Genomic DNA, 57671 nt, shown 5'->3' on the forward strand with positions numbered 1-57671 from the left:
CCTATAATGACTAAGATCGTACTTTGTGGCGCCACGAAACCTGATATTAAAATAATAACTAAACCAGTTATGATAAGCGTAATAGCTGTATTAAACGCTCTAGTTCTACCAACCCATTTAATAAAACGTGGCAAAAGTAATAAACCAAGCATTTCACACAGAATCATTGCATTAAAAATTGAAAATAAATGTTCCGCATTCACTACATATTTAAAGTAATAAATGATAGAACCATTGAGCGTTTGTAAGCATAAATTAAAAGTTAATAAAACACCCATGATGGCAAGTAATTCTTTGTTTTTAAATAAAATACGACCAATATCTTTAAAATTAACTTTAATACCTATTTGTTTTTCCATTTCATGATCTTCAGGTACTTTGAAGACTGTTACACCTATCGTAAAGATAAAAACAACACTACAGATTACGGCAAAAACAAAAATGCCTACCGAGTCACTACCACTACCAAAGACGTCTCCTAATTTATGTATAAAGAACAAACCAAAAGTACCTACAATAAATGCGGCTAAACTTGCGAAAAATCTAGGAATGACTGAAATCTCTTCACGTTCTCTAGGGTTATGCGTCAAGTTCGGTAACCAAGACCAGTACGGAATATCCATCATCGTATATGTCATTCCCCAGGAAATATACATAATCGATATATAAATATACATAGACGTTTGTGATAAATCTAAATTCGTAAATAGCAAGACTGTAACAATAGCATTAGCAAGCGTACCGATAACGAGCCACGTCTTGAACTTACCAAAGTTATTCCGCGTATTATCAACGATCATACCCATAATCGGGTCATTAATTGCATCCCAAATACGTGCAACAAAAAGCATAACTCCGACAAATGCAGGAGATAAACCTACAATATCTGTGATATAAAACATTAAGAAGAGCCCAACAATATTAAATATGGCATCCTTCCCTATTGCACCAAAGCCAAATGCTAATTTTTGCTTTCCAGTTAAATATCTATCCATTTTATCCACCTCTAAAATCTCACTTTTTAAAGCGCTTACATATATGTTAATATCATTTTATCAATTTAAAGTGCATGTTATGAATAGCATAATGATGATGTTGTATGGCAAAATGTTGCATTTTGTTATTATAATGTGATTATATAAATCTAAAGAAGTTCAATATGATAAATTGAGAGGTGTGTTATGCAAGTTTTATGGAAGAAATTTAGTAAAAAGTTAATTGATGCTAATTTAGTAGAATGTGGTATTGAAGTTGGTGTACCAAATGTAGGTTATAATTATACAGTTTTCCAAACATCTGTAATACATATCGTAACTCATGGTGAAGGTATTTTTAAATATAATGGGCAGAGTTTCAACTTAAAAAAAGGGGATATGTTTTTATTAGAAAAAGGCATGGAAGTTGAATATAAGCCTTCTTTTTCAAAACCTTGGACTTATTATTGGGTAGGTATTAGTGGCAAACAAATTCTAGATTATTTAGCACGTAGTTATATCGTAGATGACCATATCATTATAGGTAAAGACACTTCTGAAATTAAAAAAACGATTCATAATATATGTGATCTTTCAAAAACCATTGCGTCTAGCAACTCACATGACATTTTAATCATGCAACATATATACCAATTAGTTTATATGCTTCAAGAACAGTTTCCTAAAAATTTCTCAGTTAACGTCAATATTGTTAACGAAGATATCCAAAGAGCAGTCGAATTTATCAATTCAAACTATCACAAGAATATTAGTGTCGTTGATGTTGCGCAATATGTTAATGTCACTCGCAGTCATTTATTCAAGTCTGTTTAAGAAGAATTTAAATTGTTCTCCCAAAGCATACTTAACATATATCCGTATGTATCATGCATCTCAATTACTTATACATACGAATAATATGATATGTGAAGTTTCAAGTAAAGTTGGATATAAAGATCCTTTATTATTTTCTAAAAATTTTACAAAACACTTTGAAATTAGTGCGTCTGAATATCGAAATAATTTTTCGTAGCTTTAAATTTTCAACTTATAACAATGCCACTATCTGTAGTTTTAATATGAGAATTCTTTGGTGTTTGTATCATTTTAATCACCCAATAAAAGTCTCCAACACATGACATTGTATGCATGGTAGCAAATGATAAAAAGAACACTTTGGGTAAAACCCCCATATAAAAAGTTATGATGAAAGTTGAAGTAATAATAACAAATGGTGCTATTGCACTTATAGCAAAAGTTAATGGCGTAAAGCTTCCCCCTGGTATTGCACAATAAATCATTCCGTTAGCCATTCCAAAATTCACCTTATTCAATGGCGAGAACAGTTTGAAAAACAAAGCGTGAATTAATTCATGTACAATAAACGTCCCTATAAATAACCCTATTCCAATAAATATATTAGCTAACATTGAATCGAAAATATCAATAGTATCAGACATCTTTACCATAACAAAAAACAACCCACCAAAAACAATACATAAGGCAATTTGATATTTAGAAAATGCCTTTATTAATGAATCATTACCTATAATATCAATTTTTTTCATAATGATAATCTCCTCTTCATATTATAAAATTCTCACATATAACATATACGATACATGTCATTTTGACAAATATAGTTGTCAAAATGACAAAAGTAATATATATTAACCTTAAGGAGTTGATCAATAATGCGCAATCGACTTAAAGAATTACGTGCACGTGATGGCTATAATCAAACACAACTTGCTAAAAACGCAGGAATTTCTAGACAAACTGTTTCCTTAATAGAACGTAATGATTTTATGCCATCAATTCTGACAGCTGTTAAAATTGCTCGCATATTTAATGAACCCGTTGAAAACATCTTCATAATTGAGGAGGAAGATTTATGAAAGTAGGACGCTTTTTATTGCTTGTTTTAGTAGGAGGAATCATTGGTGGTATTATTGGCCTATCCTTTGGCTTATTTGAAAATAACAGCCATTTTTCAAGCATAAGTTTCGCAAGCCACGAAATTACAATCATTGTTTGTCTCATTGCATCCCTCATTAATATAATCCTTACTCTAGTGTTATATAAAGTTCAACAAAATGCACTCACATTCAAATCAAAAATGAACCATGATATAGAGGGTCAACAAGCTGATGAATTTGAAGAGAAAGCAAATATGATGTTTATGAGAACGAGCTTTATTTATTATGTTCAGATTTTAATTAGTTTAATTTGTATGTTTATTATAGTGATGGTAAATGCTTCTGAGGGAGACATTTTTTATCCTATCATTCCTTACTTAATCACAATTGTTCCTTCTCTGATGATCGGTTTCTTTGTAAGAAAATTTGATAGTCGTTATCCAAAACAAGGTGAAGCTCAGTATACGGAGAAAATTCTAGACATCATGGATGAAGGAGAACGTCATATAACGCTCGTCTCTATGTTCAAAATTTATCATATCAATCTTACTTTATTGATTATTGGTGGAATGATATTAGGTTTATTCTCATTAATTACTGGCATCAACCAACTTTTAGGATTGCTCCTTATTATTATTCTTTTTATCTATAATGCATTTGGTTATATGTTAAAAGTACGTAAATTTTATTTATAAATATAGTATGAAGAAAGAGAGTGTATCTATGGAACACCTTTTAAAAGTTCAAAATTTAAATAAGTCTTACACAAAATCTGACTTTCACCTTTCCGATATTTCACTATCAATCAAACCTAGTGAAGTTGTAGGTTTAATTGGAAAAAATGGTTCAGGTAAATCTACATTGATTAATACATTGGTCGGAAATCGCTTTAAAGACAGTGGAAAAATCATTTTTTTCGATGAAACTGTAACAGAAAATGATTCCAATTATAAAGAAAATATCGGTGTTGTATTTGATGATTTACGTGTACCAAACAAACTAACAATTAAAGAAATTGATAAAGTGTTTTCTAATATTTATCAATCATGGAATAGCGAAAAATTCTTTTCAATTATCGATAAATTTGAGTTACCTACTAATAATGCAATTAAATCCTTTTCACGTGGTATGCGTATGAAAGTCGCTTTGACAATATCGTTAGCACACGAAAGTAAACTTCTCATTCTTGATGAAGCTACTGCCGGTATGGATGTCTCAAGTCGTGAAGAAGTTATTGAAATGTTAGAGGATTACATAGAAGAAGGCAATGGGATTTTGATTTCATCTCATATTTCAGAAGATATTGAGCAGCTTGCAACTAAACTTGTGTTTATGCGAGATGGCAAAATTATTTTTGAAGAAAACAAACAAAACTTATTGGATAATTATGGCATTATTGAGCAACCTGAAGAAGATTTCAATATTCCAACTGACCTTATCATAGCTTCAAGAGCTCGTAATCACATAAGAACTACTTTAATCAATAATCGTAACCAAGTAACAAATGCGAGACCATTGCAAAGTATTGATGACGCAACAAAATTAATTATGAGAGGTGATAAATAATGAAGGGCTTAACACTTAGCAGTTATTACTCATCAAAAAAATCACTCTTCACTTATTTAATTGTAGGTATTGTCGCTAGTATACTATTCACATTTATGAACCCTATCATGACATGTTTTTTACCAATGATTTTTCTTATTTCACCTGTAACGGATAACATTAAACATGAGAAAGATTCAAAATGGATGTATTATGTGTCCACTTTACCTAAAGGTAGAAGTGCATACGTAAACAGTTATTTCAGCTTCTACGGCGTTCTAATTTTAATAGGACTTATCATCGGTATTATACCATTAGCACTCATAACACAAAATTTAAATCTCACGTTAGTATCTATATTAATAGGCATAGGTGGCGCTGGTTCATACGCAATAATGTTCCCTTTAACATTTAAATTTGGACCAGAAAATTCAAATGTTATTTTAATCACAACATCCTTTATAGTAATAGCTTTATTTTTCCTAGTATTCTTTGGATTTATCATGCCAAATATTGCTTCATCTGGATCAATTGAAGATATAGCTAACGTAACAAGTAATTTACTCGTAGTTAGTACCTATGCACTTTTAGGTGTTATTTTATTAGTAGTTTCCTACATTTCATCAATTAAAATATTTAATAAACAAGAACTATAGCAAAAAATCCCAGTGACTTAATTACAAAGTCATTGGGATTTTTTATTATTGTGTGATTTATTAATTTACTGATTCAATAAATGTTGTTTTATCGATAGCATTGGCTTGTTGTAATTGTAATTCTAAGTAATTATCGAATGTGTCTTTGTGTTGCGTAACTTCCTCTAGGGCACTGATTAGCGTATCAGGATACGCTACATCGAATAAATGAGTTGGTGCTGTTACTACTCTATTGTGCGCAGTGGCATCATAACCTAAAATTAATAATTTGTAGTCAAAGGCTGCCCTAACTGCATCTAATATTTCGTTTCCTTTATTAATATCTAAATAGATATCGCATTTTTTATAAAGTGCTTTAAATTCGGTCTTTTTGGCATTTGGATATAATTTAACATTGGCATATTTATTCAAGTTCATTAACACCTTAGACATTTCAGTCATAGTCGCAATATGAAAATCTAAATGCGGATGTGCTTGTACAATTTGTTCTAAATGCGGTATTTGATCAGAATTTGTTAGTGTTAGCACTTGGTTAGAATGATTATTAGACTTCAGGAATTTATATACATATCCAGATTTATATATTCTATTTTTCCATTTATCACTAATGGACGATTTAAGTTGTTCGTAGGCTTCATCGCTCGGCACAATAATACTGAATGATCTACGTTCTTTAGATAATATATTTTCCATATGACGAATAATATCGCTCGTAATATCACCTTGCCAATAAAAATAATCATTGCTAGAGTCACTTAAACCGTTCATCACTGCGGTTGGTACTGAAAATGAGTTAATTAAAAATTGTTCGGATTCTAACCCCGCAACTTGAATATAGAAATTAACAAATTGTATTTTAGAATGGAAGAAGTATTCTTTGCCTTGCCAATTCAAAATAACATCATTTGTGATGAAGTTCTCAACCATAAACACTTCACCTTTAGCGTTATAGTAGCGTTTTAATATTCTTTTATGGGTATTAGGATCCAATACTACTTGTGCATAACTGTATCCATATTTATTATAATAATCAATAAACTGCGTATGTCCTTGTTTATTTAACCACTCAATACGTTCTACGATTCTATGTTTATAATTCTTTTTATAAATAATTCTCGCTTTAATATCTCCTGTATCTTTAATTACAGCATCGTTATTATTGCCTTCAATCAACCAAAATTTCGGTGTTTTAACTTGGTTAAAAAATAATGGTTTAACTGGCAAATTTTCATTTTCCGCAAAGAATTCATATGGTGTTTTAACATCTGCGGGAAGAAAGCCATCTGCTTCAATAACGATTGTTTGTCTATTCATACCCGAAAATTTAAATGAATTATAAAGGACTATTGTTTGTTTATCGAAAGCTTCAAATAAATTAATCATAAAGCACCTCATCAATTAAATTATTCCATTGGATTTTTACAGCATCTTGTGTAAATTGTTCAGCAACTTTATAAGATGCCTCATGGAAATTATTTGTATCATTTTCAAAAAATAGAATTATAGCTTCAGCAATTTTTCCTACTATTTCAGACTCTGATTCTACATTTAATTTAATAGGTATGAGATAGCCATTTTCTTTGTCCTCAATAAAAGTCGGATTTCCATAATTAACATCAAATCCAATAAGTCCTAATCCTGAGCCAATCGCTTCCATCAATGTTAATCCAAAACCTTCACTCGTTGATCCTGATAGAAACAATTCATAATCCTTATATACTTGGTTTAAATTTACATGGCCATGCAATGTGATATAACTTTCTGCGTTATTTTCACGAATAAGGTTATGCAATGCCCGCTTTTGAGCACCTTCTCCATATATATCAAATGTTATTTCAGGTCTTTGTTGTTTCGCAATTGCGACTGCTTTAACTAACCAATCTACACGTTTTTCAGCTGCTAATCTTGAAGCAGTAATGATAGAATAAGGCTTTCTGTTTAAAGAAGGTTGTGTTAAAGTTTTTAAATTTCCTACAGGAATTGTATATATATTAGGCTTGATATGATTATACTTTTCAAATTGCTCTGTCAGCAGTTTATTTTGGATTTCCGTTGCTGTGATAAAGAAATCAATTTCCTGCGCGTTAGTGAATACATATTCATAATGATTATTCCAAAGTATATAATCATCGTTCGTTGTCGACGCATTATAGTGTTCTGCATGAATCACTACACCTAATTTAGCTTGATGTTTATTTTCTATCATAACTTGACCAACATCTTTTGAGCGATCTAATAAAATCATATCTTCCCGCGACAACTGAAGTTTTTCCATGAAATATGCAATAAAACTTTGCTTCGAATATAGTATTCTATCTTTAAAGACAAACATACTATTATCACCATTTACATATTCATTGTATGCTGTAGAACCGTCTTCATTGTAAAAGACTCTCATATATAATTTAGCCATATTATCTTCAGGGGCGTAATACTCTGAAAAGACACGTACATAGGAATAATAATCTTTGCGTAGTAACTTCCCTCTTGATACATATTCTACTCTATCAACAATATCGCTATCTTCTTCTTTCAAATGACACACGATATAATTACTGTTTTTATTAAAGAAATATTTTTTGATTTTTCCTTCATCTTCTGTTTTAGTGATGTCGTCATTGAGTGATTGAATAATCTCATCTAATTTAACACTTGAAGGTGCTATTTTTATATCTGTGAAAAATTGGTATAACCATACCACTTCATCATCATTAAACCCTAAATTTTTTGTTAGGGTTTGTATATTTTCAGTTTTTATAAATTCTAAAAACACGAACTTTAATGTTTCTGCTCTTCCTCTTAAAGCTTGAGCTCTGTATAATTGCGCATACTCTACACCACTACTCGCCCATCCAATACCATAGTTCATGTTATATATCGTCATGTATTACACCTCAATAACTAAAGTTAAAATTACAATTTTACTTATCAAACAAACAATTTAACAATGCTAAAAATCATAAAGGTCAATATAATAAACGTGCCAAAAAACTTAAGTGTCAGAAATTCTTTTTTTGCTTTTTGTTGATCTTTTTCAGCATCATATTCATTTAATTCTTCTTCAATTTGTTTATTTATTTGATCTAATTCTTCTTTTTCATTTATATTTTCACTCATATATTACACTTCCTATAACTAAAGAAATATTTATTAACTTATTATAACAAAATAAGCCAAGGAAAATATCCTCAGCTGTATTTTGTATTGATATTTAAATCAAATGTGATTAATTATTCTCAGTTTCTTTTTTACGACGTCTTCTCAGTAGTGCCAAACCACCTAGTCCAAGAATACCCGCTAACAATCCGTTTTTCGTTGTATCGTCACCTGTATTTGGTAACTCTGAATCTTTGTCTTTATCTTTTTCATTTTGGTTCGCTTCATTCTCAGAATCTGAATCATTTGATGATTCTAATGTGTTTGTAGAATCTGATGCATTGTTTGTTGCTTCTGATGTTCCTGTAGAACCTGATGCATTGTTTGTTGCTTCTGATGTTCCTGTAGAACCTGATGCATTGTTTGTTGCTTCTGATGTTCCTGTAGAACCTGATGCATTGTTTGTTGCTTCTGCTGTGTTTGTAGAATCTAATGAATTGTTTGGATCAGATGAAATCATTGATTCGCTCTCGCTTAATGACTCTGATGTACTTAATGACTCACTTTCACTTAGTGATTCCGATGTGTTCATTGATTCACTTTCTACTTCGCTTAATGAATCACTTTCACTTAATGATTCCGATGTACTCATTGATTCGCTTTCTACTTCACTTAGTGACTCGCTTTCGCTTAATGATTCCGATGTGCTTAACGATTCACTTTCTACATCGCTGAGGGATTCACTTTCACTTAGTGATTCCGACGTGTTCATTGATTCACTTTCGCTTAGTGATTCTGACGTGCTTAACGATTCACTCCCGCTTAACGATTCTGACGTACTTAATGATTCACTTTCACTTAATGATTCTGACGTACTTAATGATTCACTTTCGCTTAGTGATTCCGATGTGCTCATTGATTCACTTTCGCTTAGTGATTCTGACGTGCTTAATGATTCACTCTCGCTTAGTGATTCCGATGTGCTCAATGATTCGCTTTCGCTTAGTGATTCTGACGTGCTTAAGGATTCGCTTTCACTTAGTGACTCTGATGTGCTTAATGATTCGCTTTCACTTAATGACTCTGATGTACTCAACGATTCGCTTTCACTCAATGATTCTGATGTGCTTAGCGATTCGCTTTCACTTAGTGATTCGGATGTACTCATTGATTCACTTTCTATTTCACTTAATGATTCAGAAGTGCTTAATGATTCACTTTCGCTTAATGATTCTGATGTACTTAGTGATTCGCTTTCGCTTAGTGATTCTGATGTACTTAACGATTCACTCTCGCTTAGTGATTCTGATGCGCTCAATGATTCACTTTCGCTTAGTGATTCTGATGTGCTTAGCGATTCGCTTTCGCTTAATGATTCCGACGTACTTAACGATTCGCTCTCACTTAGTGATTCTGACGTGCTTAATGATTCGCTCTCACTTAGTGATTCCGACGTACTCAACGATTCGCTTTCACTTAGTGATTCTGATGTACTCAATGATTCACTTTCACTTAGTGACTCTGATGTGCTTAGCGATTCGCTTTCGCTTAGTGATTCTGATGTACTTAACGATTCACTCTCGCTTAATGATTCCGATGTACTCAACGACTCACTTTCACTTAGTGATTCTGACGTGCTTAACGACTCACTTTCACTTAGTGATTCCGACGTACTCAACGATTCACTCTCACTTAGTGACTCTGATGTACTCAACGATTCGCTTTCGCTTAGTGATTCTGATGTACTTAACGATTCACTTTCACTTAGTGATTCTGACGTGCTTAACGACTCACTTTCACTTAGTGATTCCGACGTACTCAACGATTCACTTTCAACTTCACTTAGTGACTCTGATGTACTTAGCGACTCACTTTCACTTAGGGACTCTGATGTGCTCAATGATTCGCTTTCACTCAGTGATTCTGACGTGCTCAATGATTCGCTTTCACTTAATGATTCAGAAGTGCTTAACGACTCACTTTCTACTTCGCTGAGTGATTCTGACGTACTCAACGACTCGCTCTCACTTAGTGACTCTGATGTACTCAACGATTCGCTTTCACTTAATGATTCTGATGTACTCAACGATTCGCTTTCACTTAATGATTCGGACGTGCTTAATGATTCACTCTCGCTTAGTGATTCCGACGTACTCAATGATTCGCTTTCGCTTAGTGATTCTGATGTACTTAGCGATTCGCTTTCACTTAGTGATTCTGATGTGCTTAACGATTCACTCTCGCTTAGTGATTCTGATGCGCTCAATGATTCGCTTTCACTTAACGATTCTGACGTACTTAATGATTCACTTTCGCTTAATGATTCGGACGTGCTTAATGATTCACTCTCGCTTAGTGATTCTGATGTACTTAATGATTCACTCTCGCTTAGTGACTCTGATGTACTCAACGACTCGCTTTCACTTAGTGATTCAGAAGTGCTCAATGATTCACTTTCACTTAATGATTCTGACGTACTCAATGATTCGCTTTCACTTAGTGATTCTGACGTGCTCAATGACTCGCTTTCGCTGATCGACTCCGACGTACTCAACGACTCGCTTTCACTTAACGATTCTGACGTGCTTAATGATTCGCTTTCACTTAGTGATTCAGAAGTGCTCAATGATTCGCTTTCACTCAGTGATTCTGACGCACTCAATGACTCACTTTCAACTTCGCTTAGTGATTCTGATGTACTTAACGATTCTGACGTACTTAATGATTCACTTTCGCTTAATGATTCTGACGTGCTCAATGATTCGCTTTCACTTAATGATTCTGATGTACTCAATGATTCACTTTCAACTTCACTTAGCGATTCTGACGTACTCAATGATTCACTTTCACTTAGTGATTCCGACGTGCTTAGTGATTCACTCTCGCTTAATGACTCTGATGTGCTTAACGATTCGCTCTCGCTTAGTGACTCTGATGTACTCAATGATTCACTTTCACTAATAGACTCTGAATCCTCTTCGTTTTCTATAACAATAGATGTTTCATTTCCGCTATTTGCGAGAAGATCAAGATTTATTAAACCACTACCCGTGACTGATGAAAAATTATATTCTTGTCTACCCGGTTGATCAGATTCAGGTAACATACCATTTTCTGTCAATTGGTTTAAATCAATAGTCAAATTATAGGTAACTTTACTAGCAACACCTAAATTCACTAAATTTTCAACAGTCCCATAAACTACACCTGTATTAGGATCAATAGTCAATTCGCTACCCTCTAAAGTACCAGTGTTTCTCACTAAACCAAGTAATCCTGGTAAATCATAGTCTAATTCTATAGCATTTATAAAATTAGGATCTGCCATTAAATCACGGAATTGTTGAGACAATTGGAATGTTGGATACGTATTTCCTACACCTAAACCAACTAAAGGTCTTCCCTCTAATTGTAGATTTAATATGCCATTATCATGAGTAGCTGTTAACTCCATATTGTCTAAAAGTGTAACATCTGCAAGTGCAGCATAGGTTTGCATGCCTCCTGTAGCTTGATTATTTACATCTGATCTTCGTTGAAGTGTCGCATTAGCTTCTGCTAAATCCTCATCTTCTGATTCTGATCCTTCTTCAACTGGTTCGATTATTTCCTTTTCATCTTCAGGTGATATTTCTGAGCCTTCTTGACCCAATTCTTCTGCATTTTTATCAGTTTCAGTTGGTGTCGTTAGTTCTTCTTTTACTTCTCCTGGTTTTTTTTCGTCCTCAGGCGATGCCTCTGTATCTTCTTGTGTTACTTCTTCTTTGTCTTTCTCGTCCTCAGGTGATGTTTCTGTATCTTCTTGTGTCACTTCTTCTTTGTCTTTATCATCTTTTGCTACTTCTTCTGAATCTTTTTCGTCCTCAGTCGATGCTTTTGAGTCTTCTTGTGTCGCTTCTTCTTTATCTTTACCATCTTCTGTTGATAGTTCTGGCTTTTCTTGTGTTACTTCTTCTGTATCTGTTTCATCTTTAGCTGATGTTTTTGAATCTTCTTGTGTCACTTTTTCTGTGTCTTTTTCATCTTTTGTTGATGTTGCTGACTCTTCTTGTGCTACTTCTGATACGTCTTCTTTACTTTCGTTTGATAATTCTGATTTTTCTTGTGAAACTTCTTCCGTACTTTTCATATCTTCTGTTGATGTTGCTCGGCTCTTCTGGTGTTAACTCATCTATGTTTTTATCATCTTCAGGTGATGCTTTCGGTGTTTCTTGTGAAACTTTTTCCGCACTTTTCACATCTTCTGTTGATGTTGCTGACTCTTCTTGTGTTACTTCTTCTTTACTTTCGTTTGATAATTCTGACTTTTCTTGTGAAACTTCTGGTGTATCCTCAGCTTTCACATCTTCAATTTCTTGTTGAGCAGATTCAACCGTACCTTTTTCATCTTCACTTGCTATTTCTGTACCATTTTGTATAGGTCTCCCAATATCGCCTACACTTTTATCTGATACGACGGATTCAAAATTTTCTCCATTATTTTGTCTCTCGTCAGCCGATGCAACGTTCCCACTTGTTGCAAAAATCGTAAGACCAATCAATACGGATCCAACGCCAACTCCCAATTTCCTTATAGAAAACCTCTGTCTCTCTCTCACTGCACAAATTCCCCCTCTAATATTAGGTATGATTACATATTACATTGTATTCATAATAAATACTATTTCTTTATTAAAAAATTATTTTTATTTTCGTGTTATTCACGTTTATTTTTATATTTTAATTAGAATTCAACTTAATAAAGATTGATTTTTAATACTTTTTACAGTTGAAAAATATGATATTTGAAAACGTTTTACAATTAAATTTTATGGCTATATAATAAAATCAAAAGACAAACCTAATGCTTTATTGAACTGACCCCAAATAGTGGGAAGGAAATAAAAACACTTTCGTTGAATTCATTTAAAATGAATCATACGGAGGTGTTTTTTCTATGAAAATAATGTCTTATTCAATAGAAACAAAATATAAGACTATTGAAATGAAAGAAGTCGGATATACTGTAAAAGAAATTATGGAAGTATTAAATATCAAAAACAGCACACAGGTAAAAACTTGGTGGCGATGGTATCGAAATGGTGAAACTTATAGATTTTATCAACAAAGAGGCAAGCAATATACTTATGGCAAAGGAGTGAAAGAATTATCAGAAATAGAACAATTAAAGTTAGATAATAAGAAAAAAGATATTGAATTAGATATTTTAAAAAAGTACAAGGAATTAGAAAGGAAGTGGTACCAAAAGTAATTGTAGAATTAGTTAATCAATTAAAGCATAAGTATTCAATCAAAATGATACTTGATGTTTTAGAAATACCTAAATCGACATACTATAGATGGAAACACAAGAACAATGAAAAAGATAAAGTGACTCAAAAGATTATTGAATTATGTGAAGAAAATAATTTCACCTACGGTTATCGCAAAATTACAGCGTTGATTAATCAATTGTATTCAGCATCAATTAATCATAAAAGAGTTCAGCGAATCATGCGAGAGTATAATCTGAACTGCCGAGTTAGGCCTAAAAAATCTAAAAAAATTGGCAAACCTTATTATAAAACAGAGAATTTATTACAAAGACAGTTTAAAGCTAACCAACCAATGGAAGTATTAACAACTGATATTACTTATTTACCTTTCGGTAACTCTATGTTGTATTTATCTTCAATTATGGATGTTTATAACGGAGAAATTGTGGCGTATAAAATAGATAACAAACAAGATCAAAGCTTAGTAAATGATACATTGAATCAAATAGATATACCTGAGAATTGCATACTACATAGTGACCAAGGCAGTGTTTACACCTCGTACGCTTACTATCAATTATGCAAAGAAAAAGGCATTATCAGAAGTATGTCCCGAAAGGGAACACCAGCTGATAACGCCCCTATAGAAAGTTTCCATTCCTCGCTAAAGTGTGAAGCTTTCTACATAAACAATGAGCTCAATAGCTCTAACCAAATTGTAATAGATATTGTCGAAAATTACATTAAAAACTATAATAATAATCGAATTCAACAAAAACTAGGCTACTTAGCTCCCATAAAATATAAGGAATTAGCAGCCTAGAACAAAGTGTTTTTATTAAGTTCCCATTCTAAGGGTTCAGTGCCTTATAGCAGAGGGTTTGTCTAGGTTTTAAAACATTTTCTATATTATGACAAAAGTTAAAAATAAATATGTTTAAGTTCTTTGAGATGTGGAATCAAAGTAATACAATATTTAAAGGAGGCGTTTATTTATGAGTAAGTTTGACGAGTATAAAGATCAAGCAACAGACAAAACTAAAGATAAAGCCAACGAAATTAAAAATGACGACGAGAAGAAAGAAGAAGTAAAAGACCAAGCAACAGATAAAGCTAAAGACTTAAAAGATAAATTTTAATTTTTGAAATATAGTTAAATTAAAAGAACCGCCAATGATGAGATGGCTCATTATTGGCGGTTCTTTTAATGGTTTTAATTGGTGATAATATTTGGTTTTCTTTCCACAATTTGGAAACAGTTCAATTATATTTTTCTATATATAGTAGCGTTTTTTTACTATAGAAAATCAATTTTGACAAAATTATGTATTTAAGCAATTCAATAAATATATTCTCGAAAAATTTCATGGTTACTATAAAATAAAATTAGATTGCGTGTTATAATATTTTCAAATAAAACCCCACATCTCTTTAGATGAATTTCATAATTTTACGAAAAACCATTGGTTGGTTCTATTAATACAAGGAATAGGGATAATAATTGCTGTTAATACTTTAATACATTGGCTATTTTATTGGGGAAATCATATTTTTTAATAGGAGCTAAATACTATGGAGATTAAAAACTATTTTTTAAAATTAAAGAATAAAGAATTAGTTTCAAATTCAGATTTATATTTTTATGAGGGGAAAATAAATCATATTGTTGGAAAAAATGGTGTTGGTAAATCACAGCTAGCAAAGGATTTCATATTAAATAGAAATGGTTGTATACCAAAAGTGGTGTCACAAAACACAACTCTTATTTCTAGTTCATCAAATGTCCCTAATGATATAAGTAAGGAATTTCTATTTCATTTACTAAAATCTAAGTTTAATAATAATAGTAAATTTAAAGAGATTAGTAAGATGCTTAATCTAGAGTCAATTCCTAGCAAAATTCTCATTAAAAATTTAAGTGATGGACAAAAACAAAAATTAAAATTATTGAGTTTTTTACTAGAGGATAAATCAATAATAATCCTAGATGAAATTACAAATGCTCTGGATAAAAAAACCGTTAATGATATTTATAATTTCCTAAATAAATTCATCTCAGATAACCCTTCAAAAGTAATTATAAATATAACACATAATTTATCAGATTTAAGTAGTATAAACGGCGCGCAATTTTTATTTAAAGATAAACGAATTGAAGAATATACGTCAAAAGATCATTTAATAAATGATTATATTAACTTATAAAGATAAAGAGGTGTAAAAATGTTATTAGAATTTAAAAAGAGTATTTCAAATAAAATAATTTTGACATTAGGTATATTGTTTATTTTTGTATTCTTATTAGGCTATTTTTTACCAGTTGGTATAGATAAAGTTAGCAATTTGACATATGGACAATATTTTTTCAGTACATACACGGTAGCTACTGAATTTGGTTTTTTATTATTCTCTTTCATAATTGCTTATTTCATAAACAAAGAATATAGTAATAAAAATACTTTGTTTTATAAGTTACTTGGAGATAATGTATTTAAATTCTTTTATAAAAAAGTCTGCTATTTTATTTATTGAAAGCTTTGTATTTTTAACAATTGGTTTAACAATCATTTCTGTTGTTTTCTCAAATTTTTCGCACTTTTTACTATTACTCACTTTATTTTCTTTAGTACTCTTACAGTATATATTGATTATTGGAACTATAAGTGTACTATCGCCCAATGTACTTATAAGTATAGGTATAAGTATTATTTATTGGATAGGGTCAATTATACTAGTTGCAGTAAATAAAACTATTTTTGGAATAATTGCTCCATTTGAAGCTAGTAACAGTATATATCCTTTAGTTGAGCAAGTATTAAATGGTAATAAAGCGTTTTTACCTGCAAACCAAATTTTAACTATATTTATATTCTTCCTGATATTATTTGTAGTCAACTTCATGCTTTTAATTTTTGCTAAAAAACGGTGGTTAAAATTAGGGCTATAACTTTTTAAGATACTAGGCTTATTAATGCGAACCCGGATACACTTAATTAGACAAATTTTATTGTTAAATTGGGTGTATCAGGGTTTTCTCACTATTCCTTAACTATAAAAATAAATATGTTTAAGTTCTATGATATGTGGAATCACAGTAATATAACATTTTAAAGGAGGCGTTTATTTATGAGTAAGTTTGACGAGTATAAAGATCAAGCAACAGACAAAGCAAAAGATAAAGCCAACGAAATTAAAAATGACGACGAGAAAAAAGACGAATTGAAAGACCAAGCAACAGATAAAGCTAAAGACTTAAAAGATAAATTCTAATTTTTAATAAAAACAGAAAAACACTTCCGCTATTAAGTGGAAGTGTATTTTTTATGCTTTATATAAGTGTTGTCACCTAACAAAATAATATGTCCTTTAGTTAGATTATAAATCACCTGTTAAAAATTGTGCTTCACCGTTAAAGAAACTCCAGTTTTCATCGGTATTTTCTACTAAACTAATCATAATATCTTCTTTACGAATGCCTACTTTGTCATGTAGCGTATTCACTAAATTTTTGTAGAATGTCGTTTTTTGTTCTTTGGTTCTCGGTCTTGAAACAATAGTAAATACTATCACATCGTCTGTTCTTTCAATGCCTAAACCTGTATCTAATATTTCCATTTCATAGTCTTCATGTTGATTCACAATTAAATATTTATCACCTTTTGGTGCTTGAAATGCATCTAACATCACGTTATATGTGATATCTAAAATACTTTTAATTTCCTCTTTTTCTCTACCTTTGATCATGTCTAATTTAATTAATGGCATGTAAATTCTCCTTTTAAAATTAATTATTTATCTTTATTTGAATATCCGACTTTTAACGAAATAAATACTACAACAAACATTCCCAGAAAACCATATAACCATATCGATAACATCTCATTAACAAACATTAATTATTACCTTCTTCTACATTATATTTTTGATTATCTTTTGGCTTGATGATAAATGCAGCAATTGTAATTGTTGCGATACCGATAAATGTTGCTACTGCACCTGCTGACATTGTACTTGGAATAATACCACCGAAGTAAATGACTAAATAGGAACCCAATCCTACAAACATAGATATTTCTGCAGCTCTCGCTGGTGCTTTCTTCTTGGCGTATATGGCATGTAGGATAGGGCCTAATGTACCCGTCGCGATGCCTGATATTCCAATCCACATAATGTCGCTCATATGTTTTGGAGGTTGTAAGACAAGTAAAAATGATAATAAACCTACAATTGGCACACTAATCTTACTTATTTGAAATGCGATTTTATTGGCTTTTTCATCACTAATATTAATTATTTTTCGTTTAACTAAGAATTTTAAGAATATATCATTCGCAAATACTGTAGAAATAGATACAAATAATCCATCTGTTGTCGACATCGCCGCAGCTAAAATGACCACGCCGAAAAGTGCTACAATCACTGCAGGAAATGCCCAAATAATATAGTCAAGCAGTGCTAAATCTGATGTTTCAACGCTATTACCTAATGCGACACGAGCGAATATACCACCGAATAACACGAGTAGACAAAGCCCCGTGACAATAATATAAGTATTGATCATTTTCCCTAAATCTTTTTCGTTTTTCAAACCTAATATTTTATTGAATAAATGCGGTGCAGAAGCAAACGCCCACTGTATAACGATTGCACCTAAAACCATGGCGAAAGAGTTGAAATGTACAGATTCTGGATTAAATACTTTAACTAAGTTTTCATTTTGGTTAGATAAATTATTTGCGATACCAGTAAATGTACTTGTAATACTCCCTTTCCAAAAAATAACGATACCTGAGATAAATACACCAAGACCTGCAATGGCCATAATGACAACTTGTATCGCATCAGTATAAATATCTGCAAGTGCACCACCAACGTACACGTATAGTACAACAATAACGGCTATAAAGACGAGTCCGCTAAAATAAGACATACCAAGTAAATATTCAAAAATCCTTGCGCCTGCAACAAACTGACTGGCTATATAAAAAATATTAAAAAGGAGAATAATGCCAGTACCTACGCGCATAATGTCACTATCGTAGAAATCTCCTAACCAATCTGGGAGGGATAAAGATTTTTGTGTTGTATTTAATTTCCTTACCTTTTTAGCAACCATTAAGACACCCGTGGGCCCACCAATAAACATGGCTAGAAATAACCATAAGTTGTTAAGACCCCATTCATATGACCAACCGGGATAGCCTAAAAAGGTGGCTGCACTTAAGTATGTTGCTGCAAATGATAGTCCCAGCACCCTAGGCCCGATATTGCCGCCACCAGTGGCAAAATCAGCAATATTTTTCATCTTGCGTGAACTCATGTATCCGACAATAACCATGACTATCATAAATAATATGAAGCCTATCCATGTATAGAGAGAAATTTCATCCATTGTTCTTTACTCCTTTATTATTAATTTATATAAGAGTATTCGCCGCACTCTTGTTTTTTGCTGGATGATTTTCCTTTATTGTTTTTTGATCTTTACCGAACATATTTTCACGAAGTGTTGTGCCTTCGTATTCTGTTCTATATAGACCTCTTTTTTGTAATTCAGGGATAACATGATCAACAAATTCTTCAAATGTACCAGGTGAATAACTTTGAGCGATATTAAACCCAGCTGCCCCACCTTCAACTGCCCATGCTTCAAATTTATCAGCGACTTGCTCTTTCGTTCCAATAAATTTAGCTGTGCCATTGCCTAAACCATGATTTTTCACAGCTTCTCTGAGTGTCCATTTATGGTGTGGGTCTTTGGTATACATATTCAGATTGCCTTGCATCGCTTCCGTCTCAATATCTTCTATATACTGGTCTGGGTCGTACTCTGAAAAATCAATACCTGTATGTCCACTTAACAATGATGCGGAACCTTCATAGCTGATATGTTCTGTTAATGCTTCATATTTTTGATAGGCTTCTTCTTCTGTTTCTCCGATAATTGGGAGTACCATAGGAAATACTAAAATATCATCCTTACTTCTGCCATGCTGTTCAGCTCTTGTGTGTATATCATCTACATAACTTTTCAATGATTCTACTGAAGTATGTTTCGTAAACACCGCTTCTGCATGTTTCGCGACAAACGTTTTACCTTTTTCTGAAGCGCCTGCTTGAAATAATACAGGTGTTCTTTGCGGTGATGGTTCAACTAAATGAGGACCAGGCACACTAAAGAATTCACCTTCGTGGTTAATTTCATGCACTTTATCAGGGTCTGCATATGTATCAGTATCTTTATCATTAACTACAGAGCCGTCTTCCCAGCTGTCTTCCCAAAGTTTATAAACGACTTGGAGAAATTCATCTGCTCTGTTGTATCTTAAATCTTTTGGTAATCGTTCTTTCAGTCCTAAGTTAATCGCTTCACTTTCTAAATAAGAAGTGACAACATTCCAACCTAAACGACCATTAGTTAAATGATCTAATGTAGATAATTGTCTAGCTAGACTATACGGTTGTGCATATGTAGTAGAGATTGTTGGGGCAAAACCAATATGCTTTGTGACTGCGGCCATAGCAGAAATAATCGGTATAGGATCGTGCGCAGGTAGTTGGACTGCATGCTTAATTGCAGCATCACTCGATTGATTATAAACGCTATATGTTCCTAAAACGTCTGCAATAAATATAGAATCAAACTTACCTTTCTCTAATGTCTGCGCGATATTGATCCAGTAATCTAATTGATTGTGATGTGCACCTTGATCTTTGTCATGTTTCCATAATCCAGATGAATGTGGGGATGGTGAATTTTGAACAAATCCATTAAAATGTATCTGCTTTTTCGGCATATGTTTTTCCTCCTAAATGTAGTTTCGTTGTGCTTAATAGTGACTGTTGAGGAAATTTTAAAATTTAATTTAATATTTTTTGAATTACTTTACTCATTTCCTAAGACGAAAATTCTCAATATATAGAATTTTCAGATAATATCTATGCTAGTTAATATAGCGAATATTACATACTTCGTCAACACCAAAACAGTAATTGATATAAGAATAGTCGGATTAAATTGGTAAATTACTTTTATTCAGTTGAAACAGTTTATGAAAGTGTATAAAACCAAGTAAAACTCATTCATTCGGGTATGAAAGAATGAGATGCGAATATAATAGATATATGTATAGTAAAATCCAGAGAAAAGATAATTCACCTATTTCATAATTTTAGTAAACATATGACGCTAAGTGTCTATTTTATAAATTACAGTAATTGAACATTGTGTTTAATTATCATATGTTTAACTTACGATAAGCAATTACAGTGGATGGGAGTTAGATAAATATGAGTAGTGACGTATTAATAGTTGGAGCTGGTCCTAGTGGTTTAGCTATGGCAATTTCATTAAGTAACCAAGGGGTACCATATAAAATCATTGATCAAAATGAAGGTCCTGGAACTGCTTCACGGGCAATGGCTGTCCAGGCAAGAGTACTTGAATTTTATCAGCAATTAGGTTTTGCAGATAAGATTGTGAAAAAAGGAATTTTAGTAGATACTATAACTTTATATAAAGATAATAAAGATGTTGCTAAATTACCTGTAGGTAAAATAGGTAAAGGCATCAGCCCTTATCCCTATGTTTTAACACTACCTCAAGACATCCACGAAAGCATACTTGTTGATGAACTAGAACAACGAGGTGGTCAAATTGATTGGAATCACGAGCTATTAAGATTTGAGGATGATGGTGACGCTGTGACAGCTACCATAAATACATCTGAGGGAGAAATGACAAAAACATTTGCCTACATTTGTGGTTGTGACGGTGCCAGTAGTGTTGTTAGGAAAGCACTAAATATTGATTTTCCAGGTGGAACATACCGTCAAATGTTCTTCGTCGCTGATGTAGAAAATGATACTGCATTAAAAACAGCATCCATGGGCTTCCATAATAACTACTTTTGTTTAGGATTCCCAATTAGAACTACAGGACAACTACGTCTTATTGGTTTAATACCTGATGACCTTGTAGTAGACGGGGAGGGTCCTCAATCACTCACTCCTCTAATTCCACATGTTGAACGTATATTACCAATACAAGTAAATAAAGTGAACTGGTACTCATCCTACCGTTCCCACCATCGTGTTGCTGAAAAATTCAGACTAGGTCGTGCTTTCTTATGTGGAGATGCTGGTCATATTCATAGCCCTGCTGGCGGTCAAGGTATGAACACTGGCATAAGCGATGCGCTTAATTTAGCTTGGAAACTTGGAGCAGTTCTAAAAGAAAAAGCCTCACCAAAATTACTAGATACTTACGAGCCTGAACGTATCCAATTCGCTCAAAGGTTAGTGAAGACAACAGACAAAGCTTTTCAAATTATGGCCAATAGTCGGATGGTAAAAAATTTTGTCATTCCTTTCTTTGCTCCTAAATTATTACGTTTTAACACTTTAAAACAATTAATGTTTAAAACAATTTCTCAAACTAATTTAAATTATCGACATAGTGAATTAAGTAGCGGAGAATATGGTGACATTAAAGGTGGAGATCGCTTACCATGGGTGTATACAAATACTTTTGATAACTTTGAACCATTAAAATCTTATGATTGGCAACTTCATGCATATGGTAAAGTTACTCAAGAACTCAAACAGCTCGCTTTTAAAACTGGTGTCCCACTATATGATCTAACTTGGCACAGAGCAATCAATGCGAAAGGCATTAAAGAAAATTCAGTATTTCTAGTACGTCCAGATAGTTACGTATCCGTAGCTACAGACCTCCAAAATTTAGACCCTATAAAAAGTATGATTCATAATTATAATATTCGTCGGTTAAATTAACTTAGATTTTGAAAACATGTGTAAAAAGTGCAATTACTCACCCCTTTTTTTAATCAAAGAAGCTCATTCATCCAATAAGATAGATGAGCTTTTTTCTTACTAATTTAAAAAATAAAAAATTTATCGACATTTGTGTTTGCTACTTACAATGGTATAAAATATAAAAGAGATTATTAAGTCACATATATAAGAAGCATGAACAATTGGACGCAATTAGTACGGATATTAACACATTATTAGATTTAAAAATAGAAAGGATACGTATTGAATAATGAATAAATTACAAAAAGATGGTTATTCAAGATATGATTTAATGAAAAGTTTAAATTATGAGGGTATTGAACAGGATTATAATGAAATATTAGCGTACTTTGCTGATCTGCCTGAAGATGATTATGCCCCTAACCTTAATAGATATAGAAGATACTCTCGAGCAATCGTTTTACCTGGCACAGAAGATGTTTTTTGGCTTCCTACAATTGAAAGAAATGGCGTTGATTATTCTGCTTATTTTCAAGGAAAGTTCAATCCAGAACATTCGGGCTCATATAGAGCATTCCACTCTATTGATGAAAATATAAGAAGTAATAAATTGTTAAACGATATTATTATAGCCAATTATCATGAAACGTTTTGGAACGAAGAGGATAAAATCTTACCGATTCATGTGGGCGTGCATTTCGTTAAATTGTATGTAGAAAATGACGGAGATAAAGCCGTTTCCTCACCGAACTGTTTGCACCAGGATGGAGAGCCGTTTACTTTTGCTCATTTAATTGAAAGAAAGAATATTGTTGGTGGAACGAATGCTATCGCTGTACCAGAAGCTGCTGGAAATAACCCGGAAGATACAGATGAAAACAATATAATAGAAGTTTTTGAAATGGAGAACCCTTTAGAGTCATATGGCGTTTACGATCCTAATGTCAGTCATTATGTGAGTCCCGTGAAAAAAGGTTCAGAACAAGGTACAGGTCTTAGATCTGTCATATTAATTGATTACCAACAAACAGTTGTTGCAGATGTCGATGAATAATATTAACCCCCTACTTTTATAAAAGTAGGGGGGTTTTAAAGTTCATCATTACGGCAATAAATTAAATCCAAACTAAAAAAGCAATGAAATAAGTGCGATTATAGGGAGCCCGCCTTGTTTCAAAATTATAGATTTTTGACTAGTAATTGCCCCATATACGGCAACTAAGATAATATAAATTAAAATACAAGTAATTAATTCTCTAGGATTATGGGAAAAGAACAGCGTATATAATAACATCACACCAAGAAGTCCATTGTATATACCTTGGTTTTTCATAAGAACCTTTAAATTGGGCTGTTTTAATTCTTCCTGCTTAATATTGAATATTTTACTAGTTCTAAGGGAAGTCGTTTTAATTGTTTGTAATATCATTATATATATAAATTCAATAGCAACTAATAAAACTAAAATTACTGTAACAATACTCATAAATGAATACACCTCTTTTTCAAATGAACTTTCCATATATTAATATCACAACTTTAACTGGAGAGTAATAAATTAAGTGATTTGAATTAACTCTCCTTCAATAACTCCAATTCTTTTATTCAATACTTCTTTTTGGTTATTTAAAACCCCTAAATGTACTTCTAATATTGTTTTTATATCTATTTCATTATCATATAACATACCTGTATTTTTTTTGATTTCTTTTAAACTCATATTCAAATTACTTAAACATTTGATGAATTTTATCATTTCAATATCATCTTTACTATAGAGCCTTTTATTATTAGTGTCTCTTTCTATAAATTTTAATATCTCCTTTTTTTCATAAAATCTTAATTTACTTTTACTTATATCACATATGCTTGCTACTTGATCAATATAAATTTTTTCCAATGTAAGCACATCCCTTCTCTTAAACTAAGGTTTAACTGGTATCTTATTATATAACCACGCAAGAGGAGGAAAAACAATTAAAAAGATTTGATTTTTATAGTTCAAAAGAAATCATTTTATTTAAGCAAGTCAGTTTAAACACTAATTAAAAAACATTAAAACGGAGGATTATTATGCAAAATGAACAAATTGTATTAAACGAAAGACCAGAAGGATTACCTAAAGATGACACTTTTAAATACGAAGCAATCCAAACAGCGGAACCTAGTACGGGTGAAGTACAATTAAAATCTATTTATATTTCTGTGGATCCTTATATGCGTGGAAGAATGAATGATTCAAAAAGTTACGTTAAACCTTACGGAATCGACAAACCAATTGATGGGCATGTTTTAGCGAAAGTTATAAAATCCGAAGTAGAATACTTGGAAGAAGGAGATTATGTTACGGGTGTCTTACCTTGGCAAAGAATAATCACTACTGATGCTAATCAAGTGACTAAAATACCTTCCACAGAAGTTCCTCTACATTTATACTTAAGTATTTTAGGAATGCCAGGTATGACAGCATATACTGGTTTGTTGGAAATAGGTAAACCAAAAGAAGGAGAAACAGTTGTTGTATCTGCTTGCTTCAGGCGCTGTGGGGTCTGTAGTAGGACAAATTGCTAAAATAAAAGGTGCAAAAGTAGTTGGCATTGCCGGTGGAAAAGAAAAAACACAATATTTAACAGACACATTAGGCTTTGATGCGGCTGTTGATTATAAAGGTGATGATTTTGAAGCACAACTTGCCGCATCTGTACCAAATGGTATTGATGTATATTACGAAAACGTCGGTGGAAAATTATCAGATGAAGTTTTCAAACATTTAAATACATTTGCACGTGTACCTGTTTGTGGTGCAATCTCAACTTACAATAATACGCAAACTGAAATGGGACCAAGAATTCAGGAAACACTAGTTAAAAGCCAAGCCCTAATGCAAGGTTTTGTAGTAGGACAGTTTGCAGAGCATTTTAAAGAAGCAAGCGAACAACTTGCCAAATGGGTAGCTGAAGATAAAATAAAATCACAAGTAACAATCGATGAAGGTTTTGATCAATTGCCTAATGCATTTAGAAAACTATTTTCTGGTGAAAACTTCGGTAAACAAGTGGTTAAAATATCAGAAGAATAACTTGAGATATCATCTAATATGAAAGTATATGAGATAAAAAACACAATTAGCTTATAATAAAAATCTCACTCATCAAATAAGATGAGTGAGATTTTTTATTATAAAGTTTTTGGTGAACTGTTTGCTTAAACTGTTTCGTAATCTTTTTTACCAAAGCATGTTACAAGTAATAACATAATTATTGATAGTGGTAACCCAATTAAGATTGGATGTAGACCAAACGGATGACCTAGTATTTGCCATATTACTGCTGAGCCAAGTCCACTCCACATTGCGATGTTACCCGCAAGTTTGGTAGGTTTTTGCCAAAACAGACCGAAAATCACTGGCGCAAGCAATCCTGAAACTGTCATCGCAGTGCCTGTTACCATCAGATTTACTAATTCTGGAATCATAAGTGCTAATACTAAAGAAATAACAGCTACGATTAATACTGAAAGTTTACTATATAATAGCATTTTATGTTGATTATGACTTTTCACATTTGGTTTTATAATATCATTTGCTATAGATGAAGACCCCGCAATAAAGAAGGAATCCGCGCTAGATATTACCGCCGCTAATAAGACGATAATCATTATGAGTACTAATGGAAATGGGAACACTTCTTGTATGACATTATAATAAACTAATGGGGTTTCTGCTATGTCCAAATTCAAACCAAACTTAGCATTGACACCTATAAACACTGTCATTGCGCCTAACGCTACTGCAATAATCATAGAAATACCATAACCATTTCTTGCAGTCTTCAAATCTTTAGCAGCCCAAATACGTTGCCACACATCTTGTCTGATAAATTGATAGAACGCTAATGTTAGCAGATAAATTAAGATTTCATTCGGTGTGATGTTAAGGTAATTTAACATATCGCTTTGATTTTGACTGCTTGCATTGGCTTGAATATCACTCCAACTACCTGAGTAATAGATAACCACAAAGAATAACACAATAACGCCGATTGTAAGTATTGTTCCTTGAACAACGTCTTGCCAAACGACAGCTTTTAAGCCGCCTAGGTAAGTTTTTATAGTCAGTAAGATACATCCTATAATAATACCCGCTGTCATATTTAACCCTATTGTTAAATTCAAAATAGAAGCAATCGCGACAAATTGCATACCTGTCATCGCACAATAAGCAAATAAGAAACTGATAACAGTAGGAATACGTGCTGATTCGCCATAACGAAGCGCAGTATAATCACCGATTGTCACCATATTATGCTTTTCACCTAATAATCTAATACGTTTTAATAAAAAGAATGCAAGTACAATAACAGCAACCATCATAGTTATATGAATCCACTGTTGTCCCATACCTAATGTATAGCCATTTTCCATATAACCTAACAGTGTCGCGCCGCCTACGCCTGTACTCACAAATGTTAAAATCAGTGGCCATAGTGTTACCGTTCTGCTTGCCATATTATAGTCATCATAAGTTTTAATTTTTCGTTGTATGTATACAGACATTAGTAATAGAAAAATAAAATAAATAATGATCGTAAATCCTAAAATTAATTGTTCGCTACTATTAAACACTACATTATCCCCTCGTAAATATATTTTTCACAATGCCTTTAGTTTATCGTGACTCCTTACATGAATCAAACTAAATTTTTAGTTTTTGTTGACGTCATTAGACTTCCTTAAACAGTTGAATATAAAACGTTATTCCCTGATCAGAATTTTCAGCTAGTACGGAGTTAATGTAAACCATTCATTTATTTTAGTTTACATTCATATAGAAATAGCTTTATTATAAAAAGGAGAAACTATTAAAGCCTAATGAAATGAGGAGAATTAATATGAAATTAGCTGAAAACATTTTACAAGGGGAAACATTAACTAAAGATACGTTGCTAAAAATTTATGAAGATCCTAACGTAGACACATTAGATTTATTAAACGAAGCTTATATATTAAGAAAACACTATTACGGCAAAAAAGTTAAATTAAACATGATTTTAAACGCAAAAAGTGGCATTTGTCCTGAAGATTGTGGTTATTGTGGTCAATCTAGGGATATGAAGCAAAAACAGCGGTATAGTTTAGTACCAGAAGAACAAATTGTTAGTGGTGCCAAAGTAGCGCATGAAAACAATATAGGCACTTATTGTATTGTTATGAGCGGCAGAGGGCCAAGTAATAAAGAAATTGACCATATAAGTAGAACTGTAGAAGAAATAAAATCAAATCATCCTCAGTTGAAAGTATGTGCGTGTCTTGGGTTAACCAATGAGGAACAAGCTAAAAAACTCAAAGCAGTTGGTGTTGATAGATATAACCATAATATAAATACGAGCGAAAACTATCACGAAGCAGTTGTAACCACACATACTTATAAGGATAGAACCAATACTTTAGAAATTATGAAAGCAAACAATATTTCACCATGTTCTGGTGTCATTTGTGGTATGGGGGAATCAAATCAAGATATTATTGATATGGCGTTTGCCTTAAAAGAAATCGATGCCGATAGTATTCCTATTAATTTTTTACATCCCATTCAAGGCACAAAGTTCGGGGAAATGGATAAATTGACTCCTATAAAATGCTTAAGACTTATCGCCTTATTTAGACTCGTTAATCCATCTAAAGAAATTAGAATTGCTCGGCGGTAGAGAGGTTAATTTACGGTCACTACAACCTTTAGCTTTGAAAGCCGCAAATTCAATATTTGTAGGAGACTATTTAATTACTGGAGGACAGCCTAATCAACTAGACTATAAAATGATTCAAGATTTAGGTTTTGAAATTGACTTTGGATACAATGAATTGAAAGGAAATTGAATGTTCCATTAATCAAATAATTTATCAATTTTGTAGTGAGAAAAGAAGGAGTAAGTTTTATTTTCTTGAAAAGATGGGCTTGGGGCTGAAATCAAAAATATGAAATTTGATTTCAACCCCAATCTATAACTTTAAAATTCTTTAATATATTAACCTCAAATCTGTACGTTAAACTAGATCATGCTACTTCTTAACCAATCAGTTCAATAAATTTTTACAAAACCTCTAATCAAGACAAAGGTAACACTATATAAAAGAAACCAAAATACTATAACAAAATAATCGTTTTCTCAATTGTTTAAATTTACATTAATATGGTATTATTTTTATGTAATAAAATATGTATAAAAATTAAGGAGGCTAATATGGAAGAATATTTACTGTTATTAGGAGCTGATCAATTCCTTAGAGAACGATCATATGCGGGCGGGAAATCAATAGGAGATTTTCAGATATGGACAGCAATAAAAGATTCGAAGTATAAGTACAATGCTTATTTTGATTTTTGTATTGATGCAGACCCCTTAAGTTATGAGGATATAAAAAATGAAATCGACTATTATAAAACGCAAGGCTATGAACCAAGATCTATAGTTCCTTTAAATGATTGGACACTTAAAGTAGCTAATAAATTAAATAAAGACTACGGGCTGCCTTACCTTGATGATGAAGTCGTAGAAGCATGTAGAAATAAATACCTAATGAAGGGATTGTTTGAAAAAGCTGATATCCCTACTCCAAAGTCGGAACTTTTCGAAACTATTGAACAATTGAAAGAATTGATACAAACATTTGAATTTCCCGTTATTATAAAACCTGTAGATTTTGGTGGTAGTGGCGGCGTTTACTTAGCTCATAATGAAGCAGAATGTAAGGAAGCTTACATGAAATCTCAAAAAGTTATGGTCGCTTATGCTGATTCTTTCAAAGTTTCTAAAAATACATTTTTAATTGAAGCATTTATAGATAGTAACGAAGAAGTATCTGTAGAAGTCTTATGTGGTGAAAATTTCTATGAAGTAATCACTGTCACAGAAAAATATTTATCTCCAAGGCCTTGGTTTACTGAAATGGGACATTTAGTTCCTAGTCACAGATATAAAGATGAGAATATTAAAAAACTAGCAATACAATCATGTAAATCTTTAGGCATTAATCGTGGGGTAGCTCACATAGAAATAAAAATCAAAGACAACAATCTATACGTCATTGAAGCTGCGACTAGACCGGGTGGAGATGCTATTATGGATTTAGTTGAATCTTCTTACAGCATTAACCCCTATCAACTACATATTTCAATGTATATAAACAACAAACTCAAACCTCCATTCACATTTAGACCAAACAAAACATCAGCAATAGCTTTCATGAAAGCACAAAAAGGAAAAATAACAAATATCAATTTCCCAGATATATCAAAAGATACTGAAATTAAGCGTATCAGTTTATTAAAAAATATCGGTGATATGGTAAGTGATCCTGAAAATTGGAGCAGTCGCGATGGTTTAGTGCAATTTAGCTGGTCTGAGCTACCAACTACTAAAATATATAGACATATAAATAAAGCCAAAGATTTAGCAAATAAAATTTTTGATAGTAGTGATGATAATAATGAATAATTACTTACTCATTACTGCTTTATATAGATTTATCTGTGGTGGATTAATTCTAGCGATTAACTGGGAATTAGCCAGTCCTGAATCTACAAGTGATTTAGCGATTTCAACTATTCTCTCATTCGTTCCCGCAATATTCACTCCATTTTTAATCAGTCTATTTTTTAAAAATTATTCAGGCAGTAACCTTACAAAGTTATCTTTTTTAGGAATATTTTTTATAGTTATCGCTATCACGATGCTTTACCAAAATACGCTACTATTAATACTTTTGAATTTTGTTTTATGGATTGTGTTTTTCCTACTAGAAACAAGTTTAGAATTGTGGTTTTCTGAATTAGTAGCGAATGAAAATGAAGAATTTATTAATAAATATAGTTCTCTTTCAATGACAGTCAATCAAGTCGCTTTAATGATAGGTCCTTTGTTTATTACAGTAATTATGAAATTCATTACTTTATTTTGGATTTTTTTGATATACGGAATAGTCTACCTCTTACTTCACTTAGGAATTAAAAAAGTGAAATTGATGACACATGAAGTTACCTGTGAAAATACAAATGCTTCAAAGGAACCAGTGAAAATAGTTCATTACCTAATTGGCATGCTTATGTGGCCAATATTAGGAACTATCAATTTTATGTTACCTACATTTACAGCATATAAAAATAGAGAGATACATGAAGTAGCATTATTAGATAGTGCCTTAGGTTTTGGTATGGCACTTATTGGTATTTTACTTAGTAAGTATCTGTCTTATAAATGGATGAATATCTTTTTAATTATAAGTATATCAATATCACTTCTATGGTATTACTTCGAGGATACAATAATAATAAAACTGCTATTAATGCTATGCTTTGGTCTATCTTTTGGTGGTGCAAGAATCATATTCAGAAAAATAATCGTAACAGCATACGCGAGTCACACTGTAAAAAGCGTTTATTCCCTGGGAAATGCACTCGGCCTACCCATTCTTTCTGTTTGTATTTATCTAGGCATGTTGAATTTGGATTTTGTTTGGTTACCCTCATTCATTTTATTAACTATATTACTTATTTTACTTAAAATTCAATACCAAAAAGTAGCTCTGTAGATGAACACTCAAATAGTTAAATTATAAAAGTGATTATATTGAATAAAAAGGACCTCAGGTTTAACTATTTGAGCTTAATTTCAGGTGTAGTTAACTTCGTAATATCGACAGTGAACAATTATGGTTTTTCTCTTTTTAGAATAAAATTCTTCACAAATTTATATTTTTTCCGGTCGTATTTCGCGTATGAGTAACTTAGCACACTAAATGCGGCGGCGCCTAGCAAGTTCACAAATAAATCTTTCATTGTGTCATGTATGCCGACATCAAGATAGCCACCATCAACCACATTTTCCACATGATTTCCCGACGCATCTCTACTCTCTATAACGGTTTTCTCAATATTATCAATGTGGTGTACAGTATTGTGCTCATTAGCCATCGTTGCACTATTCACTTTTTGAACAACATGGTCTTTTTGCATATCCATACCCATACTCTGGTCAACAGTATATTCAAAAAACTCCCACATCACACCGATCGTCATAGAAAAACAAAATGTAACGATTGCAAGAAACAATGGATTTAAATTGATTCCTTTCACATTTTTATTAAGTAAAAATACTAGTGAAAATCCAATACCCGCAGCTAAAAATCCATTAATCGAATGGAGCATTGTGTCCCATAACCTGAAATAACTGTAAAAATCTCCAAGTTCACCTAAAATTGTAGAACTAAAAATAAACAGTATAATAATAAATTCAAGCAAGTTAGGAATTTCAATTTTTAATAAGCGTTCAGTAAGTTGTGGAATGGTAAATAGCACAAGCGTCAAGACAAGAGTGAAAATGACATCCCATCTATGGATAAATATCATTTCATTCATAAGATTTAAAATAACAATTAAGCGTAAAATAACATATATAGTGATTACTTTTTTATTTGCCGTTTTCGTGCTACTCGTAAATATCTTTTTAAAACGATTCATAGACAACATTCTCCAATACTTATAGCGTATAACTTACAACCAATGAAATGATATATAAGGAGGATTTTTCATCACTGTTTTCTCCAATTATATAAATCCTTTTTATCTTCATATCCATAGCTTTGACATCATAATACTTATGTTATTTCTTAGCAAGATTATGTGTCTTTAAAATATTTAACACAGTAGCTGTTAATAAAGTTATCGAGTTTCTTAAACTATAACATTACAAGGGACATAGAAACGAATACGCTAACCTGTTAAATGAATTTAGTAACATTCTAAGCGAATTATTTTTAGCGTCATGTTTGATGCATTTCTACATATAAGATACTAAAACTTGAACTATAATCAATAAGAGTATAGTATTCCATTTATGAATTTTCAAAAAAGCACTTAATTTCCTTTTATTAATATTTCAATGCACATTACATGAAAATAATATATAACAGCGATAAATACTTTTAATCACAAGCAATATGGAGGCGATTATAATTCAGAAATTAATTTCAATAGTGGTAACAGTATATAACAAAGAATCTTTTTTAGAAAATTGTATTCAATCCTTAATTAATCTAAATATTGATAAGTCTCAAATTGAAGCTATTTTTGTGGATGATGTTTCTACAGATGCTTCGTACGCAATATTAAATCGTTACGCTGAACAATATGAATTTATTCGATCTATTCAATTAGATGAAAATTCAGGCGGCCCCGCAATCCCACGTAACGTTGGTATGCAAGAAGCCAATGGAGAATATATAACTATACTAGACGCTGATGATTGGTTGGAAGCAGAAGGTTTTCCTAAATTAATTCGTCAGATGCAAACACACCATTCAGATATTGGGTTTGGTCAATGTTACAAACATATGAATAATGAAATAAGAAAAGTAGCTAACTTCGCTTCTTATAAAGAAGATAATGGACTCGTTCCTCATGAAATTTATAATATCTTCAGAGCTGTTGGCCCTTGGGGTAAAGTATTCAAGCGGTCAACTGTTATTGATAATAATATGAAGTTCAAAAATTTAAAATATGGCGAAGATAAACTATTTTATTCTGAATTAATTAGTAAATCTCAAAGCGCCTCTATGACGCCAGAACCTGTCTATCATGTAAATCGTTATGCTGATAATATTTCATTAATAAAAGCCACTGACATGATTGAAAAATCTCATTTTAATTTTGATGTACTTAAAGAAATAATTCAAATGGAACTACCTAAATATGCTAAGGAGCAAATCCTATGTCGTATTATAGAAATGGATTTTATGTCTCGTTTCTTAGTTACAAAAACATTCTTAAATTCAAATGACAAAGCTTTCTTTTATCAACAGTTCAATAAAGTTGAGTCTGTTATCACAGATGCAGAGCTACGATATGGAAAAATTATTAATAAATGATAAGTATAAAAATGTTTATAACACATACCATCATAATAAAGAAAACTTTGTAGATTATATTGAATATATGCTTTTTGAAGAAAATACTCACAAATATATTAAAGATCACATGGTTTATTTTAAATATCCTGAAAAATTCAGTAACTTGCTTGAACTTAAGACAAAATGTACTGCCGTATACAATGGTACAAAATTAAATAACAATACATTTTATGATGTCATTGAAGTGTTTAAACAACCTAGTGTATCCATTGATGCAGTAAAATTAGTCAAAATTCAAGATGACCGTTTTAGTAAACAATTGGATTTCATATTAGAAAATGACTCTATTTATATTAAAACAGACGATTTGAAATTTAAAGCTATTGATTTTAATATTTCAATTCAATATAACGGCTTTGACCAAGTATTAGTTCGTGCAACTTATCCAAATGTTAATGGCCATAGCATATTAAAACGTCAGAATCTTGATATTGAATTTATTTCAGATAAAAAAGACCATGTTTCATCAAATACAAATCATTACCTAATGGATGCGCCTGACCATATTGTTGCGAAACAGGAAATTAACAGATATAAAAATACTGATTTCAATGATCCAATAGACTCAATTGCTAAAGGTCAGCTTATTAAAATTAAAGCAACTGGAAAAAGCACTGATCAAATGCCTATATTAATCACAAATGATGATTTCTACATCACAGCTGATAAAACGTTGGTAACACCAATTAATCTTAATAAAATTGAAGGTTATGTATCTCATATTCCAAAATCAGTAGAAGTTATAAAAAAATGCAAACTATACGAAAGTATTGCTTTTAACGACGCGCCAATTAAAAATTTAAAAGTTGGAGCCACATTAGATATTGTTGATCTTGCATTCACTGACAAACTTACACCGAGATTAAAAACTGCTGATGGCTATTATTTAACAGCAAATGAAAAATTTGTTAATGCTTTAAATTAATTATATTTAAGATGACAAAACGCAATCTCACTATTATTAAGTGGATTGCGTTTATTTTTAGAAGATAGCGAAAATTTCAGGTCAGATGTTTTCTTAATTTTTACGATTAACAGCATTTATTGCATCAACAAGTGTATATCTAAAAGCGTGTTTTTCCAGTGTAGCGATTGCTTTAATTGTACTCCCTCCAGGAGAAGTTACATCATCTTTCAATTTAGCTGGATGTTTTTCAGACGCTTGGGCTAATTTTGCGAGCACCAATTAGCATTTCAGTTATGACTTTATAAGACAACGCCCTATTCATACCATTTAATACAGCCCCATCTGATAAGCCTTCAATGAAAACATCGACAATAGCCGGTCCACATCCTGAAAGTGTGCTAAATATATCTAATTCACTTTCGTTCACCTTAATCAGATTACCTAAAGGTTTAAAGACAAAATTAATCGTTTCTTCATCAACATATTGGTTATGCGCATAACCTAAAATACCTTGATTTATTTCGACGACAGTATTAGGTAATAAACTAACAATAGGTTGTGCTTGCGGTAAAATACCTTCCAGTTCTTCGATAGAAAGCGATGGTACGACAGAAACGATAACCGTATTTTCACTCATTACATCACTCAATTTTTCCAAAATTCCTCTAGCGTCACTCTCGTTAACCATTAAAATAATCATGTCACTTTGCTCTAAGTCATTATATGTGTCGATTACATTAGCATTGACACGCTCTGCAAGTACTTTAGCTTTATTGCTTTTACCAGATTTGATATAAATATTATTCATATTTAAGTGATTTGATTTATAAAACCCTTTTACCATCGCTGAACCCATACTGCCCGCACCAATAATTCCTATTTTCATATTTAAACGCCCCTTTTAAATGCTTATTATTTAAAACCCTTGTTTTCGTCGTATTTTTAATTTATTAAATGAAAATTCACTAAAGAATGTTGACGCAATCAGTATTATTCCTCCAATTATTTGTAACATCGTAAATTGTTCACGTAAAATAAGGCCCGATATAAAAATTGCGACTAATGGATCGATATAGCTTAATAATGCAATATTTTGACCGTTTAATTTTTCCATACCAGAAAAGAATAACCAAAAACCAATACCAGTATTAACAACGCCTAAAATAAGAATGAACGGTATCGCAGAAATTTGTGTATGAATTTCAAATCCACCACCAACGCCAAAGACGAAAGGAAGCAAAATCAAAGCTGTTATGCCTAATTGAAAAATAGTTAAATCCATACGGCTACCCTGTTTAATAAACTTATTAGTAAGCATTAAACAGGCGTAACAACTCCCCGCAAGCATACTAATTAGAATTCCTAACACATCATTTGATCCAGGCTGTAGAAAACCATTACTTAAAATAAATATCAAGCCTATAAGTGAAGCGATAATACATAACACACTTTTTTTACTCAATGCTTCTTTTAAAATGAATGGAGATAGCAGTAATACAATAATCGGACCAAAATAATAGCCTAAAGTTGCATTTGCAATACTCGTATATTGATATGATTGAAATAAAAATACCCAGTTACCTGCTAATGCAAAACTAGAAATAATGATGAGCCATTTATAATGCTTCAAAAAAGTAAAATTTAGTCTTTGCTTACGCATAATGTAAAACAATAATAAAAAACTACAACCAATAAAACTGCTAAGCATCGCTATTTCTATGGAAGTTAAATTTATTTGTTTAATGATAAGGCCTATCGTTCCAAAGATGACCATTGATGCTATGAACTGGATTAATGCTTTCATCGTTGCATCCTTTTCAATACGTTTAATTTCTTAGACAAATTATCACTCCTTCATTAACTAAATGTTAGCAAGGTATTGTGCTTTATGGAATAAGCGCTTAGTATAATGAGTATAAACTAGGAGTTAAAAGAGGCGATTGTATGGAAATAGATTATATAGAAGATTTGTTTTCTGTAGTTGAAGCTAAAAGTTATAACAAAGCCGCACTTGAAAGAAATATAAGTACACCCGGCATTAAGAAAAGAATTGCTCAAATAGAACAATATTTTGGTTATAAAATATTCGATGCAACCCCTAGAGGCGTCAGTTTAACGAATGAAGGTTTAAAGCTATATGAAGGACTTAAATCAGTAAAACAGCAAATTGATTATTTAAAAAATCATGATACTGAAGTTTTAAAAGTAGGTATTATTTCAAATTTTCCATTAGACAAATTGCATAAAATGAACAATCAAAATGAACGCATCAGATTGTTTCCCGCCAACAGCACCGAGGAATTAGTAAATAAGCTTCAACAACATAAATTAGACTTGGTCATAGGAGAACAAATTGAGTTACAAGAAGGTGTTTATTATGAATATTGGTTTGAAGAGCCCTATGAAATTGTATTCTCTAAGCGACACGCATTAAATGAAATAACTCATATTGATGAAGAAGTCTTAGCTCAACAACATTACTATTTATTAGAACCACCAGGTGATACATTTGATTTTAAAAATAATAATATTAATCCACAAAAAATGGATTTATCCTACGTCAAAGATAGAGAATCCATTTTAAATTTTATAGCTACAAGTGAAAGTGTAGCCATCTGTCCGCAGTCATATATGGAAAAGGTGAACAGTGATATGTATACGCACATTAAACTTCCAAATGCCTTGCGAACGATAGGTATTTACGCAAGAAAGGAAAAGCACATAAATAATTTTCACAGTATCTTAAAAGAAAACACAAAATAAGACTGTAGACAAAGTCTCCGACTTTGTTGGCATTTTTTTATGCACGCTTTCCGCGGGCACTGCCTTAGCCTGTAGTCTTCGGCTAGTGCTATTCCCGCAGGAGTCGGCATAAATCACTGCTCATATTACACAAAAAATATTATAATATATAAATTAAACAGTGGTGGTCTTTATTATGTTGAATAAATCAATTGATAGAAGAGATCAATATGAAATGATTTCTATCTCTGAATTAGTTCCTAATAATCATTTATTACGTAAGGTCGATTCGATATTAGATTTAAATTTTGTATATGAACTTGCGGAGGAGATATTGTCTTGATAATATTTTGACATAAAAGAAACCCCTAAAAGTTAGATTTTTAAGTCCAACTTTTGGGGTTCACATCAGTGAAGGGTTTGTCTACATTCTGAGACTGTAGGTAAAGCATTTATTTAACTAATGAGTATGAGCTTGAGGGTCAATTTCACAACTTCCCCCTGAACCATAATTATTAAGTTCTCTATTACCAGTGATAACTAATACATATAAAGTATATAGTGCTATTACTCCGGCAACAACTGCACCAAATGCACCAGCTAATAATGTAGCACCAATCATACCACCACTACCTGAGCTTGCTACTGCTAAAACACCTACAATAAATACAATAGTTGCCACCATCGCTATGAAACCACTGATGTGCGAAACGATTGCAAGAACCATCGTACGATTTGTATCATGTAAACGTCTGGCCATAACGGTAAATGAAGGAATAATAATTGCAATTGCGAATACACTGCTTAGTAAACCTGCTGATACTATTCCTAAAAGCGAAGATATTACGAAGTTAATCCAAAAAGGATGCCAAAAGTTAGGACGAGTAGATCTGCCATTAATGTCCAAAAAACGCGTCCAAAATTCTTTATAACTTTGAATAACTTGATTTTGTGAATTGTTCATATAATTTCTCCTTTAGTTTAATAGTAATAGTATACGAAACTAAAGATGCATATAGCAAATAGCTTTTAAAAAAGATGTATTAAATCCTTAATTTCAATTTCAAAATAAGTTTTATTCACTTTTTATTTATATGTAAAATACAGAATGTTTCTGCTATTGATCAAATAGCTATTTCGATGTCATATTTCAAAATAAAATTTTATAAAATCAAAAAAGAACTGTACATCATAAATGACATACAGTTCCTATTATCTTAAATCTAATCAGACGATTTTTGTTTTTCACTTTGACCAACCATGAAAAATCTTCCTTGAAGATCAATCATTTAGAACCACAGGTCTGCGAGCAGTTCCATCGATTGTTTTCTTTTTTCTGGATCATACGTATAAGTCACAATAATAAGTTCATCCGCCCCAGTCTCTTCTGTGAATGCTTCTAATTTATTACGGACTGTTTCAGGTGAACCAACCGCTTTAATACTGAACATTGATTCCATCATTTTTCTTTGTTCTTCTGAGCCTAATTCTTCAGGATCAACAGGTGGCTGTAGCTTACGGCGCTGACCAGTATGCATGTCTCTCATCATTTGAATCGTCGTTGTCCAAATTTTTTCTGCTTCTTCGTCAGTTGGTGCCACAATGACATTAATTCCGGCCATGACATACGGCTCATCAATCTGTGAAGTTGGCGCATCTGTCTTGAACGTAGAACGGTACATATCAATTTTTTGTTTATAGTCATCAGGTGCAAAATGTGTCGCAATAGAATACGGCAGTCCAAGCTGTCCGGCAATAGATGCACCATTTATACTTGAGCCTAATACCCAAATTGGTATATTCGTACCTGTACCTACTGTCGAAGTCACAGGAACACTGTTACCGAGACCTTCATCACTGAACCATCCCATGAGGTCAAAAATAGAATTTGCAAAAGTCTGTGCATCACTATCAGAACGTGTAATGAGTTGAGATGTCTTTTGATCAGTGCCAGGCGCTCTTCCAAGTCCAAGGTCAATTCTACCTGGATAAAGTTGGGCAGTCGTGCCGAAATTTTCAGCTAACTGCAATGGTGAATGGTTTGGCAACATAATACCGCCCGAGCCTACACGAATATTTTCTGTTCGTGCTCGCTGCCATCGCAATCAGTTGTGATGTAGCACTGGATGCAAGATTTTTTGTATTATGATGCTCAGCAAACCAAAGTCTTTTGAACCCAAGATGATCTACAAGCTCTGCATTATCCATAGATGCTTCAAGTGCTTCTTTGACTGTCTGATTTTCCGAAATGCCTACAAGTTCGAGGACACTTAATGGTATATGTTTTGTCATTTAATTAGTACTCCTTTATAAACCTTATTGAATATGGATGGTTTTATAATTTGATATAACGCCTACACTTTTATACTTAAAACGTATATGGGCATCACACAATTAAAAAAATCCTCTGCTTATTCCATCATAAAACACCAGGCGATATAAAGATAATTTACTGTTTATAGCGTCTAAATATTCAATGCAACGATGTAAATAGCATTCTTTATTATTAAAATTAAAGGGGTTCTGTTATTTAATTATTTCTCGGGAAATAAAAAAGATGAGAACACTACTTTTCACAGTGTTTTCATCTTTTTAAATTTTATAATTCACTAATAAAATCTCAGTTTATTTTACTTCGTAATAGTTTTCTCCAAGTATGTTCGAGATAGTGTATTTCGATTTGTCCAAGTCTTTCTCTATGAAATTTGGAACATCCTTTTCTTCGATATCGTACATTACTTCAATTTCTTTGGAAAATAAACTTGATTGTTCATTTAAATATAATGATAATTTTGGCAATCGATTTGGCTCTATAGTTATAGAAGTATCTAATTTTTCTAATGCATCTATATATGTTTCTAATGAGCGAGCCCCTACAATTTTTGTTCCTTGGTTATCTATATTAACGATTACTATTGTTGGGAATCCACGTACGCCCAATTGACTCACTAAATTAAAATCTTCCGCAAGTAGATTTTGTCCTATGTCGCTGTCTGCGATGTTTAAAATTGAGTCAACATCTATGGTATTGTCACCTTTATATAAATCTTCAACAATATGCTTAAGCACTGCTTTATCTGAAATATTTTTATTAAAAACAAAAACAGCTTCTCTAACTAATCTCGTAAATTTAATTGCGGCTGTAGGTGAATCTACATGTTGAATTGCTTTATAGAGTCTAGATGCAGGAAATGAAGATTGAACAGGATCTATTTCCATTATTGTGCCATCAATAGGCATGCGTGAATAATTCCCTACTTCTTGCCAGTGTGGGGTAACATCTGCAGGCTTGTAGATACCATTCGCTGGATCTATCGGGCCGTCTCCCCATGCTTCTAATAATCCCCCCATAACCATTTGGAAATTAAATAAATGACCATATTGTACAAGTAATTTATTTAGAGTTGGTTCAAATGCCTGACAGTGTGAACACATAGGATCTGTTACATAATACAAAGTTAAATTCGGTGCGCTCACATCAAAATTTATCGTTTCAATTTCATTTTCCTCACTTGGTTTACATATACCAGAATACATATCACATACCATGTTTTTTTCCATTGAGATAACCTCCAAAGTTTAAATATAACTAATATAGCTTTATAATAAGTATTCATAGCGATAATAAGTAGCAACAAAGATATATTAATGTTGGATATTCAACACTAATGACAAAGTGTTGGGAGAAAATGAGGGAGTCGAATGCTAAAATCAAAATCAGACTTACGAGTTATTAAAATCAGAAAGTCAATTATGCAAGCATTTATTAAGCTTTCAGATGAAAAAGATTTTAAAAATATAACTGTAAAAGATATTACGGAAGAAGCACTCATTAATAGAGCTACGTTCTATTATCACTTTAGTGATATTTACGATTTACTAGATAAAGTCCTTGCCGAAGAATTATTGATTAATTTGAACTACGCCAATTATGAACAACGTCAATTAGATGAGGCTACTATTTCTAATATTTTTAAAACAATCGCAGAGTTTCAATTATCGTTAAATAGAAGATGTCATAGGAGTTATCCTGAAACAATCGGCAACATTATACAAGAACACGTTGAAAGAGTACTTTATAAATTGTTGCTAGAGGTGAATTTCGAGGATGACGATACACGACACTTAGTCGCAACGATGCTAAGTGCAAGTATATATCGAACTTCTGAAAAATGGTGTCAAAGTTATAGCGATATCCCTGCTGAAACATATATCAATCGTGTAATTCCGTTCATTCTTTCTGGATTAATATCTCGTGACAAAGAATAAATGAAACGAGGCGCTTTAGATGGAAATTATAATTATTATATTACAAATTATTTTAGGCATATTTTTCATAATGACAGGTTCTAAAATATTATCCGGAGCCATGAAAGCTGATTTTTCGCGACTTGGTTATCCGCCCATTTTCAATCAAATCACTGGCATATTTGAGTTGCTTGGTGGTTTAGCAATGCTTGTCGGCATTTTCTATGGCATGCTCGCTTTCTTAGCCAGCATATTACTCGGTGCGACAATGTTAGTAGGCGCGTTATCTCTCGTCTTTTTAGGAAACGATCCTATTAAGAAGGCAATGCCGGCAACCGTATTATTTATCTTAAATTTAATCATATTTATCTACTATGTATCATCAGGACTTCTATAATAAATATTGAAAGACAATAACCCTCTTAACGCGTTTATATACAAAACCTTAAGAGGGTTTTTCTTATTTTAATCAGTCTCCCTTATTCATAATAATTAGTATTTTATTAAGCAAATGTTATCCTCTCATTGCCATTTCCCACTATTTAATTGCGTTAATTATAACCACAATATTAATTAGATTATAATGAGTACAATTATTATTTTATATTATGCTATAATTATTTAAAAAAGGAGGCTAATATGACTAACGGATCAGAAGTTTTAATATGGAAACAGAATAAAGTCGCTAAGAAACTTATCGAAGCGCATGCCACTTCGCCCGAACATGCTAGGACTTACGAAAGTTTAAATATTAAATACAATAGGACGTTTAAAAACTTATTAAAAAAAGAAGTGATTAAAAAAACTGGTGATAAATACTACCTTGATATAGCGACATGGGATAAATTTAGAAAATCTTTCAAAAGACTATTTCTACTTTAAAAACATAGTTAAATTAAAAGGTTTGTTTCCTAAAAATATAAAAAACAAACCTTTTAAACTATATAATATAACTTTTGATTAAGCACTTTGTCGTCTTCTTATGTGCTTTTCACTTTTAATCCACGGTAACGATTAAGCGTTGCACAGAATTCCTGCTTTCTCGGTAAAGCTAAATTTCCTGGATGTCCATGAAATTGTGAGAGTGCATCTAGACCGTTTTGCTCTATAAAATCATAGAGCTTGTCAGCCGCTTGAGCTAAAGTGTCTTGCTCATTTAATAGATGGTTCTGGTAATAATCAATCATGTCCGCTAAACACTGTGTTTGGCTGTTATCTACCAACTGTTCCAAACCTGATATATCAATAAGTTCCTTACCATATAAAATGGAATACCGTCCTTTGACTTTAAAACGATTTTCCTTTCCTTTTTTAGAAAAACTAGATTTTAACGGAATTCGCGTAGGAATGTCACCGAATTTTTTATCTATGTTCATGCTTTTAATACTATCGTTTGACGCCGCAATGGATTTAGCTTGTACTGTTACATCTTTCAATACATACTCATCCATCATCAACACTTGATCTGCTGCCTCAAAATAGTCACCCGAGCCACCCACAATTAAAATTGTAGAAACATCATAATCTTTATAAAGTGATGTTACCTTACTCGCAAATGGTGTGATAGGTTCTTTCTCAGGCGCAATCAGCTGTTGCATACGGCTATCTCGAATCATGAAGTTTGTTGCAGAAGTGTCCTCGTCAATCAGCAATAACGATGTATTTGCTTCTAATGCTTCCATCACATTCGTTGCTTGTGACGTACTACCGCTCGCATTTTCAGTTGAGAATTGTCGTGTATCTTTATTTCCCGGTAAATTATTTATAAAAGGACTGATGTTCACTTTTTCTATATTTCGTCCATCTTCTGCACGTATTTTCATAGCATCATGACAAGTAATCACATATTCTCTACCGTCACTGGCAATATGATTATAGACACCACGTTCTAATGCTTCAAGTATCGTTGACTTACCATGAAAACCGCCGCCTACGATTAAAGTAATCCCTTTCGGAACGCCCATGCCAGTGATGGTTTTTCCACTCGGTAAAGACAATTCAACTTCTACATTTTTCGGACTATTAAACGCTACAGCACCCGATAATTGTTTATCAGAAACCCCACTTTTACGTGGCAATATAGAACCATTTGCCACAAATGATACAAGCTGTCTTCGGTCGAGTTCTTCACGAATAAACGCTTGGTCCAACATTAATGTAACTTGTGTCTTTAATGCGGCTTGATCAATATTTTTATAAAGTAATGCGTGCTCTACAATTTCTGGTAACGTGTCAGTTAATATATTTGCTGCAACTTTTCCTAAAATTTTTCTACCTGCGGTCGGCAAACTAATTTCAAGTCTCACTTCAATGTCCTGTTTATTGATCACAACAGCAGTTCGCTCTAAAATCTCTTGACCACAACGATCAATAAAAATATTGCTAGCACTTTTTGCGTGTTTATCGCTATGTTTCAACGATTCTATGTTTTCTTTAAACGCTCGAGTCAGAAAGTCAGATACTGCAATAATTTTATTTTTTGAATCTAGCATATCGTCCGGAATATTTGCTGTTTCACGATTCATGATAACCCTCATTTTTGAAGGTGGCGCATACGGGTCCACTTGCGCATGATCAATCGCAAAACGGAACTGCTTAAATTGATACACTCCCTTTAGGCGCTTATATGCACCATACTTCTGTCCATCTAATGATCTTAATAACTGCGCGAATTCTGTAGCTTGTTTCAATAGCGTACCTCCTCAAGTGATTCTTCTTGTTTCATTTTTTATTATAATACTTTAGACGCTCTTTCTAATATTTACCCAGTCTAAAACATTAGATTAACTGTGTACAATATTTATTTTTTGTAGTAACACTATCTCTGACAATAAAACCCGCAAAGCGACGTAGCAACATCAATATATATGTATGATTACTCTATTCCCAAATATGATTGAATTAAATATATTTCTAAATTGCGTGATTTATATAGGTAGCGCTATGTATTAATAGTTTTATTTATTTTATGGCAAAGCATATTTACTAATTCTTTATTTTTTAAAAATAATACACAAACATACTAGTGAGATAATTAATAAGTACGTATTTATCTATCTAGGGGGATTTTATGTTTAACAATATGAAAAGAAACACAATTTATTCTATTAGAAAAAGTATGATGGGAACTGCTTCAGTTACAATTGGGACATGTCTATTACTTGGGATGAGTAATCAAGCTTCCGCCGCTGATCATAGTCAAATTAAAAATGATACTGAAACTACAACTGCTCAAGTTCAAACTAGTAGTCAGGATCATACATTAGAATCATCATCTAAATCAACATCTACAGATAATCATAATTCGAACAATAATCAAGCAACAAATATACATAATCAAAATGAAGGCACTACAGAAGAACCTAAAGAAGAAACTATCGACGAAAATGACATAAAGAAAGAAAATCAGTCACCGAGCACACAAAGTGCATTAAATGATGCTTCAGACACACAAAAACCTGAACAGCCGTCTGAAAGTGATGCTAACGAAGAACAAACTATTGAGAACATCACTAAAGATTCAAGGAAATCATTAACAAGAAATGCTTCAAATAAAGAAGAATTAACAGAGCAGAATACACAAAAATCTCAACAACAAGAGCTTCTTAAAGAAGAAGATAAGCAAAATGATTCAAATGTTGAAAATTCAAAATCTGATCAACTACCAAAACCGTCATCTAGTGACGCTACACAAGAACAAGTTCAAAATGACGCCGAATCCAAGCAAACTATAGAACAAACAAAGGATTCAAATACATCAACAGGGCATTCAAAGGTGCCATTAAATGAATCAGATGCAACAACAGATAATTCGAACACTCCAAATGAATCAGACAAATCCACAAAACATTCAAATGCTTCATCAGATAATTCAAACTCAACTGCACAGAAGCAACATGACTCAACAAACAAATCGCTCAACAAAACAGAGACTAATATAAACCCACCACATAAAATAGAAGACGCATCATCGGCATCGCAATCCGCTTCAGAACCATTGAACAATAATCATATTCATAGTGATGCTATTTCATCTAACAGCACATCTACTAAAGACTTAGAAAATTTAACCAATGCAGAACGCACAACACTTTTAAAAGCGATTCAACATAATACCCAAAAACAAGACAAACAGCCACAAGCAGTCTTACAAATGGCATCTGCTCAAAATCCAACAATTAGAAATACACGTAATGCTTCTAAAGATTCAACATCCCTCAACATTAATCACACAGGGCGTTATGATAGCGGTGCTGGCTTTGATAAAGGTGGTACAGAAATTGTAAAATATAACCCTAAAAATGGTTATGCCTATTCAATAAATGGAGATAAAGAAGCATTAGATATTTTAGATATTAAAAACACTAAAAACAAAGAAATTCAGCTCGTAAATCGAATTTATCTACAAGATGCTCGGCATTGAAGCAGGTGACCTAACTAGTGTAGCTGTTCATCCTGATGGTAATTATATTGCTCTTTCTGCACCTGCCAAAGATAAAACAAAGCCCGGTCACGTGGTCTTCTATAGTGATACAGGAAAATACTTAAATGATTTGACGGTAGGCAGTCTACCCGACATGGTAACTTTCACAAAAGATGGTTCTCGTTTACTTGTAGCCAATGAAGGTGAACCCTCTGACGATTACAAAGTGAATCCAGAAGGTTCTGTGTCAATTATCGACACATCAGGTGCACCAACCGAATTAAACAACTCACACGTTCGCACTACTTCACTAACACAAGATCATATGAATGAATCTATTCGTGCATTAGGTCCTAATAAATCGCAAGCTTATCTAAATTTAGAGCCAGAGTATATCGTGACCGATGAAAGTGGAAAATATGCTTACGTGACGATTCAAGAATCAAGTGCTATTGCTAAGCTAGACATTGAAAAAGGTAAATTCGTACAAGTCCAAGGATTACCTTATAAAGATCATTCCTTACCTGAAAATGCTATTGATCCTTCAGACAAAGACGGTAAAAAAGAATTACGCCCTGTACCAGTACTCGGTATGTTACAACCAGATGGTATTGATTCATACGAATATAATGGAGAAACATATTTATTAATAGCCAATGAAGGTGATTCACAAGATTATGAGGGTTATTCAGAGGAAATCCGTGTCAAAGATATTAAAGATGATATTGAATTAGACGCTAAATACTATGAAGGTTATACGCAAGAAGAATTAGATGCACTTGTGGCTAACGGGCTATTTGATGATGATCAATTAGGCAGATTAAAAGTGACAACTTCTCACAAATTCAGAGATGAAAATGGAAAATATAATGCACTCGTAACGTTCAGTGGTCGTTCATTTTCAATATTAAAAGGTTCTGACCTATCTATGGTTTACGACAGTGGCAATGATATTGAACAGCGTATCAAAGATATTTTACCAGAACGCTTTAATGCTAATTATGAAGATTTTAATGAACTAGAAGTAGATGGTAGAAGTGACGATAAAGGTCCTGAAGTCGAGTCTATAGAAGTTGGTACTGTCGGCAATCAAACATACGCATTCGTCGGCTTAGAACGTGTAGGAGGCATCATGATATATAATATTACGAATCCTACTGCTCCTGCATTCACGCAATACCTTTATGATGAACAAAATAAAGATATCTCACCTGAGGGTATTACTTTTGTCTCTGAAGAAGACAGCCCAACAGGCAAAGCAATGTTAATCGTATCCTTTGAATTGTCAGGCACTACATCTACATTTGAGTTAAATCAGATTAGTGGAACTGAACAAGTACCACCTAACGACCAAGACAACACTGAAAATGACAACCCGCCTGTCAACGATGGTGAAGATAATGATACGATTGATTTAAATGACGAAAATCCTGAAATTGAACATAATTCAGAAGGTCCTCTTGTCGACCAAAATGCAGTTATTGAGAACCCTGACGCATTAATTTCAGAAAATCCATCAAATACTCAAAATGACTCGACTCAGTTAAATAACAACTCGACAGCTAAATCAACTGCTCTTTCTACAACACCTATCGCCGCACAATATCATAATACGGTGAAAAATCAAAAATCAGTTTCACAATCAGAACAGCCTATACATCAGCTAGCTACAGAAACACATAACCAAAATAATCATCAATATAATACAAACATTACTAAAACAGGTACAACAAACACTAAACTTGATAAAGAAGACATTCATCTCGATAAGCAAAACATGACAAATGAGCATAGTCATTCAACTGAAACACAACAATTACCAAATACAGGTCAAAGCCAAAGCCAAGTACCACTATGGTCATCATTAATCTTAGGCGCTTGCCTACTATTGATTGGCAGAAAACAAAAAGAGAAATAAATAATATTCACCTATCGCAAAATAATTAAATACCAAAATAGGAAGCATTATAATCAAATGCTTCCTATTTTGATTTATTGCTGTTTACTTATCTCCCATTGATAAGGGTCTGGTAAATTGCTCCAATCTTGCTCTATTTCATGACGATTTAATAAACATGCATCGAGTTCACGTTCAATTTTTTCAGTATCTAAATCCGTTCCGATAATGACAAATTGTGTATTTCGGTCACCATATTCAATATCCCACGTTTCTGCAATATCTGTTCTTTCATGCAAAATCTGTCTTTGTTGTTCTGATGACATCATGACTACCCAATAGGTCACTGGACTAATGTTACAAGATGACCCAGCTTGTGATAATAAACAAGCAACTTCATTATATTGCGCGAGCCACACGATACCTTTGGAACGAACGATGTTATCCGACATATTTTCTAACCATGTATTAAAACGTTCCGCGTGAAACGGTAATCTTCTTGAATAAACAAAGGAACTTATACCGTATTCTTCAGTTTCTGGTGTATGTGTCGCATGGCCACCTTCAGTTAATTCTTTAATCCATCCTGCAGAATCACTCGCTTTTTCAAAATCAAAGCGCCCCGTATTTAAAATTTCGTTTAATTCTACTTCTGCATTCACTGTTTTAATTAATTTCGCTTCAGGTTGTAACTGTCTCAGTACATTTTCAAGTTTCTGTAATTCATCGTCAGTAACTAAATCTATTTTATTCAATACTAGGACATCACAGAATTCGACCTGATCGATTAGTAAATCTGCAAGCGTGCGTTCATCCGTAACATCAGCACCTTGGTCTCGATCGACTAATAAATCTTCCGAGTTAATATCATTGGTGAATCGATTCGCGTCTACTACTGTCACCATTGTGTCTAATTGGCATATTGACGTTAAATCAATGTCGAGTTCGTCATCTATGTATGAAAATGTTTGGGCAACTGGTACAGGTTCTGAAATACCTGTTGATTCAATAACAATGTAATCTATATTTCCTTTGTGTACGAGACGTTCTACTTCTTTTAATAAATCATCTCTCAATGTACAACAGATACAGCCATTCGATAATTCAACTAGTTTCTCATCAGTTCTGGATAAGCCGCCACCTTCTGCAACTAAATCTTTATCAATATTGACTTCACTCATATCATTTACAATAACTGCTATTTTACGTCCCTCTCGATTTTTTAAAATGTGATTGAGCAACGTAGTCTTCCCTGAACCTAAATAGCCACTTAAAACAGTTACCGGAATTTTACTCATTAGATTAACTCCCCTTTTATAAATCGTAATAATTACGTTTTATAATGTAACGTGAATTATAAGTAAAGTCAATATTATATTTTTAAGACGTGTTAATCACTCTATCTTGGAAAAGATTTTCGACAACTTATTGGGTATAATAAATATTAAGCATACTTATTTATGATATAAGGGGGATTTTTATGAAATTTAAATATATAGCTACTGGTATTATTGTAGCTTCTATTGGTTTATCGGCTTGTGATATCAACATTAATACAGGATCTGGTGGAGATTCTAATGACTCAAACAAACAAGATCAAAACAGTAGTAATAATAGCAACGATGAAAACGAAAACCAAAATGATAATTCATCATCTGACAGTAACAACAATGATGAAAATACAAATTCACCTGAACACTATGCCAAAGTATGGATTTCTGTACTTGAAGATAATGGCGGCAATGTAGATCCTTCAAGTACTGAAATCACGCATGTAGATGTTTCGGATGAGGTCTTAAATCCATATAACAAGAGTGCTTCCGCGACATTCCCAAATGGCACGCAAGCATTATACGGTACACCAACTGTCGCGGGACAAGTTATTTATAAAGACAATCATGATGGTACAGTAGATGTTTATGATGTGCCTAGTCATTTCCAAGATAAACGTTGGGACGAAGATGATTATTCGCAAAATGAATCTACACGCATACTTAATAATCCTAAAACTGTAAAACTAAAAGATTTTTCTCAAAGTGAAATAGATAATTGGACACCTGTCATTTCTGAATCTAATGATTCTAATGATAGTAGCGAAAGTAGTGATGATAGTACTGGCGAAGTAACACGAGAAAATGTAATAGATAAGGTTGAGTCATACGAGGGTCATAGTTTAGACACTTCTCAATATACGTACAAAGAGCCTGAACAAAGTAATAATGGGGATTGGGGCTTCTCCTTTACTGATAAAGATGATAACTTAGCTGGCTCCTACATTGTTGATCAAGACGGTAATGTAACGAAATATGATGAAGATGGAGAACCAGAATAAAAGTATAAAATTAAAAGTGCTGACAACATTACATTTTGTTGTCAGCACTTTTAATATATATTTAGCATCTTAGTTACTTATTAAAATCGTAGCATTATAAATCTATTAACTGTTTCATTTATTGTTCCTTTTTTCACTCTAAACTAATATTTCCCCTTCTTTTTTCGCAATATGCTTAACCGCTTCGGCGACTTGATGAGCGACGTTTTTATCTAGCGCATTGGGAATAATGAAATCCGCTGCTAACTGATCTTCTCTTATTGAGCTAGCAATTGCTTTAGCTGCCGTTATTTTCATTTCTGTAGTAATATCACTTGATTGTGCATCTAACACGCCTCTAAATATTCCAGGAAACGCTAATAAATTATTGATTTGATTAGGATAGTCCGAACGTCCTGTGCCAATGATGGTAGCTCCAGCTTCTATTGCTTCTTCTGGGTATATTTCTGGGGTAGGATTGGCTAATGCAAAAACAACTGGGTTATCATTCATTGACTGTACATGATCTTTTGTTAACGCTTTGGGACCTGATACACCAATAAATACATCTGCATTTTGAATGACATCATCCAATGTGCCTCTAGATTCTTCAGGATTTGTATATGTTGCAATGTCTTGTTGAGCGCCGTTCATCCACGTTTCTGATTTATTTAAGACACCTTCTAGACTGACCAGCGTAATATTATTATATCCTGCTTCTAATAATAACTTAGCAATCGCAATACCTGCAGAGCCTGCACCATTAATAATGATTTTTGTAGAATAGTTTTCTTTTCGAACAAATTTAAGTGCATTGATTAATGTTGCAAGCACAACTATTGCCGTTCCATGTTGATCATCATGAAATACTGGAATATCAAGTTCTTCAATTAATCTTTTCTCAATTTCAAAACAACGTGGTGCAGATATATCTTCTAGATTAATTCCAGAAAAATTAGGTTCTAACGCTTTTATAATAGATATAATTTCTTCAGTATCTTTTGTATTTAATGAAATTGGAAATGCATCTACATTTGCCAGTTTTTTAAATAAAATACTTTTCCCTTCCATAACTGGTATAGCCGCTTTGGGTCCAATATCACCTAGTCCAAGTACAGCCGTACCATCCGTAACTACAGCAATCATATTACCTCGCGCTGTTAACGAATTTACTTTTGATTCATCTTCTGTAATCGCCTTACATACTTCAGATACACCAGGCGTGTATACGACACTCAAATCCTGTTCATCCTTAACCTCTACTTTACTCGTAATTTCTATTTTTCCTGAACGTTCATGGTGTAAACTGATTGAATCTGTAGTTTCATTTCTTACTGACATATTTATTACCCCTTATTTAGTATTGTGATTTAACTTAGCATTTTCAACAAAAATGTTGCCATGATGACTGTTGATACGCCGCCTATTCTGGTAGCAACTTGTGCAAATGGCATAAGTGCCATACGTTTAGATGCTGACAATATAGCTACATCTCCTGTACCACCTAAGCCACTATGACATCCCGTCACGATAGCGGCATCTACTGGATACATTTTCATCAATTTACCTACAAAATAACCAGAAAGAATCATGGTTAATACGACTGATGCACATATGACAACATATGCTTGGTGTAACAATTTTAACGACATCTTCTAAAGGTATGTACAACATTCCAAGACCTACCATTAATGGCCAAGTTAAACTTGTAGATACAAATTTATATAAATTATGTGCGCCATCTTCCATTTTGTGTGGCATTACTTTCAAACATTTAATAATCGTTGCAAATAGAATCATAATAACTGGCCCCGGCATACCTATGAATTTTTGACCAAGTGTACCAACAATAAAGAAACTACAAGCAATGAGTAAACCTGCTCCCATAAGTGAGAAATCAATTACTTTTTCTTTATCTTCTTTATCCTCACTCGTTTCATCTATGTTTTCAGATTTAATTAATTTTCCATTTCCTGAAAGCTTTGTATGTTTTTCACCTACACGCATCATGACTCCTGCAGTAACAACCGCAAATATATTACCAATTACTGCTGCTGGAATCATTTGAGAAACGAACGATTCAGCTGTGCCTCCCAATATAGCTGAGTATGCAATGGATAATGGGAGAATACCTTCACCAATACCTCCTCCAATAATAGGTACAACAATATAAAACAATGTATGCTTAATATCATAGCCAAATAGTAGGCCGACTAATAAACCAGCAGATACTGCCAGAATAGTTCCCACTAGTAAAGGCACAAACATACGTGTAAATCCTTGAATTAACACTTTACTATTCATGCCTAAAATACTTCCAACAACCAAACAAGAAATATAGAAATATAAAAAGTTCGATGTCTTCATCAAACTTGTTACCGCTTCCATAGAAGATGTGTTAATAACATCTAAAAACACTAAAACAGATGGTACAAGTAATGCTAAAATAGCAGGTCCACCGATATCTTTTAAAACCGGCAATTTTTGACCAAGATCGCCTAGCAAGATACCCAAAATCATGATTACTGCGAATCCACCGATCATGTCTGCCGGTAACGTATTATATACGGACGCGGCTAATATAATTGCGGCTAGTATTAAGTAAAGTGGTAATGGTAACACGCCCACTTTAATATGAATCAGCCTTTTCCCTAAACTTTTAAAGCTGCGCTCTATTGGCACCCCTTCATTAGTAAGCGCTTTCAAATTTGCTTTCGTATTCATTATTAACCCCCTTGTTACGTATAAATCTATTCTATTCATAGACGATATAAATTTATAGCTTATGAAATTTTAATTATCTTTTTGTAATTAAAAAAACCGAATCAAAAGGAATTTAATCCTTTTGATTCGGTAACACTTCACTATAATTCTATATAACCCTTTAAATACTGAAGATTATCCTTTTTAACCTTATAGAAATTAATGGGCCGCCCTATACCATAATTTAAAGATTCTTCTAAAACCTCTATATCCGTTAAAAACTTTAAATATTTTCTTACAGAAACTCTCGAAATATTGACGTGCTTTGAGATGTCATCTGTAGAGAATTCATTTTCTTCAAAGTATTTCATTTTATCAATAATCACTTGTAACGTTGCTTCCGTCACACCTTTTGGTAATTTCAACTCTGAATCACGGTCAACAATTTCCTTGTTAAGAAACTCAGCATCAATATCAGTTTGATTAATACTACTCGTTTTATTAAAGAATGTGAGTCCTTTTTTATATCTCAACAATGATTGTTGAAAACGCTCAAAGTCGAAGGGCTTAATTAAATAATCTACAGCGCCGTAACGAAATGCAGTTTGAATATCCTCGACATCCGTAGCCGCTGTGATGAGAATTGCGTCTATTTTATAACCTTGCTCTCTTATATATTTAAGAAATGTGAGTCCATTTTCCTCAGGCATGTATATATCCGAGCAATAGTAAATCAATTTCTTTATTTTCTATATGTTTTATAGCTTCTTTAACATTTGAGGCAATATCAACTGAGGTTTGGTCATCTATTTTTTTAATAAATTGTTGATTTATTTGTGCAACCATTGGATCATCTTCAACAATTAAGATATTTAACATTTATAGTCCCTCCTTTTTTGAATAATTTATAACGACTGAAAATGTCACATTGCCTTCTACATTAGAAGCTACATTTATTTCCCCGTTAAGTTTCTCTACGCTTTGTTGAACAAGATGCAGCCCATAGCCTCTGTGCTCCCCTTTAGAAGAGTAGCCCTTTTCAAAAATTTGATGGGCTAAATCACCTTTTAGACCTAAGCCTGAATCTACAATATCTATGATTAATGCGTTATTTATATATTTCAAATGTACGTCAATTGTTTTCTCGCTAACAGCAGATGCGCTTAAAGAATCTATACTATTATCTATTAAATTACCTATAATCGTAATCATTTCATGAGTAATATATGAATGCTTCGGTTCTGGAATCATTGTATGGCTGATAATAGACAATTTAATATTCTGTTCTCTCGCCAAACTTAATTTGCCAATTAAGAATCCGGCTAACACAGGATCTTTAATCTTCGACGTAATACTACCATTCTCTTGGCTGCCTAGTTCAACAATCTCATGTATATACTGTTTTAAATCCTCATAATGTTCCATTTGTAGCAGGCCAGAAATCACGTGCAACCTGTTACTAAACTCGTGTGACTGCGCACGTAATGTATCAGCATATGTCTTCACACCTACTAACTGTTCCGAAAGTTTGTTCACCTCTGTCTTGTCTCTAAATGTTGAAATTGCACCAACAATTTCATTATTTACAACCAGTGGCACTCTATTAACCAAGATCTTCACTCCATTAATATTTTGTTCCTTGTCCAATTCTGGTTTACCTAACTCGAGTACTTTTGGTAGTTGTGTAGACTCCATATAATCATCAATCTTCATGCCAATTGGATTGCCTTTTAAATTTGCCTTATTAAATATATCCATCGCTGATTTATTCACTAAATTAATCTTACCTTCTTTATCAACAGCAACGATACCCTCATGAACAGATTGCAACATCGTGTTCCTTTCTCCAAGTATCTTAGCGATATTCGATGGTTCTAAACCAAGTAAAATTTTCTTAATATATCTAGACAGTAAATATGCACCAATGGCACCGACAATAAGTCCAACAATTGACCCAATGATAATTTGCTTATTCCCATCTGCAAGTGCTTCAGAAACACTTTTCATCGGTACACCAACGGCAACTACTCCAACTTGCTTACCATCAGCATAAACAGGGGTAAATGACCTTAATGATTCACCGAGCGTCCCTTTAGAAATCGAAGCACTCTCTTTACCGTGCGGCGCATTTGTTTCATCGCCACCTTTAAAATGCTTACCAATGCGTTTTTCATTAGGGTGCGATTTTCGTATCCCGTTCATATCCATCACAACAATAAAACTCACATCCGTTGATTGTTGTATTTCAGACACATACGTTTGTATACTGTTATCATTGTCACCTTTTTTCAAAGTAGATTGAACAATCTCAGACTGAGCAACGGTCTTACCAATTACTTCGGCCTTCTCTTCAGTTGTTTTATGTATCGTATCTTTAATGGTCTTACTAATCAATACACTCGTAATAAGTAATGAAAATAACACTACAATACATACTACAATAATGATCAGTGTGCTTAACTTTAGTCTCTGTTTCTTCAAAGCCCCAAACCGCCTTTAGTTATTAAAATTTATACATATAATTATTAGAAATATATCATACTTTTTAGAATTAATTAGTATAAGTTTTAAATGTGAAATTTAATAGAATAATAATACAATTTGAAAAAAGACCGTAAATATACCCTTAAACAAGAGATAATATACGGTCGCATGTTAGTGCTTAAGTATATGTTTTGTTTGCTAAATTACTTTTTACAACTTAAAATTAATTTAAAGGTTAGGAGTATGATTTTTAAAATTTTAATGGAGTGAAATGCATGAATGACAGGATTGAACAATTCAAGAACATCATTAATAATTCTAATAAAATCACGTTTTTTACAGGGGCAGGTGTATCTGTCGCAAGCGGTGTCCCAGATTTTCGTTCTATGGGCGGGCTATTTGATGAAATTTCAAAAGATGGCTACGCACCTGAATATTTATTAAGTACGGATTATCTTCAAGATGACCCAGTAGGCTTTGTAGATTTTTATCATAAACGTTTACTTATAGCTGATAAGCAACCGAACCTTGTTCATCAATGGATTGCTCAACTAGAACAAGACAAACGTTCATTAGGTGTCATTACTCAAAATATCGACGGTCTGCATTCTGATGCGGGGAGTCTTAACGTTGACGAACTGCATGGTACGTTAAATCAATTCTATTGTATTGATTGCCATAAGGCATATTTCAAAAATTATATTATGGAACAACATTTACGTGATTGTGAAGTGTGCGGTAGCCCCATTAGACCTGATATTGTACTTTATGGGGAATTATTAAATCAAAATACGATATATAATGCACTGGATAAAATAAATAAAGCTGATACTTTAGTCGTCCTAGGTTCGTCACTCGTAGTCCAACCAGCAGCAGGGCTTATTTCGAACTTTAAAGGACAAAATCTAATTATCATTAATAATGACCCTACACCTTATGATAACCACGCAACTTTAGTCATTCACGACGACATGGTCAAAGTGGTTAATGAACTAGAATATGTAGAGTGAGTTATGTAGTGAAGTTAAAGCATTTATAAAAAAGGAGAACGCGTTTTATAAGACGCGCTCTTTTTTTATTTGGTAATTTTTGAATCAATATTAAATAGTTTTAAAATACTGGAAACAACCTTATCGATGGTTTCACTGTTTTATAAATGAATGCACATATTATTTACTCCAGATATTGTTTTTGTTCAGTCCTAATTACATGGGAAGTCATATTCATTGACCTAAAGTATACTTTAAGGTCTATTATGAACAATGAAGAATATCAATAAAAATATTCTGAAGTACGAATAATGGAGGAATTAATATATGTTAAATGTTAAAGCTAGAGCTGTAAATAGTCCAGATTCTGATTTTTATGCTACGGAAATTAAAAGACGTGATCTTGATACAAACGATGTTTTGATAGAAATTAAATATGCGGGCATATGCCATTCTGATATTCATACTGCACATGGAGAATGGGGACCTGTTAATTATCCATTAGTGCCAGGTCATGAAATCGCAGGAATTGTTAAAGAAGTCGGTTCTGAAGTCAGTAAATATCAAATAGATGACCGTGTCGGTGTAGGTTGCATGGTAGACTCTTGTGGAGAATGTGTTCATTGTCAAAATGGCGAAGAACAATACTGTCTAAAAGGAAACGTCGGTACATATGCAGGTACAGACAGATATGGTGAACCAACTCAAGGTGGATACTCAACACATATCGTAGTACATGAAGATTTTGTATTACGTATTCCTGATAATATTGGTTTAGATGCTGCTCGCACCTTTACTTTGTGCTTGGCATTACGACTTATTCACCTTTAAATCATTGGAATGCAAATGAAGATAAAAAGGTAGCAGTTATAGGTATGGGCGGACTTGGACACATGGCTGTTCAAATTGCACATGCTATGGGTGCTGAAGTAACTGTATTATCAAGAACATTAAACAAAGAAGAAGACGGTTTGAAATTAGGTGCTTCACATTATTATGCAACAAGTGATGAAGCAACGTTTGAAACACTTGCAAGCTCATTTGATTTAATTATTAATACAGTGAGTGCTAATCTGAAATTAGATGATTACCTTAGATTATTAACACTAGATGGCACAATCGTTAATGTTGGGGCACCCGCAGAGCCTATATCATTACATGTAGCAAATTTAATTGGTCATCGTAGATCATTTGCTGGTTCAGCTATTGGTGGTATAAAAGAGACTCAAGAAATGTTAGATTTCTGTTCAAAACACAACATTGAACCTCAAATCGAATTAATTTCAGCTGATCAAATTGATGATGCTTATAAGAGAGTCTTAGCTTCAGATGTTAAATATCGTTTTGTAATTGATACAAGTACTATGTAATATTTTTGAATGAATAATATTCATTTGTAATTACTAAGGAGGCTATTAGATGGTTAGTCAATCTGATATTACTTATTTAGAACGATGTGTCGAATTAGCAGAACAGGCACTGAATAAAGGAGACGAACCATTTGGATCTATATTAGTGAGCTCTAATGGCAACGTTTTATTTGAAGATCACAACCATGTTAGTGGTGGTGACCACACTAGACACCCTGAGTTTGAAATAGCGAAATGGGCTGCTAATCATTTAACACCAGAAGAGCGCAAGTCAGCAACTGTTTATACTTCTGGTGAACACTGCCCGATGTGTGCCGCCGCACATGGTTGGGTAGGTCTTGGAAGAATCGTTTATGCCAGTTCTACTGAACAATTAAATACGTGGCTAAGTGAGATAGGCGCACCACAATCA

General features: G+C 32.8%; 50 protein-coding genes and 6 pseudogenes (2 of these 56 only partly in view). 30 read left to right on the forward strand and 26 right to left on the reverse strand.

Annotated features, from left to right (window positions below; genetic code table 11):
* Positions 1-995, reverse strand: the 5' portion of a protein-coding gene (gene melB, locus ABLV90_RS03740) for a melibiose:sodium transporter MelB (protein ID WP_069816839.1). 394 nt of this gene lie to the left of the window's left edge; only the first 995 of its 1389 coding nucleotides appear in the window; the start codon lies at positions 993-995; its stop codon lies off the left edge, out of view.
* Positions 996-1181: 186 nt separating this feature from the next.
* Between melB and ABLV90_RS03745 the strand changes: the two genes are divergently transcribed.
* Positions 1182-1808: an AraC family ligand binding domain-containing protein gene (locus ABLV90_RS03745; protein ID WP_460872188.1), complete on the forward strand. Its 627-nt coding sequence runs from the start codon at positions 1182-1184 to the stop codon at positions 1806-1808.
* Positions 1809-1854: 46 nt separating this feature from the next.
* Positions 1855-2007, forward strand: a complete 153-nt coding sequence (locus ABLV90_RS03750) for a helix-turn-helix domain-containing protein (protein ID WP_460872190.1) — start codon at positions 1855-1857, stop codon at positions 2005-2007.
* A gap of 10 nt (positions 2008-2017) precedes the next feature.
* Here ABLV90_RS03750 and ABLV90_RS03755 read toward each other — a convergent pair whose 3' ends face one another.
* Complete coding sequence (locus ABLV90_RS03755; protein WP_427705789.1) at positions 2018-2542, reverse strand: DUF3267 domain-containing protein; 525 nt, start codon at positions 2540-2542, stop codon at positions 2018-2020.
* A gap of 126 nt (positions 2543-2668) precedes the next feature.
* On the opposite strand from ABLV90_RS03755, the gene ABLV90_RS03760 reads away from it, so the two are divergent.
* Genes ABLV90_RS03760 through ABLV90_RS03775 form a run of 4 tightly spaced genes read left to right on the forward strand, consistent with a single transcriptional unit; the run spans position 2669 to position 5094 of the window.
* A complete protein-coding gene (locus ABLV90_RS03760) occupies positions 2669-2872 on the forward strand; it encodes a helix-turn-helix transcriptional regulator (protein ID WP_002506324.1) in 204 nt (67 codons plus the stop codon).
* Positions 2869-3588 (forward strand): DUF3169 family protein, encoded by a 720-nt coding sequence (locus tag ABLV90_RS03765; protein ID WP_069816833.1) that lies wholly within the window; start codon positions 2869-2871, stop codon positions 3586-3588. Before ABLV90_RS03760 ends, ABLV90_RS03765 begins: the two co-directional genes overlap by 4 nt.
* 28 nt (positions 3589-3616) lie before the next feature.
* Positions 3617-4459 carry an ABC transporter ATP-binding protein gene (locus ABLV90_RS03770; protein WP_460872191.1) on the forward strand — a complete coding sequence of 281 codons (843 nt, stop codon included), beginning with the start codon at positions 3617-3619 and terminating at the stop codon, positions 4457-4459.
* Positions 4459-5094, forward strand: coding sequence for an ABC-2 transporter permease (locus ABLV90_RS03775; protein ID WP_427705785.1), 636 nt, complete (start codon positions 4459-4461; stop codon positions 5092-5094). Before ABLV90_RS03770 ends, ABLV90_RS03775 begins: the two co-directional genes overlap by 1 nt.
* A 60-nt stretch (positions 5095-5154) precedes the next feature.
* On the opposite strand, the gene gtfB is transcribed toward ABLV90_RS03775, so the two are convergent.
* From gtfB to ABLV90_RS03800, 5 genes are all read right to left on the reverse strand, one after another.
* Positions 5155-6477, reverse strand: a complete 1323-nt coding sequence (gene gtfB, locus ABLV90_RS03780) for an accessory Sec system glycosylation chaperone GtfB (RefSeq protein ID WP_460872192.1) — start codon at positions 6475-6477, stop codon at positions 5155-5157.
* Positions 6470-7978, reverse strand: coding sequence for an accessory Sec system glycosyltransferase GtfA (gtfA, locus tag ABLV90_RS03785; RefSeq protein ID WP_460872193.1), 1509 nt, complete (start codon positions 7976-7978; stop codon positions 6470-6472). Before gtfA ends, gtfB begins: the two co-directional genes overlap by 8 nt.
* A 44-nt stretch (positions 7979-8022) precedes the next feature.
* Positions 8023-8211, reverse strand: a complete 189-nt coding sequence (locus ABLV90_RS03790) for a hypothetical protein (RefSeq protein WP_069816823.1) — start codon at positions 8209-8211, stop codon at positions 8023-8025.
* Between the two features lie 109 nt (positions 8212-8320).
* Positions 8321-12319, reverse strand: a complete 3999-nt coding sequence (locus tag ABLV90_RS03795) for an LPXTG cell wall anchor domain-containing protein (RefSeq protein WP_460872194.1) — start codon at positions 12317-12319, stop codon at positions 8321-8323.
* Positions 12264-12788, reverse strand: a complete 525-nt coding sequence (locus tag ABLV90_RS03800) for a YSIRK-type signal peptide-containing protein (RefSeq protein WP_460872195.1) — start codon at positions 12786-12788, stop codon at positions 12264-12266. The genes ABLV90_RS03795 and ABLV90_RS03800 overlap by 56 nt, the downstream gene beginning before the upstream one ends.
* 338 nt (positions 12789-13126) lie before the next feature.
* On the opposite strand from ABLV90_RS03800, the gene ABLV90_RS03805 reads away from it, so the two are divergent.
* The 5 genes and pseudogenes from ABLV90_RS03805 to ABLV90_RS03825 all read left to right on the forward strand — a co-directional run bounded on the left by ABLV90_RS03805 (position 13127) and on the right by ABLV90_RS03825 (position 16715).
* A protein-coding gene (locus ABLV90_RS03805; RefSeq protein WP_460872196.1) for an IS3 family transposase occupies positions 13127-14268 on the forward strand; the annotation gives its coding sequence in 2 pieces (ribosomal slippage) (positions 13127-13397 and positions 13397-14268; 1143 coding nt in all).
* Between the two features lie 172 nt (positions 14269-14440).
* Positions 14441-14584: a hypothetical protein gene (locus ABLV90_RS03810; protein WP_427705777.1), complete on the forward strand. Its 144-nt coding sequence runs from the start codon at positions 14441-14443 to the stop codon at positions 14582-14584.
* Positions 14585-15017: 433 nt separating this feature from the next.
* A complete protein-coding gene (locus ABLV90_RS03815) occupies positions 15018-15650 on the forward strand; it encodes an ATP-binding cassette domain-containing protein (RefSeq protein WP_427708237.1) in 633 nt (210 codons plus the stop codon).
* A gap of 18 nt (positions 15651-15668) precedes the next feature.
* Positions 15669-16392, forward strand: a pseudogene (locus ABLV90_RS03820) (peptide ABC transporter permease).
* A gap of 179 nt (positions 16393-16571) precedes the next feature.
* A complete protein-coding gene (locus ABLV90_RS03825) occupies positions 16572-16715 on the forward strand; it encodes a hypothetical protein (RefSeq protein ID WP_277575703.1) in 144 nt (47 codons plus the stop codon).
* Positions 16716-16820: 105 nt separating this feature from the next.
* Here the strand turns inward: ABLV90_RS03825 and ABLV90_RS03830 are convergent, their stop codons facing one another.
* From ABLV90_RS03830 to ABLV90_RS03840, 3 genes are all read right to left on the reverse strand, one after another.
* Entirely contained in the window at positions 16821-17210 is a 390-nt protein-coding gene (locus ABLV90_RS03830; protein ID WP_064783334.1) for a tautomerase family protein, read from the reverse strand.
* 127 nt (positions 17211-17337) lie between these two features.
* On the reverse strand, positions 17338-18837 hold the full coding sequence (locus ABLV90_RS03835) for a sodium:solute symporter family protein (RefSeq protein ID WP_460872197.1): 1500 nt from the start codon (positions 18835-18837) through the stop codon (positions 17338-17340).
* A 25-nt stretch (positions 18838-18862) separates the two neighbouring features.
* Positions 18863-20242: an LLM class flavin-dependent oxidoreductase gene (locus ABLV90_RS03840; protein WP_460872198.1), complete on the reverse strand. Its 1380-nt coding sequence runs from the start codon at positions 20240-20242 to the stop codon at positions 18863-18865.
* 493 nt (positions 20243-20735) lie between these two features.
* Here ABLV90_RS03840 and ABLV90_RS03845 point away from each other — a divergent pair, with 493 nt between their 5' ends.
* Positions 20736-22241 carry an FAD-dependent monooxygenase gene (locus ABLV90_RS03845; protein ID WP_427705769.1) on the forward strand — a complete coding sequence of 502 codons (1506 nt, stop codon included), beginning with the start codon at positions 20736-20738 and terminating at the stop codon, positions 22239-22241.
* Between the two features lie 271 nt (positions 22242-22512).
* Entirely contained in the window at positions 22513-23277 is a 765-nt protein-coding gene (locus tag ABLV90_RS03850; protein ID WP_427705767.1) for a 2OG-Fe dioxygenase family protein, read from the forward strand.
* 72 nt (positions 23278-23349) lie between these two features.
* On the opposite strand, the gene ABLV90_RS03855 is transcribed toward ABLV90_RS03850, so the two are convergent.
* Entirely contained in the window at positions 23350-23709 is a 360-nt protein-coding gene (locus tag ABLV90_RS03855) for a DUF1304 domain-containing protein (RefSeq protein ID WP_318755413.1), read from the reverse strand.
* 72 nt (positions 23710-23781) lie between these two features.
* Positions 23782-24123 carry a helix-turn-helix domain-containing protein gene (locus ABLV90_RS03860; RefSeq protein ID WP_069832397.1) on the reverse strand — a complete coding sequence of 114 codons (342 nt, stop codon included), beginning with the start codon at positions 24121-24123 and terminating at the stop codon, positions 23782-23784.
* A 173-nt stretch (positions 24124-24296) separates the two neighbouring features.
* On the opposite strand from ABLV90_RS03860, the pseudogene ABLV90_RS03865 reads away from it, so the two are divergent.
* Positions 24297-25302 (forward strand): annotated as a pseudogene (locus ABLV90_RS03865) (NADP-dependent oxidoreductase).
* A 125-nt stretch (positions 25303-25427) separates the two neighbouring features.
* On the opposite strand, the gene ABLV90_RS03870 reads toward ABLV90_RS03865, so the two are convergent.
* The gene (locus tag ABLV90_RS03870; protein ID WP_427708241.1) at positions 25428-26846 is read right to left on the reverse strand and encodes a sodium:solute symporter family protein; all 1419 of its coding nucleotides are present in this window, start codon (positions 26844-26846) and stop codon (positions 25428-25430) included.
* A gap of 266 nt (positions 26847-27112) precedes the next feature.
* Here ABLV90_RS03870 and bioB point away from each other — a divergent pair.
* From bioB to ABLV90_RS03885, 3 genes and pseudogenes are all read left to right on the forward strand, one after another.
* Positions 27113-28097, forward strand: a pseudogene (gene bioB / locus ABLV90_RS03875) (biotin synthase BioB).
* A gap of 365 nt (positions 28098-28462) precedes the next feature.
* Complete coding sequence (locus ABLV90_RS03880; protein ID WP_460872199.1) at positions 28463-29716, forward strand: ATP-grasp domain-containing protein; 1254 nt, start codon at positions 28463-28465, stop codon at positions 29714-29716.
* A complete protein-coding gene (locus ABLV90_RS03885; RefSeq protein ID WP_427705759.1) occupies positions 29709-30809 on the forward strand; it encodes a hypothetical protein in 1101 nt (366 codons plus the stop codon). The genes ABLV90_RS03880 and ABLV90_RS03885 overlap by 8 nt, the downstream gene beginning before the upstream one ends.
* Positions 30810-30927: 118 nt before the next feature.
* Here ABLV90_RS03885 and ABLV90_RS03890 read toward each other — a convergent pair whose 3' ends face one another.
* The gene (locus ABLV90_RS03890) at positions 30928-31737 is read right to left on the reverse strand and encodes a hypothetical protein (RefSeq protein ID WP_427705757.1); all 810 of its coding nucleotides are present in this window, start codon (positions 31735-31737) and stop codon (positions 30928-30930) included.
* 515 nt (positions 31738-32252) lie between these two features.
* Between ABLV90_RS03890 and ABLV90_RS03895 the strand changes: the two genes are divergently transcribed.
* Together ABLV90_RS03895 and ABLV90_RS03900 are read left to right on the forward strand one after the other, a co-directional pair.
* A complete protein-coding gene (locus ABLV90_RS03895; RefSeq protein ID WP_460872200.1) occupies positions 32253-33143 on the forward strand; it encodes a glycosyltransferase family 2 protein in 891 nt (296 codons plus the stop codon).
* Complete coding sequence (locus ABLV90_RS03900) at positions 33121-34110, forward strand: DUF5776 domain-containing protein (protein ID WP_460872201.1); 990 nt, start codon at positions 33121-33123, stop codon at positions 34108-34110. Before ABLV90_RS03895 ends, ABLV90_RS03900 begins: the two co-directional genes overlap by 23 nt.
* 93 nt (positions 34111-34203) lie before the next feature.
* Here ABLV90_RS03900 and ABLV90_RS03905 read toward each other — a convergent pair whose 3' ends face one another.
* From ABLV90_RS03905 to ABLV90_RS03915, 3 genes are read right to left on the reverse strand one after another with little or no spacing between them, the layout of a single operon-like run.
* Positions 34204-34368 (reverse strand): pyrroline-5-carboxylate reductase dimerization domain-containing protein, encoded by a 165-nt coding sequence (locus tag ABLV90_RS03905; protein WP_460872202.1) that lies wholly within the window; start codon positions 34366-34368, stop codon positions 34204-34206.
* Complete coding sequence (locus ABLV90_RS03910; RefSeq protein ID WP_460872203.1) at positions 34340-34978, reverse strand: pyrroline-5-carboxylate reductase family protein; 639 nt, start codon at positions 34976-34978, stop codon at positions 34340-34342. Before ABLV90_RS03910 ends, ABLV90_RS03905 begins: the two co-directional genes overlap by 29 nt.
* 30 nt (positions 34979-35008) lie before the next feature.
* The gene (locus ABLV90_RS03915) at positions 35009-35896 is read right to left on the reverse strand and encodes a DMT family transporter (RefSeq protein ID WP_427705751.1); all 888 of its coding nucleotides are present in this window, start codon (positions 35894-35896) and stop codon (positions 35009-35011) included.
* A gap of 140 nt (positions 35897-36036) precedes the next feature.
* Between ABLV90_RS03915 and ABLV90_RS03920 the strand changes: the two genes are divergently transcribed.
* Together ABLV90_RS03920 and ABLV90_RS03925 are read left to right on the forward strand one after the other, a co-directional pair.
* Positions 36037-36855: a LysR substrate-binding domain-containing protein gene (locus ABLV90_RS03920; protein WP_460872204.1), complete on the forward strand. Its 819-nt coding sequence runs from the start codon at positions 36037-36039 to the stop codon at positions 36853-36855.
* Positions 36856-37030: 175 nt separating this feature from the next.
* On the forward strand, positions 37031-37177 hold the full coding sequence (locus ABLV90_RS03925; RefSeq protein ID WP_176721537.1) for a hypothetical protein: 147 nt from the start codon (positions 37031-37033) through the stop codon (positions 37175-37177).
* A 117-nt stretch (positions 37178-37294) separates the two neighbouring features.
* On the opposite strand, the gene ABLV90_RS03930 is transcribed toward ABLV90_RS03925, so the two are convergent.
* The 3 genes from ABLV90_RS03930 to ABLV90_RS03940 form a co-directional block, all read right to left on the reverse strand.
* Positions 37295-37798, reverse strand: coding sequence for a DUF805 domain-containing protein (locus tag ABLV90_RS03930; protein ID WP_069832388.1), 504 nt, complete (start codon positions 37796-37798; stop codon positions 37295-37297).
* A 325-nt stretch (positions 37799-38123) separates the two neighbouring features.
* Positions 38124-38939 carry an LLM class flavin-dependent oxidoreductase gene (locus ABLV90_RS03935; protein ID WP_460872205.1) on the reverse strand — a complete coding sequence of 272 codons (816 nt, stop codon included), beginning with the start codon at positions 38937-38939 and terminating at the stop codon, positions 38124-38126.
* 520 nt (positions 38940-39459) lie between these two features.
* Positions 39460-40395, reverse strand: a complete 936-nt coding sequence (locus ABLV90_RS03940) for a DsbA family protein (RefSeq protein ID WP_460872207.1) — start codon at positions 40393-40395, stop codon at positions 39460-39462.
* A 141-nt stretch (positions 40396-40536) separates the two neighbouring features.
* Between ABLV90_RS03940 and ABLV90_RS03945 the strand changes: the two genes are divergently transcribed.
* From ABLV90_RS03945 to ABLV90_RS03955, 3 genes are all read left to right on the forward strand, one after another.
* A complete protein-coding gene (locus ABLV90_RS03945) occupies positions 40537-41103 on the forward strand; it encodes a TetR/AcrR family transcriptional regulator (protein ID WP_460872208.1) in 567 nt (188 codons plus the stop codon).
* Positions 41104-41122: 19 nt separating this feature from the next.
* Entirely contained in the window at positions 41123-41479 is a 357-nt protein-coding gene (locus ABLV90_RS03950; RefSeq protein WP_069832386.1) for a DoxX family protein, read from the forward strand.
* A 242-nt stretch (positions 41480-41721) separates the two neighbouring features.
* On the forward strand, positions 41722-41964 hold the full coding sequence (locus ABLV90_RS03955; protein WP_460872209.1) for a hypothetical protein: 243 nt from the start codon (positions 41722-41724) through the stop codon (positions 41962-41964).
* A 98-nt stretch (positions 41965-42062) separates the two neighbouring features.
* Here ABLV90_RS03955 and ABLV90_RS03960 read toward each other — a convergent pair whose 3' ends face one another.
* Entirely contained in the window at positions 42063-43772 is a 1710-nt protein-coding gene (locus tag ABLV90_RS03960) for an ABC-ATPase domain-containing protein (protein WP_460872210.1), read from the reverse strand.
* Positions 43773-44152: 380 nt separating this feature from the next.
* Here ABLV90_RS03960 and ABLV90_RS03965 point away from each other — a divergent pair, with 380 nt between their 5' ends.
* Together ABLV90_RS03965 and ABLV90_RS03970 are read left to right on the forward strand one after the other, a co-directional pair.
* Positions 44153-45505 (forward strand): YSIRK-type signal peptide-containing protein, encoded by a 1353-nt coding sequence (locus ABLV90_RS03965; protein ID WP_460872211.1) that lies wholly within the window; start codon positions 44153-44155, stop codon positions 45503-45505.
* Entirely contained in the window at positions 45492-47423 is a 1932-nt protein-coding gene (locus ABLV90_RS03970; protein ID WP_460872212.1) for a choice-of-anchor I family protein, read from the forward strand. Before ABLV90_RS03965 ends, ABLV90_RS03970 begins: the two co-directional genes overlap by 14 nt.
* 74 nt (positions 47424-47497) lie before the next feature.
* Here ABLV90_RS03970 and ABLV90_RS03975 read toward each other — a convergent pair whose 3' ends face one another.
* A complete protein-coding gene (locus ABLV90_RS03975) occupies positions 47498-48700 on the reverse strand; it encodes a GTP-binding protein (RefSeq protein WP_460872213.1) in 1203 nt (400 codons plus the stop codon).
* 182 nt (positions 48701-48882) lie between these two features.
* Here ABLV90_RS03975 and ABLV90_RS03980 point away from each other — a divergent pair, with 182 nt between their 5' ends.
* Positions 48883-49734, forward strand: a complete 852-nt coding sequence (locus ABLV90_RS03980; RefSeq protein ID WP_460872214.1) for a hypothetical protein — start codon at positions 48883-48885, stop codon at positions 49732-49734.
* 138 nt (positions 49735-49872) lie between these two features.
* Here ABLV90_RS03980 and ABLV90_RS03985 read toward each other — a convergent pair whose 3' ends face one another.
* The 4 genes and pseudogenes from ABLV90_RS03985 to dcuS all read right to left on the reverse strand — a co-directional run bounded on the left by ABLV90_RS03985 (position 49873) and on the right by dcuS (position 54897).
* Positions 49873-51054 carry an NADP-dependent malic enzyme gene (locus ABLV90_RS03985; protein WP_460872215.1) on the reverse strand — a complete coding sequence of 394 codons (1182 nt, stop codon included), beginning with the start codon at positions 51052-51054 and terminating at the stop codon, positions 49873-49875.
* 29 nt (positions 51055-51083) lie between these two features.
* Positions 51084-52437: pseudogene (locus tag ABLV90_RS03990) on the reverse strand (2-hydroxycarboxylate transporter family protein).
* Between the two features lie 140 nt (positions 52438-52577).
* Positions 52578-53295: pseudogene (locus ABLV90_RS03995) on the reverse strand (response regulator).
* Positions 53296-54897, reverse strand: coding sequence for a DcuS/MalK family sensor histidine kinase (gene dcuS, locus ABLV90_RS04000; protein WP_460872216.1), 1602 nt, complete (start codon positions 54895-54897; stop codon positions 53296-53298).
* A 278-nt stretch (positions 54898-55175) separates the two neighbouring features.
* Between dcuS and ABLV90_RS04005 the strand changes: the two genes are divergently transcribed.
* From ABLV90_RS04005 to ABLV90_RS04015, 3 genes and pseudogenes are all read left to right on the forward strand, one after another.
* Positions 55176-55910, forward strand: a complete 735-nt coding sequence (locus tag ABLV90_RS04005; RefSeq protein WP_427705726.1) for an NAD-dependent protein deacylase — start codon at positions 55176-55178, stop codon at positions 55908-55910.
* Between the two features lie 306 nt (positions 55911-56216).
* Positions 56217-57259 (forward strand): annotated as a pseudogene (locus ABLV90_RS04010) (NAD(P)-dependent alcohol dehydrogenase).
* 49 nt (positions 57260-57308) lie between these two features.
* On the forward strand, positions 57309-57671 hold the 5' portion of the coding sequence (locus tag ABLV90_RS04015) for a nucleoside deaminase (protein WP_427705723.1). 114 nt of this gene lie beyond the right edge of the window; the window shows 363 of its 477 coding nt (coding positions 1-363); its start codon is at positions 57309-57311; its stop codon lies off the right edge, out of view.

This window comes from Staphylococcus sp. 2S1, assembly GCF_046721335.1.
Lineage (GTDB): Bacteria > Bacillota > Bacilli > Staphylococcales > Staphylococcaceae > Staphylococcus > Staphylococcus equorum_A.

Excerpts from the sequence above, each read along its gene's own strand:
- ABLV90_RS03770 (WP_460872191.1), top strand. The coding sequence starts at position 3,617 with ATGGAACACCTTTTAAAAGTTCAAAATTTAAATAAGTCTTACACAAAA.
- ABLV90_RS03940 (WP_460872207.1), bottom strand. The coding sequence starts at position 40,395 with ATGGAAAAAAACATGGTATGTGATATGTATTCTGGTATATGTAAACCA.
- gtfA (WP_460872193.1), bottom strand. The coding sequence starts at position 7,978 with ATGACGATATATAACATGAACTATGGTATTGGATGGGCGAGTAGTGGT.
- gtfB (WP_460872192.1), bottom strand. The coding sequence starts at position 6,477 with ATGATTAATTTATTTGAAGCTTTCGATAAACAAACAATAGTCCTTTAT.
- ABLV90_RS03915 (WP_427705751.1), bottom strand. The coding sequence starts at position 35,896 with ATGAAAGCATTAATCCAGTTCATAGCATCAATGGTCATCTTTGGAACG.
- ABLV90_RS03975 (WP_460872213.1), bottom strand. The coding sequence starts at position 48,700 with ATGAGTAAAATTCCGGTAACTGTTTTAAGTGGCTATTTAGGTTCAGGG.
- ABLV90_RS03835 (WP_460872197.1), bottom strand. The coding sequence starts at position 18,837 with ATGGATGAAATTTCTCTCTATACATGGATAGGCTTCATATTATTTATG.
- ABLV90_RS03795 (WP_460872194.1), bottom strand. The coding sequence starts at position 12,319 with ATGAAAAGTACGGAAGAAGTTTCACAAGAAAAATCAGAATTATCAAAC.
- ABLV90_RS03925 (WP_176721537.1), top strand. The coding sequence starts at position 37,031 with ATGTTGAATAAATCAATTGATAGAAGAGATCAATATGAAATGATTTCT.
- ABLV90_RS04005 (WP_427705726.1), top strand. The coding sequence starts at position 55,176 with ATGAATGACAGGATTGAACAATTCAAGAACATCATTAATAATTCTAAT.
- ABLV90_RS03930 (WP_069832388.1), bottom strand. The coding sequence starts at position 37,798 with ATGAACAATTCACAAAATCAAGTTATTCAAAGTTATAAAGAATTTTGG.
- ABLV90_RS03890 (WP_427705757.1), bottom strand. The coding sequence starts at position 31,737 with ATGAATCGTTTTAAAAAGATATTTACGAGTAGCACGAAAACGGCAAAT.
- ABLV90_RS03840 (WP_460872198.1), bottom strand. The coding sequence starts at position 20,242 with ATGCCGAAAAAGCAGATACATTTTAATGGATTTGTTCAAAATTCACCA.
- ABLV90_RS03755 (WP_427705789.1), bottom strand. The coding sequence starts at position 2,542 with ATGAAAAAAATTGATATTATAGGTAATGATTCATTAATAAAGGCATTT.
- ABLV90_RS03970 (WP_460872212.1), top strand. The coding sequence starts at position 45,492 with ATGCTCGGCATTGAAGCAGGTGACCTAACTAGTGTAGCTGTTCATCCT.
- ABLV90_RS03950 (WP_069832386.1), top strand. The coding sequence starts at position 41,123 with ATGGAAATTATAATTATTATATTACAAATTATTTTAGGCATATTTTTC.
- ABLV90_RS03880 (WP_460872199.1), top strand. The coding sequence starts at position 28,463 with ATGGAAGAATATTTACTGTTATTAGGAGCTGATCAATTCCTTAGAGAA.
- ABLV90_RS03830 (WP_064783334.1), bottom strand. The coding sequence starts at position 17,210 with ATGCCATTAATTAAATTAGACATGATCAAAGGTAGAGAAAAAGAGGAA.
- ABLV90_RS03760 (WP_002506324.1), top strand. The coding sequence starts at position 2,669 with ATGCGCAATCGACTTAAAGAATTACGTGCACGTGATGGCTATAATCAA.
- ABLV90_RS03790 (WP_069816823.1), bottom strand. The coding sequence starts at position 8,211 with ATGAGTGAAAATATAAATGAAAAAGAAGAATTAGATCAAATAAATAAA.
- ABLV90_RS03855 (WP_318755413.1), bottom strand. The coding sequence starts at position 23,709 with ATGAGTATTGTTACAGTAATTTTAGTTTTATTAGTTGCTATTGAATTT.
- ABLV90_RS03980 (WP_460872214.1), top strand. The coding sequence starts at position 48,883 with ATGAAATTTAAATATATAGCTACTGGTATTATTGTAGCTTCTATTGGT.
- ABLV90_RS03965 (WP_460872211.1), top strand. The coding sequence starts at position 44,153 with ATGTTTAACAATATGAAAAGAAACACAATTTATTCTATTAGAAAAAGT.
- ABLV90_RS03945 (WP_460872208.1), top strand. The coding sequence starts at position 40,537 with ATGCTAAAATCAAAATCAGACTTACGAGTTATTAAAATCAGAAAGTCA.
- ABLV90_RS03920 (WP_460872204.1), top strand. The coding sequence starts at position 36,037 with ATGGAAATAGATTATATAGAAGATTTGTTTTCTGTAGTTGAAGCTAAA.
- ABLV90_RS03750 (WP_460872190.1), top strand. The coding sequence starts at position 1,855 with ATGTATCATGCATCTCAATTACTTATACATACGAATAATATGATATGT.
- ABLV90_RS03850 (WP_427705767.1), top strand. The coding sequence starts at position 22,513 with ATGAATAAATTACAAAAAGATGGTTATTCAAGATATGATTTAATGAAA.
- ABLV90_RS03900 (WP_460872201.1), top strand. The coding sequence starts at position 33,121 with ATGGAAAAATTATTAATAAATGATAAGTATAAAAATGTTTATAACACA.
- ABLV90_RS03825 (WP_277575703.1), top strand. The coding sequence starts at position 16,572 with ATGAGTAAGTTTGACGAGTATAAAGATCAAGCAACAGACAAAGCAAAA.
- ABLV90_RS03910 (WP_460872203.1), bottom strand. The coding sequence starts at position 34,978 with ATGAAAATAGGAATTATTGGTGCGGGCAGTATGGGTTCAGCGATGGTA.
- ABLV90_RS03745 (WP_460872188.1), top strand. The coding sequence starts at position 1,182 with ATGCAAGTTTTATGGAAGAAATTTAGTAAAAAGTTAATTGATGCTAAT.
- ABLV90_RS03985 (WP_460872215.1), bottom strand. The coding sequence starts at position 51,054 with ATGTCAGTAAGAAATGAAACTACAGATTCAATCAGTTTACACCATGAA.
- ABLV90_RS03765 (WP_069816833.1), top strand. The coding sequence starts at position 2,869 with ATGAAAGTAGGACGCTTTTTATTGCTTGTTTTAGTAGGAGGAATCATT.
- ABLV90_RS03845 (WP_427705769.1), top strand. The coding sequence starts at position 20,736 with ATGAGTAGTGACGTATTAATAGTTGGAGCTGGTCCTAGTGGTTTAGCT.
- ABLV90_RS03815 (WP_427708237.1), top strand. The coding sequence starts at position 15,018 with ATGGAGATTAAAAACTATTTTTTAAAATTAAAGAATAAAGAATTAGTT.
- ABLV90_RS03810 (WP_427705777.1), top strand. The coding sequence starts at position 14,441 with ATGAGTAAGTTTGACGAGTATAAAGATCAAGCAACAGACAAAACTAAA.
- ABLV90_RS03955 (WP_460872209.1), top strand. The coding sequence starts at position 41,722 with ATGACTAACGGATCAGAAGTTTTAATATGGAAACAGAATAAAGTCGCT.
- ABLV90_RS03885 (WP_427705759.1), top strand. The coding sequence starts at position 29,709 with ATGAATAATTACTTACTCATTACTGCTTTATATAGATTTATCTGTGGT.
- ABLV90_RS03775 (WP_427705785.1), top strand. The coding sequence starts at position 4,459 with ATGAAGGGCTTAACACTTAGCAGTTATTACTCATCAAAAAAATCACTC.